We start from the raw sequence: 56,893 nt of genomic DNA on the forward strand, positions 1-56,893 counted from the left end.
CATGGAGTAGGGTTCGAGTATGCCTGTAAAACTAATCGCCTTGACGCTATTGATGAGTTTCACCCTACTCTGCGGCTGTGGTGCCAAAGAATCCCCACAGGCTGCACTAGACAAAGCGGTACAGCAACTTCAGGACAATCTTGAAGCGAAAAAGACCAGCGCGGTGATCGAGCAGTTGCACCCGGAGTTCGCAGCGCAGCAGCAGTTTGACCCTGACTGGGCCAAGCGCACCATGACCTTAATGTTCTTACGTTACAAAAAGGTCAACATCATCGCCTTGAGTAAAGACAGTCGAATTGACCCAACTTACAGCAGCAAAGCCTATACCGATGCCCAAGTCGCCCTCACCGGGGCAGAGGGATTGATCCCCGATAGCGCCCGACACTATGCGGTCAAACTTGAATGGTGGCTTGAAGGTGATACCTGGAAACTAGCACGGCTCGGCTGGCAATAATGCGCCCGACATTAAATTGAATGCCGGGCGCATCCGGTTATTGCTTAGGCATTTGTGCATCCGGCGTGCGCCAAATCAGATCCTCGGTGTCGTAGCCGCGGTCATGGGCCACTTCGAGCAATTTAGCGCGCTGCTCCGGGTCTAATTCAGTGCTACGCGAAAGCACCCACAAGTATTTGTGGTTAGGGCTGCCAACCAGCGCGTGCTGATAGTCATCATCCAGGTACAGCACCCAGTAATCACCCTTGGCCACACCGGGCAAAAGATCGCTGAACCAATTGTCGAAGCTCACCCAGAGCTTGTCGGTCTTGCCTTCGACCTGAGGCACTGCCTGGCCCACAGCCTCCTGCCATTTTCCTTCTGCGTCGCGGCACTTGTTAATGACGCTGACACTGCCGTCAGCCTGCAGCGCGTAATGCGCCTCGGACTGCTTGCAGTTGCGCTGGAAGAACATCGGCAAACGCGCCTGCTCATACCAAGTGCCCTGGTAACGCTCCAGATCAACCTTGTCTACAGTCTTGGGCGGCACGGCTCCGGTGCCAGAATTGGCGCAGCCCGCCAGCATTGCAGCGGCGCATACCCCTAAAAGAATGCGTTTCATAGTTTCCTCAGTTCAGGCCTTCACCTGAAAACATCATGACTTTGTCGCCGGCGTATTGAACGCTGATAAATTGCTTTCTATCGCCCCAGGTACAGCTCGACAACCCCATGGCGCCCGCGCAATCAGTTGGATCACCGAGCAATGCTTCAACCTCGGCTTTAGTCATTCCAGTTTTGAGTTTGGAATAGTTTTCCTGTGTGACTTTGCTGCATGCAGCCAGCACAACACAAAAACACAGCAACGCGAATTTACGCAGCGACATAACTAAAGCTCCCTGTTTATTAGTTAATCAAGCTTGGCATAGTCCATCATCTGCCGCATAGGACGTCAGAAACCCGAGCCGGGTTCCTGCAAAAATAACTGTTCTTGTTCAGTCGAGGGACGACCTAGAACCTTATTGCGATGCGGAAAGCGTTGAAAGCGCGCGATAATTCGATGATGACGCTCGGCGTAATCAAGATAATCGGCAAACAGTGCTTGTTCAGCCTGAGGGGCCTGGTCAAGAAGCCCAGCGAAGGCAGCAACCGCCTGATCCTGCAGGCGCAGGTCTTCGGCGTGTTCCAGCACCAGATAGATAAACACCCGCTGGATAGGTGCCAGTTGCAGGTCGATGCCTTGCGCAATGCCTGCTAGAACATATTGCTGGGCCAAGACATCGCCGCTATAGCCACGTGGATCATCGCGGTAGATCATGCGCGGCAATTGATCGAGCAAGAGCGTCAGTGCGAGCCAGCCTTCCGGGTGCTCGCGCCACTCACGCAATTGCCCCGCCAACGCCTGCTCGACCCAACCACCGAAGCGCTCCCGCGCCTCGGCATCTTGGCTGTCACGCTTGCCAAACCAGAGTTTGGAGCGTGCACCAGCAGCCTCGACAGCAATTGTCGATGGACCAAACCACCACTCAAGCAATTCGTGCCAAGGCTGATTCACGGCCTACTTCTTATGGTAAGAGGTAACGCGCTCAACTTCTTCTTTCGAGCCTAGGTACACCGCTACACGCTGGTGCAAAGAAGTCGGCTGGATATCCATGATGCGCTGTTCGCCGTTGGTCGAAACACCGCCAGCCTGCTCAATGATGAACGACATTGGGTTAGCTTCGTACATCAAGCGCAGCTTGCCTGGTTTCTCAGGTTCACGGCCATCGCGCGGGTACATGAACAAGCCACCACGGGTAAGAATACGATGCACATCAGCCACCATGGCTGCAATCCAGCGCATGTTGTAGTTCTTCTTCAGCGGTCCCTCTTCACCGGCCAGCAATTCGCCCACGTAACGCTTGACCGGCTCTTCCCAGTGGCGCTGGTTGGACATATTGATGGCAAATTCCTGGGTGGTTTCAGGCACCTTGATATTGTCGTGGGTCAGCACAAAGCTACCCAGCTCACGGTCCAGGGTGAAGCCTTTGACGCCGTTGCCCAGGGTCAGCATCAACATGGTCTGCGGGCCGTAGATCGCATAACCTGCAGCCACCTGCTCGGTACCTGGCTGAAGGAAAGCTTCCTCGCCCAGGTCGCCCTCGTTACCGTTGCGGTCAGGACAACGCAGGACCGAGAAAATGGTCCCAACAGATACGTTCACATCGATATTCGAGCTGCCATCAAGCGGGTCAAAAACCAGCAAGTACGCGCCTTTCGGATAACGGCCAGGAATCTGATAGGCGTTGTCCATTTCTTCAGACGCCATACCCGCCAAGTGCCCGCCCCACTCGTTGGCTTCAAGCAGAATCTCGTTGGAAATAACATCGAGCTTCTTTTGCACTTCACCTTGGACGTTCTCGGTTTCCATGCTGCCTAGCACGCCGCCAAGCGCACCCTTGGACACTTGATGGCTGATCGCCTTACAGGCCCGTGCAACAACTTCAATCAGGAAGCGAAGATCAGCCGGGGTATTGTGGCTGCGGGTTTGCTCGATCAGATAGCGACTCAGGGTAACGCGGGACATGTGAGGCTCCGGAGATAAGAAATCGCGCGCAGTTTAACCGGTTATGGGCGCCAGCGTCTTGTGCTGCCGCCCATCGGTATTTACCAGTCCCAGGCCAGGGACAGTGCAACACCTTGCTGCTTGTTGTCGTCACTCTTACTCAAGCTGTAAACCCCGCGCAATGCAAGATCGCTAGCCAGTTGCTGGCTGAAGCCGAGACTGGCGCGGTCGAGGTTGTCATCCGGGGTATAGCCCTCAAGCTTGTAGTCAATGCCCGGCAGGCTATTGAGCGAAACCCGAACATCGGTGCTGTCATCGTCGTATTCGGTTTCATGGGCGACTTCGGCGAAGACCTGAGTGGCCTGGGTGATGGCCCAACGCCCTTGCATACCGATACCAAGGCGCTTCGAGGTGCGATCTTGATCACCGAAACTGAGGGCCGTTGAACTTGCACCGCTTTCATCGTAGCCATCGACCTCGACTTTGGCGTAGTCAGCGCTGACAAACGGGCTCAAGTGCCAGTCGCTGCCAGGTTGGGCGATGTCATAGCCGACCCGTCCGGAAAGTGCCCATAAGGTGCCATCAGTATCGCCTTTCTCCGAGCGTGTGACCCGACCGAGCTCGAGCTTGCGCTTGAGGTCATGGTAGTCAAGATAGCCAGCAGTCACGGACGCATCCGCCCACCAGCGATTGTGTTGATACTGGGCAAATGCGCTGCCCAGATAGCTGCGCATGTCGTAGTCGGAGTCCGCACTGCCGACCTCGAGATTTTGCTCGTAAAGCCCCATCACAACCCCAAAACGCCAGCTGTCATCGACACGATAGCTGCCGCCTACGTTGAGGCTGTAACCGTCGCCGTCACCACTTGGCGAAGCGGCCTGGCTGTCAAAGTCCAGATGCTGGCCCGCGCCCGAAACAATGGCCCGCCACTGCCCCACGGGTTGCCAGGCTTCCCAGTCCGCAATGTACTGGTTACGCAACTGGCCCTGATGCGCACGCAAGGTGCCGTGAGCCATTTCAGGCAACAGACTGGCTTCCCACGGCGCCGCCAGCAGCGAGTAGGCGTAATCGGCGAAAATCTCTTGCACGGCGGTGGTCGGGTGCACGCTGTCGTTATAAATCAGCTTGCTTGGGTCTGGTGTCGCACTATTGATGCCCCAGGTGGCGTTAACGTCGCCGCAATCGGCAAAGCAGCTGCCGGTCAGGTTCTGGCTGGAATCAAAGCCATAAGCCGCTGCATTTTGCAGTACCTCGCTAAACAGGACCGGCACGTTGAGCGGGATAATTTGCGCATCGATTTGCGACAGCTGGCTAACCAACTCAGTGTTGAAATCCTGGCCAATCGAGGTAATGGTAGGCGCTAAGGCGGTGCCTGAAATTGCTGGCGTGGTGCCCACATCTGGCAGCAGTGAAACCATGATGTAGCGTGCGCCAGCGCCCTGTAGCGCGCGCACGCTATCGGCCAGTTGGGTTGCCGCTGCTTGCGGGCCCGAGCTGAAGATGGTGCCTTGAAGGAAGTCGTTACCACCGCCATTGACGTAGAACAGCGCGTTGCGATCCAGGCTCAAGCCCCGATTTGCAAGATCAACCAGGTAGCCATCGCGCGTGCGCGTGCCTGCAACCGAACCGCCAGGCTGGGTAATTGAGTCGTAGATTTGATCGGTGCGGTAACCGCCCACCGCCCAGTTATTGCCGTCGGCCAAGCCTTGATCGGCATAAACCTGAGAAGTTGAAGGCGCTTGCGGCCCCAGGCCAAGCGCTTCACCAAGCAGCATGGGTGAAGTCGAACCGTAGATTTCACCGCTGCCATTTTGATAGGTCGGACCGACCCGGTTGGTAAAGCGGCGCGTCGCGCCTGCGGGACCATCTGCATCAGCAAACTGTCCGGCGTCACTTAAACTATCGCCAAATACAATCAAACTGCTGAAGGGACCGGCGCTGGTGAAGGTCGAATAGCTGGCAAGCATGCACGCCAAGGCGAGCGGAGTCAGAGTACGTTTCACTGGGTAATCCTTTATTTATTGTTATAGGCAGTACCAACAGCTCAAATTTAGCCAGTTTTGCAATTGATTGCACGAGCTTATCTGACCGCATAGCCGCAAGCAGTCATTACCAGGACGCTACTTAAGCAAGTGTGACCACTTGGTTACGCCCCGCGCGCTTGGCTTGGTAGAGCGCGGCATCGGCTACATCAAGTAGCTCATCCAGGTTGAGGCCTTGAGTTGGCCAGCAGGCAATACCAGCAGACAAGGTCACCTGGCGCATGCCGCCACGGGTTTCCAATGGCTGCTCCGCCAGCTGTTTACAGATGATATTCAAGCGTTTAGACGCTTCCTCAAGATCAGCCCCCGGCAGCACCAGGAGAAATTCCTCGCCACCGATGCGGAACGCGGCATCGGAGCTGCGCACATTGCGTCGCAGGTTATCGGCCAGCGCCTTGAGCACATCGTCACCTTCAAGATGACCATGCTTATCATTGAGCAGCTTGAAGTGATCAAGGTCTATCAGAGCCAGTGATAGTGGTTTTTGCTCGCGTTGCACCCGGTCTATTTCCAACGCAAAAAACTCTTCCAGATAGCGCCGGTTGTAGAGCCCGGTAAGCGGGTCACAAAGTGCTTGCTCACGCAGTTGTTCATGCAAACTCGAGATTGTAAGCAATCTCTGCTCACTGACCGCCAAGGCTTCAGCCAACTGCAATTCACTGATATGCCTTTGCGAGACGTCTCGCAGATAAAGCATTTGCCCCAACAGAGTCACTTCATGGCGTGTGCTGCGTTCAACCGCACGGATATTCAACTCGAAGTATCGGTCGAGAGAAGGTAATGACAGCAGTTGGTTTGGCTCGCAACCATCGGCCTGACTGATAATCTCATGGAGCTTTGCTCCCACCACTGGCCAATCCCGTAAATGTCGTCCCTGCCAGCCGCGCTCGAGCCCTGAAAGCTTGAGCGCTGAAGGGTTCACCTCGACCACTCGCATCTGTGAATCGACCACCAGGACCGGATCAAACAAAGCCTCGAGCAATAAATTACGGGCCACCGGCAACAAGTCAAACAGGCGTACCCCGACAATCAGCCAGGCAAAAGCCATCAGGGTAAATGCAAAGCTGAATGGGGTCGGGTCAAAACCAAAAAGCGAAATACCGAGGAACACGTGGCTGGCGTTTACCGCCCAAGGCACCAGCGTGAGCAATAAAAAAACCAGGTAGTGACGACGATAAAGGCCACTGCTTTGCAGCACCGCGCGGATGACAATACCAGAGCAGAACAGCATGCAAATGTAGCCATAGGCTGTCGCGAAGTAATACGCACTGCCGTGGACATACTTGATCGGCGAGCCGTAGTCGTTGCTTAGCGGCGCTGTTTGCTCGGTGTACATCAAGTGGTGCCAGGGATTGGTCAACGCCAAGGCCCAGTACAGTGCGGGCGCCAGCATCAGCATCGCCAGTACAGGACTGCTCAGGCGTTGATGCTTGCTGTAGATGTATTGCCAGAGAAACACCGCCCAGAATGTCGGTGTCAGGAGGATTCCGGGCCAGGCCATACTCGCCCAGAACATTTTGCATTCAGCACCTTGTGCAGCCATTTCGAGGCTGGCAGCGAGCATCCACCAGAGGCAGGCCAGGTGCAGCCAGATAAAGTTACTCTGCCCCGGAAAGTAACGTTGCTGCGCAACCCAGCGCGACAGCAGCACGACTCCGAAGCAAACCACGCCGGTGATCAACAGCTGTACCGGGAAAGCCCAGCCTGACTGACTGCAAGCGTTGAAAAAATTCAACGCACTGCACTCCATCGCAGCAATTCGACACCGACAGTCGCGCCCAGGCAATGATTACGACTAAAACCCGAGTATGACCACGCCCCACAAGCCACGATGTGCAAAGGATCACCCTGATCTAAACCAGAAGAAAATGTAGGCTATCGAATAGCCGTAAACTACTGCCTATCGCCCAGTTCAAAATCGCGCAACCAACCGCTGAAGCGCAATGCTTTGGCAGTTTAACACCTCGTATAAACACCAACACCTTGTGCACTGCTAAACTTGCCGTGGCAACCGGTCGGCAGATACCTCTTCACAAAACGCCTGACATCGCTATCATCGCCCGCCGCGACTCCCTCCTACGCTTAGCAGACCCATGAAAAACAACCTGATTGCCGCCGCCGAAATCGATCGCCTGGATACCTGGGCCAAATACACCAGCGACATGTGTCACAGCTGCAACTCCAGCTGCTGCCAACTGCCCGTAGAGGTGCGCCTCAACGATCTGATTCGCATGGGTGTGGCCGATGAGTTTGAAAAAGGCGATCCGCCAAGGAACGTCGCCAAACGTCTGCAAAAGGAAGGCATCATCGAGCGCTTCAACCAGAAGTCCGGCATCTTCACCCTGACCCGTTTGTCAAACAATGATTGCATGTACCTAGACCGCAAATCGCGCTTGTGCACCATCTACGACGTGCGCCCGGAAACCTGCCGCAACCACCCCAAAGTCGGCCCACGCCCCGGCTACTGCGCCTATATTCCCAAGCCAGCACGCTAAATCGTAGCTGACGCCTTTATTCTGGAAATAAAAAAGCCCCGCAAAATCTGCGGGGCTTTTATCTGGCAAACCCAGGCCTGGCAAACTCAGGATCGACCGGGCTGGCTGGTTGCCAAATCATCCTTACTCAACTGGATTTTCTTTGGCTTGATCAAGCTGAAATCGATCAACGACTTCGGCTCATAGGGATCGCCAATAATTTGTGGCCGCACGATGAACTTGTTACTGACCAAGCTCTTGCTCCGATCCAGCTCACTAAAGCTCAGCCCCGCCAAATCAGCCCAGGTGTGAATCAGGTTGGAGCTGCTGTAAGGCCGCTCAAGCATGCTGCTGAAATCAAAAGAAGCGTGTGCTTTCCACTTTTCCGAGGCCCATACCATAAATGGAATGGTGTACATCGGTGAGGTTGGCTTGCCTTCGTTACGCCCAATCACGCCGCCTTTTGGGGTGTCGAACACCGCTTCGCCATGGTCCGACAGGTACAACAAGAAACCATCCGGCTTGCTCGCCGAGAACTGCTTGATCAGGCTGGACACTACAAAATCGTTATACAACACCGCGTTGTCATAACTGTTGTAGGTCGCTAACTGGTCCTCGGTCACCCACTTGGGCGCACCCTTGTTATCGGTGAATTTCTCGAAATCTTCCGGATAACGGTACTTGTAGCGCATGTGCGTACCCAGCAAATGCACAACGATCAGCTTGCGTGGGGCTTTGTCAGCCAGCACCTTGGCAAAGGGTTCAAGTACATCACCGTCGTATTGGCGGGCATTCTGATTCAGGTTGTTATTCAGGTAATACTGCTCATCGGTCTGTTCCGAGAAAGTCGTGAGCATGGTGTTGCGCTTGGTCATGGTCTGCTGGTTGGTGATCCAGAAGGTCTTGTAACCTGCTTGTTTCATCATGTTGACCAGCGACGGCGTCGTCAGGTAGCCGTCTGGATTCTTCTCATCAGCAAAGGTCAGAACCTGCTGCAATGCCTCGATGGTGTAGGGCCGCGGGGTGACGACATTGTCGAACACCTGTAGCTGATCACGCAGCTTGTCCAGCTCGGGCGTGGTTTCACGCGGGTAGCCATATAGGCTCATGCGTTGCCGGTTGGTTGATTCACCAATCACCAACACCAAGGTTGTCGGCTTGCCAGCACGGGAGTCCTTCATTGCCTCGAGCGGCGCAAGCCTGGCGTTGCCAGCCAGGAGTTTCTCCATGCTGTCGAGTTGCTGGCGATATTTACGAAAGCCCACGACCAGCTGCCAAGGCACCGCCGGTTCGATGCGCTCTTCAAACTTCTCGAAGGCCAGGCCCAGGGTTGCACGCTTACTGATTTCCTTGGCCAACGGATAGCCAATCAAGCTAAGCAACAGAACAACACTGAGTACCCTGGCCTGGGTAACGCCGAATTCCAGTGGCCGGATCTTGCGCCACAATAACCAGGCGACAAAGGTATACGCGAGGTAGACCGGAATCATCCACCACACAAAATAGTGGCCAAAATATTCCATGCTTTCCGCCACGTTCGATTCGAACATGATGAAAATGACGCTTTGTGAAAATTGCTGGCCGTAGATGCAGAAATAGCCCAGCCCGACCAAGGAGCACGCCCATAAAACCACACCGACAACAGCGGCGATGGTTTTGGTGTGCCTAGGGAACAACAAGACCGGAACCAGCCAGATAGCACTGATCAAGAATGCCTGGCGGAAACTGACGAAACCCGTGGTGTCAGTCAGTTGAATCAATAACTGGGTAACGCCGGAAAAATACCAGAAGAACAGGAATAACCAGCCAAGTCCCGCCCAATCCCATCGCTTATCATCCTTGGCCTGTGCCGATGCCCGCATGCTCAACTCCTATTCACTCGCAACACACTCAACTGCCCCGCATAGCTGCGTTTAAAACGGGGTCGAGCAATTAAAGCCGGCCACGGTATCAGAAACATTGTGAAAAGATTGTTGTTTGCCAACGCCCCGTTCTGCTGCCGTCTAGCGACTGCCTGGCGATGAACCACGGACAAAAAAAGCCCCTGACAGCCAAGCTGCCAGGGGCTTTGAGATGCCGCGAAAACTAATGCTTAGTTTTTGCTGGCACGCTTACGGTCTGTCTCAAGCAGGAACTTCTTACGCAGACGGATCGACTTAGGCGTGATTTCAGCCAGTTCGTCGTCTTCGATGAATTCCAGAGCCTGCTCCAGGGTGTAACGGATTGGCGGAACCAGAGCGATGGTTTCGTCTTTACCGGAAGCACGCATGTTATCGAGCTTCTTGCCCTTGGTTGGGTTAACAACCAGGTCGTTGTCACGGCTGTTGATACCAACCAGCATGCCTTCGTAAACGTCGTCACCGTGGCCGAGGAACAACTTACCGCGAGCCTGCAGCGTTTCCAGCGAGTAGGTCAGTGCCTTACCCGTGGCGCTGGAAACCAGAACGCCCTGAATACGACCGCCCATATCGCCCGACTTCATCGGACCATAGTGGCTGAAGATGCTGGTCAGGATGCCCGAGCCCGAGGTCAGGGTCAGGAACTGGTTACGGAAGCCGATCAAGCCACGCGCAGGAATGGTGTACTCAAGACGTACACGACCCTTGCCGTCTGGAACCATGTTGGTCAGGTCACCTTTACGGTTACCCATCTGCTCCATCATCGGACCCTGATGCTGCTCTTCCAGGTCGATGGTGACGTTTTCGAATGGTTCGTGCTTAACGCCGTCAACCATGCGAATGATAACTTCAGGACGGCCTACAGCCAGCTCGAAGCCTTCGCGACGCATGGTTTCGATCAGTACCGAGAGGTGCAACTCACCACGACCGGAAACCTTGAACTTGTCAGCGCTGTCGCCTTCTTCAACGCGCAGGGCAACGTTGTACAGCAACTCTTTGTCGAGACGCTCTTTGATATTACGGCTGGTGACGAACTTGCCTTCCTTACCGCAGAACGGCGAGTCGTTGACCTGGAAGGTCATGCTCACGGTTGGCTCGTCAACGGTCAACGGCTCAAGCGCTTCAACATTCAGCGGGTCGCACAGCGTGTCGGAGATGAACAACTCGTCCATACCGCTGACACAAACGATGTCACCGGCTTGCGCTTCGTTAACTTCAACGCGCTGCAGGCCCGAGTGACCCATGATCTTGAGGATACGGCCGTTACGTTTTTTGCCGTCAGTGCCAATAGCGGTCACTGGAGTGTTGGTCTTGACCTTACCGCGAGCGATACGACCGATACCGATTACACCCAGGAAGCTGTTGTAGTCCAGCTGCGAGATTTGCATCTGGAACGGGCCATCGACGTCTACAGCTGGAGCCGGTACGTGGTCGATGATCGCCTGGAACAGCGGGTCCATGGTTTCTTCGAGCTTATCGTGCTCAAGACCTGCAATACCGTTCAGGGCGCTGCAATAAACGATTGGGAAATCGAGCTGCTCTTCAGTTGCACCCAGGTTATCGAACAGGTCGAAAATCTGGTCAACAACCCAGTCAGGACGCGCGCCCGGACGGTCGATCTTGTTGATTACAACGATAGGACGCAGGCCAGCCTTGAACGCTTTCTGAGTTACGAAGCGAGTCTGTGGCATTGGGCCGTCTTGGGCGTCAACTACCAGCAGCACGGAGTCAACCATGCTCATTACACGCTCTACTTCACCACCGAAGTCGGCGTGGCCGGGGGTGTCTACGATGTTGATGTCGTAGTCATGCCATTTCAGCGCGGTGTTTTTAGCCAGGATGGTAATACCACGTTCTTTTTCCTGGTCGTTGCTGTCCATCACGCGCTCGTTTTCAAGCTCTTTACGGTCAAGCGTGCCGGACTGGCGCAGGAGTTTGTCTACCAGGGTGGTTTTACCATGGTCAACGTGGGCGATGATTGCGATGTTACGTAGATTATCGATCACTTGTGTATCTCGATCAGAGGATTCGGTTTGCCGCATAGTGTAGACGGCGAGTATTAAGGTTGTGCTAGACGACGTAAAAACGCATTGGGCAGGTCGCAGCCCAGAAGCTTTTACGCCGCCTGTATGTCGGGAGGGCGATGGCGGATGCTGCCGCCATTCAACCCGGGCGTCTTATGTCGGACGATAAACGCGCACATTCGCATGCCCCTCATTTAACAAGTGGTGGGCATGCAAGCGACTCATAACGCCCTTGTCGCAATACAGCAGATACTGGCGACTGGGATCCAACTCTTTAAAGCGACTGTTGAGTGCGTAGAACGGCAGCGTTTGCACTTCAGAGCCGGGTAACTGCAGTGGCTCGTCCTCGGCGCTGTCCGGATGACGGATATCAATGATGACGTGACCGGCAAGGGCTTCGCTGACTTCCTCAACCTGAATATCTTTGCCCAGCTCGTCGATAACCTTATCGATCGGCAACTGGGTTGCGCTCTGTACTGCACGCTCAAGCACCGCCATGTCGAACTGCTTTTCTTCATAAGCAATGCGATCAGGCTTGGCTTTGGTGGTCGGGTTCACCGAAATCACACCGCAGTATTCGGGCATATGCTTGGCAAAGTCGGCGGTGCCGATCTGCGTCGCGGTATTGATGATGTCCTGCTTGTGGCTGGCCAACAGCGGGCGCAGCACCAGCTTTTCAGTGGCGGCGTCGATCACCGACAGATTCGGCAGCGTCTGGCTCGACACCTGGGAAATAGCCTCGCCCGTCACCAACGCATCAATTTGCAGACGATCACTGATCTGCGTGGCGGCGCGCAACATCATGCGCTTCAACACCACGCCCATCTGACTGTTATCCACTTTGCCGAGGATTTCGCCAAGCACTTCTTCAAAAGGCACGCTAATAAAGAGTACGCGCTGCGAGCTGCCGAACTTCTTCCACAGGTAATGGGCGACTTCCATCACGCCCAGCTCGTGGGCGCGGCCGCCGAGATTGAAGAAGCAAAAGTGCGTCACCAAGCCACGGCGCATCATCTGGTAGGCGGCGACGGTTGAGTCAAAGCCACCCGACATCAATACCAGCGTCTGCTCCAGCGAACCCAGCGGATAACCACCCAGGCCTTCATGCTGGTTATGAATGACAAACAGGCGCTGGTCACGGATTTCCATGCGCACAACAACGTCAGGCTCTTTCAGCGAGATGCCGGCAGCGCCGCACTGTTGGCGCAACTGGCTGCCCACATAACGTTCAACATCCATCGAACTGAATGGGTGCTTGCCCGCTCGCTTGCAGCGCACAGAAAAAATCTTGCCCGGCAATTGGTCGGCAAAGTGCAGCTTGCACTTTTCCAGCACATCGTCGAAATCACCCAGTGGGTATTCGTTGACTTCAAGGAAATGAGTAATGCCCGGTGTGCAGCTCAGGCGGTCAGTCAGCTCGCCGAGAAGCTTGGCATCGGTTAAGGTTGTTTCAACTTCCAGATTGTCCCAGACACCGCTAACCGAGAGCTGCGGATCGAGATCGCGCAACACCGAGCGGATGTTCTTCGCCAACTGCCGGATAAAGTTCTTGCGAACGGGCCGACTCTTGATGGTGATTTCTGGGAAAACTTTTACGATCAGTTTCATGGAAGCAACGCGCGCCAAGCTCGCGAAAAAACAGGGGCGCGGATTATAGCGGAAATTGTGCAAGGTTTGATCAAAAACCTTACCTAAACATTTTTACGCACCGTATTGGTGCTTTATCAGTTTAAATAGCACTTACTTGGTGCAGCAATATCCACGCAACTGCGAATAAACCCCCGGCGCGCCTGCGTTTGCGGGTTTTAGTCCATCACAGTGCACTGGCATGCAAATTGCTCCCTTGTGAGGCAGGTAGTACTGGCGGAGTATCCGCCGAGCTTTTCCGAATTTTGTGGGCTCAACAGATTGAGCCTTATCCGCCTGGAGGACAGCATGTCGAAGTCGATTCAACTTATTAAAGAACACGACGTGAAGTGGGTTGACCTGCGCTTCACTGATACCAAGGGTAAGCAGCACCACGTAACCATGCCAGCCCGCGACGCGCTGGACGAAGACTTCTTCGAACACGGTAAAATGTTCGACGGCTCCTCTATTCATGGCTGGAAAGGCATCGAAGCTTCAGACATGATCCTGATGCCGGTTGACGAAACCGCTGTACTGGATCCATTCACCGAAGAGCCAACCCTGATTCTGGTTTGCGACATCGTTGAGCCAAGCACCATGCAAGGCTACGACCGCGACCCACGCTCCATCGCCAAGCGCGCTGAAGAATTCCTCAAGTCGACCGGCATCGGTGACACTGTATTCGTTGGCCCTGAGCCAGAGTTCTTCATCTTCGACGAAGTGAAGTTCAAGTCGGACATCTCCGGCTCGATGTTCAAAATCTACTCCGAACAGGGTTCCTGGAACACTGACGGCGACATCGAAGGCGGCAACAAAGGCCACCGTCCAGCCGTCAAAGGTGGTTACTTCCCAGTTCCACCATGCGACCACGACCACGAAATCCGTACCGCCATGTGTAATGCCATGGAAGATATGGGCCTGGTCATCGAAGTTCACCACCACGAAGTGGCGACTGCTGGCCAGAACGAAATCGGCGTCAAGTTCAACACCCTGGTTGCCAAGGCTGACGAAGTTCAGACCCTGAAGTACTGCGTACACAACGTTGCCGATGCCTACGGCAAAACTGCGACCTTCATGCCTAAGCCACTGTACGGCGACAACGGCTCGGGTATGCACGTACACATGTCGATCTCCAAAGACGGCAAGAACACCTTCTCCGGCGAAGGCTATGCCGGCCTGTCTGACATCGCTCTGTACTTCATCGGCGGTATCATCAAGCACGGTAAAGCACTGAACGGCTTCACCAACCCATCGACCAACTCGTACAAGCGTCTGGTCCCTGGCTTCGAAGCTCCAGTAATGCTGGCCTACTCGGCTCGTAACCGTTCGGCATCGATCCGTATTCCTTACGTTGCCAGCCCTAAAGCTCGCCGTATCGAAGCACGCTTCCCGGATCCAGCAGCCAACCCATACCTGGCTTTCGCAGCACTGCTGATGGCCGGTATCGACGGTATCCAGAACAAGATCCACCCTGGCGATGCAGCTGACAAGAACCTGTATGACCTGCCACCAGAAGAAGGCAAGTTGATCCCACAGGTTTGCGGCAGCCTGAAAGAAGCCCTGGAAGAGCTCGACAAAGGTCGTGCGTTCCTGACCAAAGGCGGCGTGTTCAGCGACGACTTCATCGATGCTTACCTTGAGCTCAAGCACGAAGAAGAAATCAAAGTCCGCACCTTCGTACACCCACTGGAATACGACCTGTACTACAGCGTTTAATCCAGCCGGTATGACAAAAGGCCACCTTCGGGTGGCCTTTTGTTTTTTTACGCCTTGCCCAAACGCCGCTCAGCCCCTTGTTTTATGCGCCCGCACACACTGCAACATGCCGACACTTGCCAGCAGCGCTGAGCAGTGCAATCTTTATTAGCAAACTCAATTAAGAGATCGGCCATGCGCACACTAATTGCCTGCCTTTTACTCGCCGCCGCCCTGCCAGCCAGCGCGCAGATCTACAAATACACAGACGCCAACGGCAATACCGTTTTCACTAACGAGCCACCGCAGGGTGTAGACACCGAAACCATCGAGCTGCCGAAAACCAATACGGTGGAAATGCAAACGCCGAAACAGCCGATAAGCAATGAAAGCGATGAAGCCCCCGCGCAAGTCCTGGCCGCCTACCAAGTCCTGGAACTGACCGGCTTGCCAGATGAAGCAGCGCTACGCGCCAACAACGGTACCTTCAGCGTCGGGGTTAATATTCAGCCACGGCTGTCACCGGCACACCGCCTGCAACTCCTGCTCGACGGCCAACCTTACGGCGAACCCACTAACGTACCGCGACTCCAGCTCAATAATGTTGATCGCGGCGAACACTCGATCGCGGTCCAGGTAATCAGCACCACTGGCACCGTGCAACAAAGCGAAACCAGCACATTCACCGTGCAGCGAGTCAACACCAATAACAGCCCGGCATTCGCCCCTAAACCCAAACCTAAGCCAGCCCCTTAATGCGCGCACTCTTAACCTGTTTATTGCTACTGAGCAGCCTGTCCGCATCAGCACAGGTCTACACCTATATAGATGCAGAAGGAAATCGGGTATTTACCGACCAACCTAGGGGCGGTAATGCAAAACCGGTGCAGATAGCACCGACCAACCGCATAACCCCGACCATCAAGCTCAAGCCAGAAGTTGTAGAAAACCAACCCGTGGTGCTGTCCTATCAGATGCTGCGCATTCTGGTGCCGCAACCGGATGCAACGATTCGCGACAACGCCGGCAACCTGATTGTCAGCGCCACCAGCGAACCCGAGCTGCTGCCTGGACACCGCTTTCGCTTGATTCTCGATGGCAATGCCATTGGCGAGGCCGGTCGCAGCCCGGTTTTCCCACTGGAAAATATTGATCGCGGTACGCACCAGTTGGCGGTAGAGATCGTTGATGAGAACGAGCGCATCATTGAACGAACCCCCAGCCAACCGTTTCACCTGCTGCGCACCTCGCTTGCGCAAAAACGCCAGGTCAACCCCTGCAAGCTGAAAGACTTCGGTGTGCGCCCGGAATGCCCTCTCAAAGACAAGCCTGAAGAAGAAAGCGACATCCCCTTTGTGCCATTTATGTAGCCAACGCACCATTTAAGCGCACATACAGACAACCACTTCTATACTCTCCCTGTTTTGGGTCGCCCTGCACACGGCGGCCTACATCTATTTGTGGGCGTTGTCGCTATTTACACGGGGAAAACGCTACTTTTCAGGGCTTTGGTTTGCTTCTTGCATTTTTATAGCCACTGCCGGAAGCCGATGCCTATGATCATTAACGACGCACTGCACCGCCTGCTACTCGACAACCTGACAACCGCCACTTTGTTACTCGACGCTGAACTGCGCCTTGAGTACATGAACCCAGCTGCGGAAATGCTTTTGGCCGTTAGCGGCCAACGCAGCCACGGCCAGTTTATCAGTGAGCTCTTTACCGAATCCGCTGAAGCAGTGAGCTCTTTGCGCCAAGCCGTTGAAGAAGCCCATCCGTTTAATAAGCGCGAAGCAGTTTTGACCTCCGTAACCGGGCAAAACCTGACAGTAGACTACGCCGTCACCCCGGTAATCAGCCGCGGTGCAACCCTGTTGCTGCTCGAAGTCTTCCCGCGGGACCGTATGCTGCGCATCACCAAAGAAGAGGCGCAGCTGTCCAAACAAGAGACCACCAAATTACTGGTGCGCGGCCTCGCTCACGAAATCAAGAACCCCTTGGGCGGCATCCGTGGCGCCGCTCAATTGCTGGCCCGAGAACTTCCCGAGGAAAACCTCAAGGACTACACCAACGTGATCATTGAAGAGGCTGATCGCTTGCGCAATCTGGTTGATCGCATGCTGGGTTCAAACAAGCTGCCACTGCTATCGATGACCAACGTGCACGAAGTACTTGAACGGGTCAGCAGCCTGGTTGAAGCCGAAAGCCAAGGCTGCATCACTTTGGTGCGCGACTACGACCCAAGCATCCCTGACGTATTGATCGACCGCGAACAAATGATCCAGGCCGTGCTGAATATAGTGCGCAACGCCATGCAGGCGCTTTCCCCCTTGAGTGACATGCGCCTGGGTCGCATAACCTTGCGCACCCGAGCCTTGCGCCAGTTCACCATTGGCCATGTCCGTCATCGCCTGGTGGCCAAAATTGAAATTATCGATAACGGCCCGGGCATCCCTCCGGATCTGCAAGAAACCATTTTCTTCCCCATGGTCAGTGGCCGCGCCGACGGCACCGGCCTTGGCCTTGCAATCACCCAGAACATTATTAGTCAGCACCAAGGTCTGATCGAGTGCGAAAGCCATCCAGGCCATACCGTATTCACGATCTTTCTGCCGCTGGAACAAGGAGCAACTCAGCCATGAGCCGTAGTGAAACCGTCTGGATTGTCGACGACGACCGTTCCATCCGCTGGGTACTGGAAAAAGCCTTGCAACAAGAAGGCATGGCCACGCAAACCTTCGACAATGCCGACGGCCTGCTTAACCGCCTGACCCGGCAACAGCCCGATGTGATTATTTCCGACATTCGCATGCCAGGCGTCAGCGGACTTGACCTGCTAGCGCGCATCCAAGAGCTGCACCCGCGCTTGCCGGTTATCATCATGACCGCACATTCGGACCTCGACAGCGCCGTTGCCTCTTACCAGGGCGGAGCATTCGAATACCTACCCAAGCCGTTTGACGTTGATGAAGCCGTATCCTTGGTCAAGCGCGCCAACCAGCACGCCCAGGAACAGCAAAACCTCAGCGTGCCTGTTGCTGAAGCGCAGACACCGGAAATCATCGGTGAAGCGCCAGCGATGCAGGAAGTGTTTCGCGCCATCGGCCGCTTGTCGCACTCCAACATCACGGTTCTGATTAATGGCGAGTCGGGCACAGGTAAAGAACTGGTCGCCCACGCTCTGCATCGTCACAGCCCTCGCGCAGCATCGCCCTTTATTGCCTTGAACATGGCGGCAATTCCCAAGGACTTGATGGAATCCGAGCTCTTTGGCCATGAAAAAGGCGCATTTACCGGCGCCGCCAACCAACGCCGCGGCCGCTTCGAGCAAGCCGATGGCGGCACCCTGTTTCTCGATGAAATTGGCGACATGCCGGCTGACACCCAGACTCGCCTGCTTCGGGTATTGGCTGATGGCGAGTTTTACCGCGTGGGCGGCCACACACCGGTAAAGGTTGATGTACGGATTATTGCCGCCACTCACCAAAACCTTGAGGGCCTGGTGCATGCCGGTAAATTCCGTGAGGACTTGTTCCATCGCCTCAACGTTATTCGTATCCACATTCCGCGCTTGTCAGACCGTCGTGAAGACATTCCAACACTGGCCCGTCACTTTCTCAGCCGCGCGGCGCTTGAACTGTCGGTTGAGCCCAAGCTGCTGAAAAACGAAACCGAAGATTATCTGCAACACCTGTCCTGGCCGGGCAATGTGCGCCAGTTGGAGAACACCTGCCGCTGGATCACCGTCATGGCCTCTGGCCGTGAAGTGCACATCGACGACCTGCCACCTGAACTGCTGTCGCAACCCCAAGACAGCGCACCGGTCAGCAATTGGGAGCAGGCCCTGCGCCAGTGGGCCGACCAGTCGCTGGCACGCGGCCAGTCAAACCTGCTCGATACAGCCGTACCGGCATTTGAGCGGATCATGATTGAAACCGCCCTCAAGCACACCGCCGGTCGTCGCCGCGACGCCTCTATCCTGCTTGGCTGGGGCCGTAACACCCTGACCCGCAAGATCAAAGAACTGGGTATGAACATCGACGGTGGCGATGACGACGACAGCGATGACAACTAAACCAGTCATCGACATTTGATCAGCACAAAAAACGGGCCTTAATTTAAGGCCCGTTTTTATTCACAGGGCTCAAGCATACGTCTTGAACACACCGGAGTTTGGGCTAGGCTGATGGGTGCTGTCTTTCACAGCGACCTCGTCGCAGGAGACCCTGATGCCTGACAAGACCGGTACAGTCCGACTCCACCGAGTGCTGCGCGCACCGCCTGAACGTATCTATAAGGCCTTTACCGATAAGGGCGCCCTGGAACGCTGGCTGCCTCCGTATGGCTTTATCGGGGCTGTCCACGAAATGGATGTCCGTGTGGGTGGAGGCTATAAAATGTCCTTCACGAACTTTGCCAGCGCAAGCAGCCATTCCTTCAGTGCTCAATACACTGAGCTTGTACCCCACCAGCGAATCCAACATATCGACCGCTTTGACAGCGAGCACCTGCCCGGTGAAATGCTGGTATCAATCGACCTGAAAGCCGTTAGCTGTGGAACCGACATTTCTATTACTCAAGCTGGCATTCCCTCTGTTATTCCAGAAGAGATGTGCTATCTGGGCTGGCAAGAGTCCCTAAGCCAACTGGCGCAGCTTGTGGAGCTGGATATTACCGAGCATGAATAAGAACGACTCAACCATGAAATCAGCTCAGCAGCATTGGCAATAAACCAATACCTCCCCATTACACAACTGAATAAGCAATGCCCAATAACAGCGCTCAAAATGGTGCTCATGCACTCATCAGAGACATTTTTAGTGATTTAAAGCCCGAATAAATAGGCGTTGTATCGCGCAAACAGCCCGTCACTGCTGACATCAAGCCACAATGCAAAAGTTGGCACACTGCCTGCATATAGCTAAGTAACTCCAGTTTCGGGGGCCTTGGTACAGGCAGGCCGGGGATTCCCCTCTTTTATTGCTCCGCTAGGCTGACACTCAGCCGCCATTGCCCGTCTACCTCATCAACGCGCCATTCGCCGCGCAGGGGACGGGCCGCAATAATGGTCAACAGCATATCCCGCTCATTTCTTTGCAACCGCCAGTTAACCGCTCGTCCATTGATCTGTAGCTGGCCTTGCTGCTCGCGCCCCAGCGTCCGCAAACGCAATACATAAGCGCCGTTGTACTCGCCGCTTTGCGGGGTCGGTTGCTCGTTGAACCACAGCCGCAGCTCAGCTTCGCGCACCTCGATTCGATCAAGACGCAGCGCATCCGGGCGAAACAAATCACCAAACATCAAGCCGATCAAAAAGCCAAAAATGGCCAGGGAGCCAATCACTCGTAACCAAGGACGAGGCCGATCGCCTATATCAGGAGTAGAATATTGCCCGCCTTCACGCTCGGAGCCGCGCATGTTTCACGTCATCCTTTTTCAACCAGAAATACCACCCAATACCGGCAACATTATCAGGCTCTGTGCCAATAGCGGTTGCAACCTGCATTTGATTGAGCCAATCGGCTTTGAATTGGATGATAAACGCTTGCGTCGCGCAGGGCTGGACTACCATGAATACGCCACGCTGCAGCGCCATACAGACCTTCAAAGCTGCCTCGCCAGCATTGGCCAGCCTCGGGTGTTCGCCTTCACCACCAAGGGCACACAAGGCTTCCACGAGGTGAGCTACCAGCCCGGTGATGCATTTCTATTTGGCCCGGAGAGCCGTGGCTTGCCGCAAGAGGTGCGCGACGCCCTGCCTGCTGAACAATGCGTGCGCCTGCCAATGCGCGAAGGCTGCCGCAGCCTGAACCTGTCGAATACCGTTGCCGTGGCTGTTTACGAAGCCTGGAGACAACAGGATTTTGCCATGCCGCCGACAACTCGCTAACACCTCGGCAAGTCGGTTTGCAGCCACAAAAAAACGCCATTGAAGGCGTTTTTTTGTAAGACATGCTCGATTGGGATCAAAGCCCTGATGAGTTGCACTTAATGGGTAGCGTTCTCTGGCGCAGTCTGCTGCATACGCTGCAGCTCTTGTGCGTAGAGTGCGTCGAAGTTCACCGGCGCCAGCATCAATGCTGGGAACGAGCCACGAACTACCAGGCTGTCGAGCGTTTCACGGGCATAGGGGAACAGGATGTTCGGGCAGAAAGCGCCGAGGGTGTGGCTCATCGAAGCCGCATCCAGCCCCTTGATCAGAAAGATACCAGCCTGCTGAACTTCAGCAATAAAGGCAACTTCGTCACCGTTCTTGACGGTCACAGACAACGTCAGCACGATTTCGTGGAAGTCACCATCCAGCGGTTTCTGACGGGTGTTGAGGTCCATCTCGACTGCTGGAGTCCATTCCTTGCGGAAAATTTCGGGGCTCTTTGGTGCTTCGAAAGAAAGATCACGTACGTAGATACGCTGCAACGAGAATTGCGGTGCTTGCTCTTCAGTTGCGCCAGTGTTTGCTTGTTCAGTCATACCAAAGCCTTCTTGTTAGTTAAGCCAAAATGAAAAGACCCCAGAGCAGCGGCTAACAGCCTTGTGCGCCTGTCGCTCGCTGTTCTTGCTGAGATCCCGCGGATATCAAGTTATGCCTTGAGCAATGCGTCGAGCTTGCCGGCGCGCTCCAGGGCATAAAGTTCGTCGCAGCCACCCACATGGACTTCGCCGATCCAAATCTGTGGAACCGAGGTTCTTCCAGCCTTGCGGGTCATCTCTGCACGCAATGCAGCGTTGCCGTCGACTCGCATTTCAGTGAATGCGACGCCTTTATGAGCGAGCAATTGCTTAGCCCGTATACAGAAGGGGCAATAATCGCTTGAGTAGATCACGACCTCCATATCACTTCACCACTGGGAGGTTATCACCGCGCCAGGTCGACATCCCACCTGACAACTTCGCAGCGCTAAAACCTGCTTTTTGCAATTCACGAGCAGCGGTACCGGCATGCTGGCCAGCGGCATCCACGACCACAATGGTCTTAGCCTTGTGCTTATCCAACTCTGCGATACGGGTCGCCAGTTTTTCATAGGGGATATGCAGCGAGCCAACAATGTGACCGGCAGAAAAATCTTTTTGCGAACGCACATCCAATGCAACGCCTTGCTCGCTATTAAGCAACGCCGTCAGTTCACGGCTGCTCAAGCTCTTGCCGCCCTTTTGCAGCTCAGTGACCAGCAGCAGCACAAGCAGAATGACGAAAGAACCGGCTAGCAAATAGTGGTTAGTGACAAATTCAATGGCGTGAGCAAGCATCAGGGATATTCCAGGACGGTAAAATGCCGGCCAGTATACACAGCCCCACAAGTCGGCCAAACCCCGTCCGGCGGTGACTTGATAGCGTCTAGGCCTTAAAATGGTCAATCTTTATGCCTACAGCAGAGCGAGCCAGCTTTATGAGCGTCACGCCAAAACCTTTGGTTCTGATCATTCTTGATGGTTTCGGCCACAGCGAAAGCCCCGAATACAACGCCATTTTTGCCGCCAATACACCGGTTTATGATCACCTGCGTGCCACGCAGCCCCATGGATTGATCTCGGGTAGCGGCATGGATGTCGGCCTGCCAGACGGCCAGATGGGCAACTCAGAAGTAGGCCACATGAACCTGGGGGCCGGCCGTGTGGTGTACCAAGACTTCACCCGGGTGACCAAAGCCATTCGTGATGGTGAATTTTTCGACAACCCAGCCATCACCCACGCTGTCGATAGCGCTGTGAGCAACGCCAAAGCCGTGCATATTCTCGGCCTGCTGTCTGACGGCGGTGTGCACAGCCACCAGGATCACATTGCGGCCATGGTCGAACTGGCAGCCAAGCGTGGCGCTGAAAAAATTTACCTGCACGCCTTCCTCGATGGTCGCGACACACCACCCAAAAGCGCGCAATCGTCGATCGACCTGCTGGACAACACCTTCGCCAAACTTGGCAAAGGCCGCATCGCCAGCCTGATTGGCCGCTACTTTGCCATGGACCGCGACAACCGCTGGGATCGTGTCGAGCAAGCCTACAACCTGATCGTCAATGGCCAGGGCCAATACAACGCAGCTAACGCCAGCGCCGGCCTGGAAGCTGCGTATGCGCGGGGCGAAAGCGATGAGTTCGTCAAAGCCACTACCTTGGGCGATGCGGTATCCGTCGAAGACGGCGACGCCGTGATCTTTATGAATTTCCGCGCCGACCGTGCGCGTGAACTGACGCGCAGCTTCGTCGAACCAGATTTCAGCGAATTCAACCGGACACGCACACCGCAACTCGCTGGCTTCATCATGCTCACCCAATACGCCGCGAGCATTGATACGCCGAGCGCATTCAAGCCAACACCACTGACCAACGTGCTCGGCGAATACCTGGCCAATAACGGCAAGACCCAACTGCGCATCGCCGAAACCGAAAAATACGCCCACGTGACCTTCTTCTTCTCCGGCGGCCGTGAAGAACCATTCGCAGGCGAAGAACGCATCCTGATTCCATCGCCGAATGTCGCCACCTATGACTTGCAGCCAGAAATGAGCGCGCCGCAAGTGACCGACAAAATCGTCGATGCCATCGAAAACCAGCGCTTCGACGTGATTGTGGTCAACTACGCCAACGGCGACATGGTCGGCCACACCGGCGTATTCGAAGCCGCCGTGGCAGCGGTTGAATGCCTGGACGCCTGTGTCGGACGTATTGTCAGTGCACTCGATAAAGTCGGTGGTGAAGCACTGATTACCGCCGACCACGGCAACGTTGAGCAAATGGAAGATGAATGCACGGGGCAGGCACACACCGCTCATACCTGCGAGCCGGTGCCGTTTATCTATGTTGGCAAGCGCGACGCCCAGGTCCGTGATGGCGCTGTACTGGCAGATATCGCCCCAACCATGCTCACACTGCTGGGTCTGCCTGTGCCAAACGAGATGACCGGCACCAGCATTCTCCGCTTCAACAAGTGAGTATTGGTTAATAAAAAGCATAAATGCCTCAGCCCGCTGGTCTGGGGCATTTTTTTTGCTCCAGACCACGGGCATACTAGGGTCACTTTATGCACAGGTATGCCTCCGCCCAATGTTCCGCGCCCTAGTTCTGATAATGATGACGTGCTTGCTCTCCCCTGCATTTGCAGATGAGAAAGCTGACGCGCAAAAACAGCTAAATGCCGCCCAGTCTGACGTTGTCGAGCTGAAAAAACTGCTGCAAAAGATCCAGCAGGAAAAATCTGGCGTGCAAAAGTCGCTCAAGCAGACTGAAACAGAGATGGGTGAGCTGGAAAAACAGGCCAAGGACCTGCAAGAGCAGCTCAACGATGGCGAGGAAGAGATCAAGCGCCTCGAAACAGAGAAAAAAAAACTCCAGAGCGCGCGAATTGAACAGCAGCGCCTGATCGGCATTCAAGCCCGAGCGGCCTACCAAAGCGGGCGCCAGGAGTACATCAAACTGTTGCTCAACCAACAGAACCCCGAAAAATTCTCGCGCACCATGACCTATTACGATTATGTAAGTAAGGCACGCATGGAGCAGTTGAACACCTTCAACGAAACGCTGCGCCAACTGGCAAACGTTGAAAACGAGATCACCGCCCAGCAGCACCAACTGCTTGAACGCAAAAGCACACTCGACACCCAGACCGAAAAACTGGCGCAAGTGCGCAAACAACGCCAAGTTGCGCTGGCCAAGCTGAACAGCGATTATTCGGCGCGAGACAAAAAACTCAAAGCCCGCCAGCGCGACCAAGCGCAGTTGGCCAAAGTCATTAAAACCATCGATGAGACGCTTGCAAGGCAGGCCCGCGAAGCTGCCGCTGCACGACAACGGGCAATCGCCGCAGCCAACCAAGCCAAACACCAGAATCCTGCATCGGCCGCCAGTAACACCGGGCCTATTGTCAGCTCTGGCGCGGTCTACGGTGGTCAATTCGCCAATGCCCGAGGCAAGTTACCTTGGCCGGTTAATGGCCGTTTACTGGCACGCTACGGAACCCCACGCGGTGAAGATGCTCGAACCAAGTGGGATGGCGTCCTGATCAGTGCAGCCCCGGGCAGCCAGGTACGGGCCGTACATGGTGGCCGAGTCGTTTTTGCTGACTGGTTGCGTGGCGCCGGACTTCTGGTCATTCTCGATCATGGCAATGGTTACTTGAGCCTGTATGGGCACAACCAGAGCCTGCTCAAGGACGCCGGTGACGTGGTTAAAGCTGGCGATCCAATTGCAACAGTGGGCACCAGCGGCGGGCAAAATACGCCTGCACTGTATTTTGCAATCCGCCAAAAGGGTCGTCCAAGCGACCCGGCACAATGGTGCCGCGCGCAAGGATAAGCGCTTATTTATTCCGTAGGAGTTTGTTCGACATGCCGCATTTGCCCCGCCTTACCTCTCTGGCTTTAGCGATCGCCCTGCTCAGTGGCGTGTCACTGTCTCATGCAGCAGAGATCATCGCACCAGCAGCCGCTCCAGCCAGTGACAAGGCGCCATTGCCACTTGATGAGTTACGCACCTTCGTTGAGGTGATGGATCGCATCAAGAGCTCCTACGTCGAGCCAGTTACCGATAAGGAACTGTTGGAAAATGCCATCAAAGGCATGATCAGCAACCTTGACCCCCACTCCGCTTACCTCGGGCCAGAGGACTTCGCCGACCTGCAAGAAAGCACCAGCGGCGAGTTTGGCGGCCTGGGCATTGAAGTGGGCATGGAAGACGGCTTTGTTAAAGTCGTCTCGCCGATTGACGACACCCCAGCGTCAAAGGCAGGCATTCAGCCGGGCGACCTGATTATCAAGATTGACGACCAGCCAACCAAAGGCATGTCGATGCTCGACGCCGTCGACAAGATGCGCGGCAAGGCTGGCAGCAAGATCAAATTGACCATAGTCCGCGACGGCGGCAAACCTTTTGTGGTCAACCTGACCCGCGCCGCGATCAAGGTAAAAAGCGTCAAGAGCCAGATGCTTGAGGCGAACTACGGCTACATCCGCATCTCGCAGTTCCAGGTCAACACCGGTGAAGAAGTCGGCAAAGCCCTGAACACGCTGCGCAAAGACAATGGCAAGAAACTCAGCGGCCTGGTTCTCGACCTGCGAAACAACCCGGGCGGCGTGCTGCAGGCAGCGGTCGAAGTTACCGATCACTTCCTCAAGAAAGGCTTGATCGTCTATACCAAGGGTCGCATCGCCAACTCCGAGCTACGCTTCTCCGCAGACCCGGCCGACGCCAGCGAGGGTGTTCCGCTGGTGGTGTTGATCAACGGTGGCAGTGCTTCGGCCTCTGAAATTGTTGCCGGCGCCCTGCAAGACCACAAGCGCGGCGTGCTGATGGGCACAGACAGCTTCGGCAAGGGTTCGGTGCAAACCGTGCTGCCACTTAGCAGCGACCGCGCACTGAAGCTGACCACTGCGCTTTACTTCACCCCCAATGGCCGCTCGATCCAGGCACAGGGTATCGTCCCGGATATTGAAGTGACCCGCGCCAAGCTTACTCGCGAAGGTCCCGCATCCAGCCTCAACTACAAAGAAGCAGACCTGCAGGGCCACTTGGGCAACGGAAACGGCGGTGCCGACAGACCAAGCAGCAGCGCTAAAGCAGCGCAAGCGCGGCCGCAGGATGATGACTACCAACTGAGCCAGGCCCTCAACCTGCTCAAAGGCTTGAATATCACCCGCAACTAAGCGCGCCTCGAACACCAAGGGCAAACGCATTGCTGTTTGAACCTTGGTGGACAAGCTTCGCGTTGCCACACCCTACTGGACGATGGCCGCGTGACAGGGTGTATGTGAGTTACTGGCTTAAACGGCGCCCACAAAAAAACCGGTCTGACTTAATGCCAGACCGGTTTTTTATTGTGCTCGATTACAGGTAACTGTTGGTTATGTCATCAATGAAGCCTTCTGCGCGCAGTTCATCCAGCGCTTTCTGCAGACGCTGCACCACTTCATCCGGCGTATCCTTGTTCAATGCCAAATACAGCTCTGCTTCCTTGAAGCGCAGCACTGTATTAAGGCCACTGACACCTTCCTGCTTGGCGATATAACGGCCCACCGGATCAGTCGTCGCCCACAGGTCAATCTTGCCTGAGGTCAGCTTCTTGACGTTTTCCTGGTCACGCAAGGCATTGATCGGCTTAAGGCCCTCACTTTCCAGGGCCTGGCTGACAGCGTCGTTTTTGTAAGCACCGACCTTGTACTGCGCCGAGTCCTTGAGATTGGCAACCTTGATGTCACTGCCTGGCGCTGCCAGCAATACCCAGCCAGTCTTGGCCAATGGCCCAACCCACTTGAACAGGGGTTTACGCTCTTCGGTGTAGGTGGTCGAGAATAGCGCGTAGCTCGGCTTATCCAGGGTCAGGCGGTACAGGCGATCCCACGGGAAGCGCAGCGTCAGGGTGTACTTGATCCCAGCGCGCTTGAACATTTCCCGCACGATATCTGCACTGATACCGTCGATGCCATCATCGCGGGCAAAATTCTTATCGTCCACCGCCATGTTAAAGGGTGGAAAGTTCTCAGTCAGTAACACGACCTTGTAGTCTTCGGGTAACTCGGCATGTGCCACGCTCGCCATCAGCGCCAACCCCAGCAACAAACCACTTTGTACTTTCTTTAGCATTTTGCTTACCCCGCCCGCATATATTGTGATTATTGGTTAGCGACGTCCCTGTCCGCGTGGCCTGTGGCTCACCCTCATAAAGTCCTGTTAGACAAACGGGCCTTAAAAGGCCCGTTTGGTATTACAGATAGCTGTTGAGGGTGTCGTCGACAAAGCCCTCTTTGCGCATCTTGTCCAACTCAGCCTGCAGCTTCTGTACCACCTCGTCCGGCACCTCCTTGTTGAGCGCCAGATAAAGCTCGGCAGTGTCGAAACGCAGGATTGTCTTCAAACCGGAAATGCCTTCTTGTTTCGCCAGGTAACGCCCAGCTGGATCGCCAGTCGCCCAGAGGTCAATTTGCCCAGACACCAACTTAGTGGCATTGAGCTGATCGCGCAATGCGGTAACGGGCGTCAGACCCTGTTGCTGCAGATGCTCGGCAATCGCATCCCCCTTATAAGCACCAACCTTGTACTGCTTGGCATCTTCAAGGTTGTTCAGGGTGATGGTGCTATCGCCACGCCCCAACAGAACCCAATCATCAGGACCAATTGGCCCAACCCACTTGAACAGTTTTTCACGCTCAGGCAAGCGCGCGGTCACGAAGACGCCATAGTTCGGCTTCTCAAGTGCAAGTTTGTAGATCCGATCCCAAGGAAAACGCAGCGTCAGGTTGTACTGAATCCCCGCCCGCTTGAACATCTCGCGCACGATATCCACGGCAATGCCATCGAGGTTATCTTCCTGCGCAAAATTCTTGCCGTTGATTGCCATGTTGTATGGCGGGAAATTCTCGGTCAGCAAGACCATGCGGTAGTTTTCATCAATCTCGGCTCGCGCCACCCCAGACATCAATAGCAGTGCCCCAGCACTTGCCAACAACAGACGCTTCAACATCAATCACAACCCTAGTTCAGAACGTATATTTTTAATCGGGCAAGACTAGCCCTGTTTTTGAGCAGACAACAATCAGATGTCCATAGCTGCGACCCAGGTCACCCTCCATGACCTGAGTTGGAGCATTGACCAATGCTAACGCACAACAATGCCGCGGCTAGCCATATAGGCTTTAGCTTCGGGCACAGTGTATTCACCGAAGTGAAAAATGCTGGCCGCAAGAACAGCAGCCGCCTTGCCTTCAATAATGCCGTCAGCCAAATGATCAAGATTTCCCACGCCGCCAGAGGCGATCACTGGAATGCCCACACTTTCGCTGATCGCCCGGGTAACGCCCAGGTCGAAGCCGCTCTTCATGCCGTCTTGATCCATGCTGGTCAGGAGAATTTCACCAGCACCCAGTTCTTCCATCTTTTTCGCCCACAGCACCGCATCCAAGCCGGTTGGCTTACGCCCGCCGTGGGTAAAGATCTCCCAGCGCGGGGTTTCGCCTGGCCCTGAAACCCTTTTGGCATCGATTGCCACGACAATGCACTGCGAACCAAACCGCTGCGAGGCCTCACCGACAAACTCGGGGTTGAACACCGCCGCGGTATTGATCGAAACCTTGTCGGCCCCGGCATTGAGCAGGTTGCGAATATCCATCACCGTGCGCACCCCGCCGCCGACGGTCAGCGGGATAAACACCTGGCTGGCCATGCGTTCTACGGTATGCAAAGTGGTGTCGCGGCCATCAACGCTTGCGGTGATGTCGAGAAAGGTAATCTCGTCAGCGCCCTGCTCGTCATAGCGACGGGCAATTTCTACCGGGTCGCCGGCATCGCGGATGTTCTCGAATTTGACGCCCTTGACCACGCGGCCATTATCGACGTCGAGGCAGGGAATAATACGTTTTGCCAATGCCATGATGGAGTCCTGTTTAGGGCAGGCAACGCAGGGGTTGCCTGCCTACTGAAGCGAGTCGGTCAAGCCGTGTAGCTGTCGCAAAATGCCTGGGCTTCAGCAACATCCAAGGTGCCTTCGTATATCGCTCGACCGGTAATAGCCCCAATAATGCCCGGAGCTTTAGCGGCCATCAGGGCTTTGATGTCGCCCAGGTTGTGAATGCCACCAGAGGCGATGACCGGAATCGAAGTCGCCGCCGCCAATGCTGCAGTAAACGGCACGTTGCAACCTTGCATCATGCCGTCTTTGGCAATGTCGGTATAAACGATGGCCGAGACGCCGTCGGCTTCGAAGCGCTTGGCCAGGTCGATGACCTGCACAGTGCTGACTTCAGCCCAGCCGTCGGTGGCGACGAAACCGTCTTTGGCATCCAGGCCAACAATGACTTTGCCGGGAAATGCCTTGCAGGCCTCAGCCACAAACTCTGGCTGCTTGACCGCCTTGGTGCCGATGATCACGTAGCTCACGCCCGCCTTGACGTAATGCTCGATGGTTTCCAGCGAGCGAATACCGCCACCGATCTGTATCGGCAAATTTGGATAACGCTTGGCGATTGCAGTAACCACCTCACCATTGACCGGCTGGCCTTCGAACGCACCATTGAGATCGACCAGATGCAGGCGGCGGCAACCACCGTCAACCCATTTGGCAGCCATGCTCACCGGATCATCGGAGAACACCGTGGAATCTTCCATACGGCCTTGGCGCAGACGCACACAGGCGCCGTCTTTGAGGTCGATCGCGGGGATAATCAGCATCGGTTGAACCTATTCAATTCTTAGCATTAATCCGAGAGCCGTTGAAGTCCTCTATCTGCACGAGACTGTTCAGCGGCTCATTAACTTTTTTCCAGTGCCCACAAGTCGCTTTCGATGCTCTCAAACCGGTCTCTAAGCAGGGTTTGTACATCATCAACTGCCTTGTTGTAGTAAAGCGGCGCGATCTCGCGGTTAAACAGCTCGAGAATCTCCTGCACCTCAAACGAGCCCAACTCAAGTTCGAAACGCTGGTCGAGAAACTTCTGCAGGCTGGTAACCGCAGCCGCTTCCTGAGCCGGTTCGAGGCTCAGGATTGGGCTTTTATCCTTGCCCCGGGCCATTTACCAGCGACCGTCCCACGCAGCGAAGTTCTGCAGCAATTGCAGGCCATGGGTGTGGCTTTTTTCCGGGTGGAACTGCACGGCAAAACGTGAGCCATCGGCCAGCGCTGCGGCAAAATCGTTGCCGTAATGCCCACGACCAACCACTTGCTTTGGGTTGCCCGCTTCGACGTAATAGCTGTGTACGAAGTAAAAACGCGCCATGTCTGGAATGTTGTGCCACAGCGGGTGCTTGACCGTTTGCGCGACTTCATTCCAGCCCATGTGCGGGACTTTCAGCGCTTCGCCGTCTTCAACCTGGCCTTTACCAAAGAAGCGCACGGAGCCCGGAAACTGGCCAATGCATTCAACGCCGCCATTTTCTTCGCTGCGATCCATCAAGGCCTGCATACCCACGCAGATACCAAGGAAGGGGCGATCCTGGCTGACTTCACGCACCAACTGATCAAAACCCAGGCGGCGGATTTCAGCCATGCAGTCGCGAATCGCGCCGACACCCGGGAACACCACGCGGTCAGCTTCGCGAATCACCTGGGCATCGCTGGTCACCAGCACGCGACCTGCACCAACATGCTCAAGCGCCTTGGACACCGAGTGCAGATTGCCCATACCGTAGTCGATCACGGCAACTGTCTGCATCAGAGCACGCCCTTGGTCGATGGCATCTGCCCGGCCATACGCGGATCAAGCTCAACCGCCATGCGCAGCGCACGGCCAAATGCCTTGAACACGGTTTCGATCTGGTGGTGGGTATTGGTGCCACGCAGGTTGTCGATGTGCAGGCTCACCAGTGCATGGTTGACGAAGCCCTGGAAGAACTCCTGGAACAGATCAACGTCAAAGCCGCCCACCACCGCACGGGTGAAAGGCACATGCATCTGCAAGCCGGGGCGACCCGAGAAGTCGATGACCACGCGCGACAAAGCCTCGTCCAGCGGTACATAAGAGTGTCCGTAACGGGTCATGCCTTTTTTGTCGCCAATGGCTTTAGTGAACGCCTGGCCGAGGGTAATACCGACATCTTCGACTGTGTGGTGGTCGTCGATGTGCAGGTCGCCTTTACACTCGATATCGAGATCAATCAGGCCGTGGCGGGCGATCTGGTCAAGCATGTGCTCAAGAAATGGCACGCCGATGTCGAATCGCGCCTTGCCAGTACCATCTAGGTTGATCGAGACCTTGATTTGGGTCTCCAGTGTGTTGCGCTCGACGAATGCCGTACGTTCGGCCATCACCTGCTCCACTCAATCGTTGTGCAAAAGGGTAGCCATTATAGGCAGCCTTATGCGCAGCGGCTACCGGGGATAACCAATGTGCACGCCTGCCAATTACCGTTAGTAGGAAATTTGCCGGAACACAGCGCCTGCGCAGGCGTAGCAACCCTTGCCTGCAGCGCAACACAGAGCATCAACAGGCGCCTGATAAGACAACAATAGGTTCGATCTGCCGTTTTGCGGCACTATTTCTATATCAACCCAGCAGACCTAGACGAAACATGGACACAATTGACCGTTTGATCATCGGCGCCGGCGCCCTTGGCCTTGCCTGCGCAGCCCGCCTCGCCAAGCCCGGCGAAAGCACCTTGATTGTCGAGCGTGAAAGACTCATCGGCAGCCACACCTCCAGTCGCAACTCCGAGGTCATTCACGCAGGCATTTATTACGCCGCAAACTCGCTCAAAGCGCAGCTGTGCCTTGAAGGCCGCGAGCGGCTGTATGCCTGGTGTGCCGAGCATCAGGTGCCGTATCAGCGTATCGGCAAGCTTTTGGTCGCGGTCAACGATGCCGAGCGCAGCCAGCTCACAGCCATCGCAGAAAATGCCAGCACCTGTGGCGTTAATGACTTGCAGGCCATCAGCCATCAGCAACTGCACGACCTCGAACCCGCAGTGTGTGGCGTAGAAGCCTTGCTCTCGCCGAGCACCGGCATTATCGACAGTCATGCTTACCTGCAATCGCTGCTCGCCAGCGCTGAACGCAAGGACGCACAACTGGTGCTCGACACGCGCATTGAGCAACTCGAACCCACGGCCAGCGGCTGGATTGCGCGTGGTGTGAGTTGCGGCGAACCCTTCAGCCTCAAGGCCCAGCAGGTGATCAACGCCGGTGGCCTGTTTGCCCAGCAACTGGCACAAAACACAATTGGTCTCAGTGCTGGTTTGATCCCAAGGCTGCACCTGTGCCAAGGTCGCTACTTCGGCTACAGCGGCCGCTCGCCGTTTAGCAGCTTGATCTACCCAATGCCCGAGGCCAATGCGACCGGACTGGGCGTCCATGCCACGCTGGACCTCGGCGGCCAGTTGCGTTTCGGCCCGGACACCCGCTACGTTGAGCATCTTGACTACAGCGTAGACGCCGAATTGCTTGAACCTTTTGCCCAAGCAATCCGCCGATATTTTCCGAAACTCGACAACTCTCGCCTTGTGCCGGGTTACAGTGGCGTCCGTCCAAAGCTGTCTGGGCCTGGGGAACCGGCTGCCGACTTCATCATCCAAACCTCTGCCGACCATGGTTTGGACGGGCTAATCAACCTGTTTGGCATCGAGTCGCCAGGACTTACGGCCAGCCTGGCAATTGCCGAACGCGTTGCGGGCGTTAATTTGTAACCCACGCGACGCTATACTTATCCGTTTATATTCAAGCTAATGCATACAAGGAATCGGTCATGAAATCGCTCGGCAAAATCCTGGGTTTATTCTTCCTCGGACTGCTGCTGATCATTGTGGCACTGGGCTTTGCCCTGACCCACTTGTTCGATCCCAACGACTATAAAGACGAGATCCGCGATCTCGCCCGCGAAAAAGCCAACCTTGAACTGACCCTCAACGGCGATATCGGCTGGAGCCTGTTTCCCTGGCTCGGCCTTGAGTTGACCGATGCAACCCTGGCCAGCGCCGACACCCCGGACAAACCTTTTGCGGACCTGCGCCTGCTTGGCTTGTCCGTGCGCGTGCTGCCGCTGCTGCGCAAAGAAGTGCAGATGAGCGACATTCGCGTTGATGGCCTCAATCTGAATCTCGAAATCGACGACCAAGGTCACAGCAACTGGGAAAACGTTGGCCATCCAAGAAAGACCGCCAGCGCAACTGATGCCCCCGACTCCGCTGACACAACCGCAGAAGTCGCACCCCAGGCCCAAAGCAAGCCCAGCGACCCGATCAAACTGGATATTGACAGCTTGATCGTCAATAGCGCGCGAGTTGACTACCACAACGCCCAAAAGGGCCAGCAATTCAGCGCTGAAAGCATCCAGTTGACCACCGGCGCAATCCATGAAGGCGCCAGCGTACCGGTCAAGCTCAGCGCTTTCTTTGGCATCAACAAGCCAGTAATGCGCGCCCGTACTGAACTGCAGGGCGACCTGCGTTTTGACCGGGTACTAAAACGCTACGAACTGGAAAACGCCAAGATTTCCGGCGAAGCATCCGGCGAACCCCTCAATGGCCAAACCCTGACCTATGCCCTGCAAGGTCAGTTGACAGTCGATATGGCTGCCAACATTGCCCAATGGAGCAGCCTGAAACTGTCTGCCAACCAAATGCGAGCAATCGGCGAGATCAAGGTTACCGACTTGCGCGACAAGCCAAAGCTCAGCGGCGGCTTGTCGGTTGCCGAAGTCAACCTGCGCCAGTTCCTCAAAGGCATTGGCCAGGAAATTCCGGCCATGGCCGACGAAAACACCCTCAACAAGTTCGAACTGGTGACGCGCCTCAGCGGCAGCCCAACCAGCGTCAAGTTCAATGAAATGACCCTCAAGCTCGACGACAGCACTTTCAGCGGCGAGTTAGCGCTGGACGATTTCTCCAAACAGGCACTTCGAGTCAAGCTTAAAGGCGACACACTCGACCTTGACCGCTATCTGCCGCCAAAGTCGAAAGAGGCCAGCGCTCGTGATGCCGAGGTCAAGCAAAGTGTGGCCAAGGCAGGCAAAGCCGGTACTTCAGAGCTGCCGAATGCACCGACCCAACAAGCATGGAGTTCCGCCCAGGTGCTGCCGATCGACCGCCTGCGCAAACTCGATATGCAGGTTGCGCTGAACCTTGATCAATTGACTGCAGACAAACAGAGCTTCAGCAATGTCGACCTGCAAGCCAAAAGCACGGGCGGCCTGCTCACGCTCGATAACGCCAGCGGCAACCTTGGCGGCGGCAGTTTTGTCGCCAAGGCGCGAGTAGATGTACGTCCAGCAACCCCGGTACTCAGCCTGCAAAGCACCATCAAGCGCCTGCCAGTCGAACCTTTCCTGACCACTGCCGAAAACAAGGCACCGGTCAAGGGCCTGCTCGACCTGCAAGCGAACCTAACCACCAGCGGCAACAGTCAAAAGGCCTGGGTAGAAGCGCTCAACGGCACCAGCAACTTTGCCCTGGAAAACGGCGTACTGGTCGGCGCCAATCTTGAGCAGCAAATTTGCCAAGGCATAGCCACGCTCAATCGCAAGCAGCTGACCCGTGAAATCGACGGCAAGGACACGCCATTCAAAACCCTGAATGGCAACCTGACCTTTCGTAATGGCGTGGCCAGCAATCCAGACTTGAAAGTCGAAGTACCGGGCCTGAATGTAACAGGCGACGGCGATCTTGACCTGCGCGTGCTGGGCCTGGACTACCGTATTGGCGTCACCCTGCTCGGTGACACCCGCGCCATGCCCGATCCGGCCTGCCAAGTAAACGAACGCTATGTTGGCCTTGAGTGGCCCATTCGCTGCCGCGGCCCGCTTGAACTCGGCGCCAAGGCTTGCCGTCTCGATAAAGACGGCTTGGGCAAGGTCGCAGCCAAGTTAGCTGGCGACAAGCTCACCGAGAAGCTCGAAGAGAAACTCGGCGACAAAGTCAGCCCGGAACTGAAAGACGCGCTCAAGGGCCTGTTCAAACGATGAGCCCGGAGCAGTTTTCAAGCGCTGTTCTGCAATGGTATGACGTCCACGGCCGCAAAGACCTGCCCTGGCAACAGGGCATAACGCCCTATCGCGTCTGGGTGTCTGAAATCATGCTCCAGCAAACCCAGGTCAGCACTGTCCTGGGTTACTTCGACCGGTTTATGGCTGCGCTGCCAACGGTGCGTGACTTGGCCGAAGCAGCAGAAGATGAGGTACTGCATTTATGGACCGGGTTGGGCTACTACACCCGCGCCCGCAACCTGCAAAAAACCGCCAAGCTGGTGATGAGCGAGCACGCCGGGGAGTTTCCACGTGACCTTGAAGCACTGATCGCCCTGCCCGGCATCGGCCGTTCAACAGCGGGCGCCATCGCCAGCTTGAGCATGAACCTGCGCGCCCCGATTCTCGACGGCAACGTCAAGCGCGTGCTGGCTCGCTATGTCGCGCAAGAGGGTTATCCGGGCGAACCCAAGGTTGCCCAGCAGCTTTGGGACGTCGCCGAGCGTTTCACCCCGCAGCAGCGGGTGAATAACTACACCCAGGCGATGATGGACCTGGGCGCGACGCTCTGTACCCGCAGCAAACCAAGCTGCCTGCTTTGCCCGCTTAAAACGGGTTGCCAAGCGCACTTACTTGGCCTGGAAATCCGTTACCCGATCCCCAAGCCGCGTAAAACGTTGCCGCAAAAGCGCACACTGATGCCAATCTTGGCCAACCGTGACGGCGATATTCTGCTTTATCGCAGACCCTCCAGCGGCCTTTGGGGCGGGTTATGGAGCTTGCCGGAGCTATCTGGGCTGCAAGAGCTAGAATTACTCGCCAACAGCCATCAACTGGAAATGGGCACACGCCAGCAACTCGCCGAACTGACCCATACCTTTAGCCACTTCCAACTCGCCATCGAGCCATGGCTGATCAGGGTCAACACAACCCCGTCTAGCGTGGCCGAGGCCGACTGGCTCTGGTATAACCTCGCCCAACCGCCGCGCCTAGGCCTAGCAGCCCCGGTCAAAAAGCTATTGAAACGCGCGGCAGATGCCTTGAATGCAGGAGAATTGTCATGACCCGCACCGTAATGTGCCGCAAGCACAAGCAAGAACTTCCAGGCCTTGAGCGTCCGCCGTACCCGGGTGCCAAAGGTGAAGACATCTTCAACAATGTCTCCAAGCAAGCCTGGGATGAGTGGCAAAAACACCAAACCCTGCTGATCAACGAGCGTCGCCTGAACATGATGAACGCCGAAGACCGCAAATTTCTCCAGGCCGAGATGGATAAATTCCTGTCTGGCGAAGATTACGCACAAGCCGAAGGTTACGTGCCGCCCGGCGAGTAAATACGGCCAAGGGTGAAACTGATCAAAACTTGATCGATTTCACCCATATTCACCGTAAGCGCCCGTTATCTTTAAATATTTTTCAAACCTTCGCTTGACATGCCTTCGTCAAATCCGTCTAATACGCCCCGTTGCCCAGATAGCTCAGTCGGTAGAGCAGGGGATTGAAAATCCCCGTGTCGGCGGTTCGATTCCGTCTCTGGGCACCACTAATTGATTTCAGGTGGTGTAAACAGCATCTGAAAGCCCACAAGAAACCCGCCTAGTGCGGGTTTTTTGTTGCCTGTAATTTCCCGCACGCCCAAGACAGCTAAGCTCGATCAAAGCCACCACTACGCAAGAACGTAAAGAGCAGCGCCTCTGATATTGGTACTCCTGAAAAACCACGAGCAATCACACTCTGATTGACTATGGAACCGTGCTATAAGCTTGTTTTAAAGGCCCCGTTGAAAAACCAAAATAAAGTTGGGTCTTTATAGCTCAATATTTGGAAGAGGGGTCCAAGTGTCATTACGTACCAGCATTAATGCAGTCTTGGCAGGCTATCTAAGCGCTAAGGAAGAGAAGTTCGCTGGTCACAACCTCGCCAAACTTATCCGAGGAGAGCTTTGTGAGGGCATAAGAACCGCCTCGAATAGCTATTACGGATTGGTAATAAAAGGAAGTTCAGGCCAAGGGAACTGGGCTGACGGCCCATGGGCTGGGCTCTTTAATCCCATCATCACCGAGTCAGCGCAGCGAGGCTACTATGTCTGCTATTTGTTTCGCGAAGATATGCAGGGTGTTTATCTAAGCTTGAATCAAGGGATGACCCAAGCGAAAGAACACTACAAAGCGGATGCAAAAACAGCCCTCAAAGCCCGAGCACAAAACTATCGAGCAATGCTTGGCTCCCATACAGACCGATTCTCTGTTATGGAAATTGATCTAGCACCAAGTCAGTCAAGCAATCCAACTGCGTTCTACGAAGCTGGAAACATACTGGCAACCTACTACAAAGCAAGCGCATTACCCGACGAGGTTCAACTAACATCAGATCTAGCCTCGATGCTAAGCGCCTATGAACACTTGGTCAGTATTGAAACATCTGAGATCGATCCGACCGATACGCTCGGTGAAGCCCCGTCAGCTTTGAGCTTTGAGGATGCTACAAAGTTTCGCATCCATAAGCGAATTGAGCGTAACGCAAAGCTCGTCAAACAAGTCAAAGCTCAGAAAGGCTGTAAATGCGAAGTGTGCTCCGTAAACTTTAAAGATCGATATGGGCCCATAGGCGAAGGCTATATCGAGGCACACCACTTAAAACCAATTGCGTCACTCAAAGGCAGTCGAATACAAATGGATCCTCAAAAAGACTTTGCTGTGCTGTGCGCTAACTGTCACCGAATGGTTCACCGCTCCGGGCTCGTTGACGATATTCAACGCTTTAAAGATGAACACTACTGTGGCTAATCAAAGCGCGACCGACCTCGAACGCATACGCCTTCAACTCCTCAAATTTACTAAGGATAGAAACTGGGAGCAATTCCATACCCCCAAGAACCTAGCGATCTCCATCAGCGTCGAAGCCTCAGAGTTGCTATCGCTATTCCAATGGCTAAACACAGGGAAGCCGCAGGAGCTTGGTAACAGTCGATTGACACAGGTCCGAGAAGAGATGGCCGACGTTTTAATGAACCTTATTCGATTAGCAGACACACTCGACATTGACCTAGCAAATGCTGTTGAGCAGAAACTAGCGCAGAACCAAGAGAAATACCCCGCAGATCAGGTACGTGGGGATGCAAGAAAATACACTGAGTACTAGTACAAGCAGTCCCATCCTTGGCACACAACCTCGGTACACCGGTGGTTACAACAAATCATATGGTTTGGCACATTGCACAGCGTGTCGGGTTTGATTTCAGCTGCTACACCACTGGCACTGCCCCAAGCGAAGTTAAATTCCTTAGTTTTTTGTTGTCTGTAATTTCCCATCCGTCCTTTGCCATGCAAGGCCCGTCGCTTCTCGCTGGCATTGAGCGCTATTGCTCGGGCATAATTTGCCTGATTTTGCAGCGTATTCAGCTCGTTAGCGCACATTTGCGCGCAGTACCCCGAAAATTGATTTAGCCTAGACTCGAACACCCCTGTTTTAGCCAGTTAGATAAACGCCACGCGTGCACGGCGTTTTTTGTATCTGCGCGACAGGCAACTGCAGTGATGCGACACCCTCGCGCACTCAGACACGATACCGGCTCTGGCCTGCTTGGCGCTCCATAAGACGCTGTGCTAGCTTGGCGCTTTAATAAGGATGGCCAATTGATACTTGGCGCTAATCCAATAACAAGAGGACAACCCATGGCCGATGCAGCTGCCGCGCTGGAAATCCGCAACCTGCACAAGCGCTACGGCGACCTCGAGGTGCTCAAGGGCATCTCCCTCACCGCCCGCGATGGCGATGTGATCTCGATTCTTGGTTCTTCCGGTTCAGGCAAATCGACCTTTCTGCGTTGCATCAACCTGCTGGAAAACCCGCACAAGGGACAAATCATTGTCTCGGGTGAAGAGCTCAAACTGAAATCCGCAAAAAATGGCGAACTGGTTGCTGCCGATGGCAAGCAGATCAACCGCCTGCGCAGTGAAATCGGTTTTGTATTCCAGAATTTCAATTTGTGGCCGCACATGAGCGTGCTCGATAACATCATCGAAGCGCCGCGCCGCGTACTGGGTCAAAGCAAGGCCGAGGCAATTGAAACCGCCGAGGCACTGCTGGCAAAAGTGGGTATTGCCGACAAACGCCACGTCTACCCCAACCAACTTTCTGGCGGTCAACAACAGCGTGCAGCCATCGCCCGCACACTGGCAATGCAGCCAAAAGTGATTCTTTTCGACGAACCTACTTCGGCGCTCGACCCGGAGATGGTACAAGAAGTGCTTAATGTGATCCGCGCACTCGCAGATGAAGGCCGCACCATGTTACTGGTCACCCACGAGATGAACTTCGCTCGTCAGGTTTCCAGTGAAGTGGTTTTCCTGCATCAGGGCCTGGTAGAAGAACAAGGAACGCCCGAGCAGGTGTTTGATAGCCCTGACTCGGCGCGTTGCAAACAATTCATGTCAAGCAATCGCTAACACGGAGCAACATTGAATGCAGAACTACAAAAAAATCTTATTGGCTGCAGCCGCCACTCTGGCTTTTGGCACCAGCGCAGTCGCCGCTGACAAACTGAAACTCGGTACTGAGGGCGCTTACCCTCCGTTCAACCTGATTGACGCAAGCGGCAAAGTTGGCGGCTTCGACGTTGAAATCGGCCAAGCACTATGCGCCAAGATGAAGACCGAATGCGAAGTCGTGACTTCCGACTGGGACGGCATCATTCCGGCCCTGAACGCCAAGAAATTCGACTTCCTGATCGCCTCTATGTCGATCACTGAAGAGCGTAAGCAAGCGGTCGATTTCACCGATCCGTACTACACCAACAAGCTGCAATTCATTGCACCAAAAGACAAAACCTTCACCACCGACAAAGCCAGTCTCAAGGGCAAGGTGATCGGGGCTCAGCGCGCAACCATCGCCGGCACCTGGCTTGAAGACAACATGCGTGATGTTGTCGACATCAAGCTGTACGACACCCAGGAAAACGCTTACCTCGACCTGTCTTCTGGTCGTCTTGATGGCGTACTGGCTGACACCTTCGTCAACTGGGAATGGCTCAAGAGCGATGCTGGCAAGAGCTTCGAATTCAAAGGCGACCCAGTATTCGACAACGACAAGATCGGTATTGCCGTGCGCAAGAACGACCCTCTGCGCGAGAAGCTCAACGCTGCTCTGAAAGAGATCGTTGCTGACGGCACCTACAAGAAGATCAACGACAAGTACTTCCCTTTCAGCATTTACTAAGCTGCTAGCCTTGCGCCGCCACTCACCTGGCGGCGCAAGCATCTGAGCCCCCATGAATTTTGACCTCTACGGATTCGGCCCCGCACTCGCTGCCGGTACCTTGATGACCATTAAGCTGGCGCTTTCTGCGCTGGTATTGGGCTTGGTGCTCGGATTGCTTGGCGCGCTGGCCAAAACATCGCCTTACAAGCCTGTGCAATGGTTGGGCGGTACTTATTCAACGATTGTGCGTGGCATCCCCGAGTTGCTTTGGGTGCTGCTGATTTACTTCGGCACCGTCAATATAATGCGCACGCTGGCCGACGTTCTGGGACTCGAAAGCCTTGAACTCAGCCCCTTTGCAGCCGGTGTAATCGCCCTCGGTATTTGTTTTGGCGCCTATGCGACTGAAGTCTTTCGCGGCGCTATCCTGGCCATTCCCAAAGGCCACCGCGAAGCGGGTCAGGCGCTTGGCATGTCCAAGACGCGTATTTTCTGGCGTTTGATTCTGCCGCAAATGTGGCGCATCGCCCTGCCAGGCCTCGGCAACCTGTTTATGATTTTGATGAAAGACACAGCCTTGGTTTCGGTAATCGGCCTCAATGAAATCATGCGCCGCTCGCAAATTGCCGTCACCGCCAGCAAAGAACCCTTCACTTTCTTCCTGGTTGCAGCCTTTATCTATCTTGGCCTGACCGTCATTGCCATGACGGGCATGTACTTCCTTGAAAAGCGCGCGGGTCGCGGATTTAGCAGGAGCGCCGCATGAACTGGGAAGTGATCATCAAATGGCTGCCACGCCTGGCTGAAGGTGCGGTGCTGACCCTGGAGCTGGTTGCAATCGCGGTCATTGCCGGATTGATTCTGGCGATACCAATGGGCATCGCCCGCTCTTCGAAGAACCTGCTGGTTCGCGGTATTCCTTACGGCTATATCTTTTTCTTCCGTGGCACGCCGCTGCTGGTTCAGCTGTTCCTGGTCTATTACGGCCTGGCTCAATTTGATGCGGTGCGCAATGGACCGTTGTGGCCGATCTTGCGCGACCCGTTTTGGTGCGCCGTGATCACCATGACGTTGCACACCACAGCCTATATCGCCGAGATTCTGCGCGGTGCGATTCAGTCAGTCCCGCAAGGCGAGATCGAAGCCGCACGCGCACTCGGCATGTCGCGCAGCCAAGCCATGTTGCGCATCATCTTGCCGCGCGCCGCACGCATCGGCCTGCCCGCCTACAGCAACGAAGTCATCCTGATGCTCAAGGCCAGCGCCCTGGCCAGCACCGTGACCTTGCTCGAACTGACCGGTATGGCGCGTACCATCATCGCCCGAACCTACCTGCCCGTAGAGATCTTCTTTGCAGCCGGCATGTTCTACCTGGTGATTGCCTACGTCCTCGTCCAGGCATTCAGATTGCTTGAACGCTGGCTACGCGTGGACGCCTGCCAAGGTCGTTAAAACACTGCAGGCCGCAATGGCCTGCAGCTTAATGTAGACACAGCCCATGCCAGCCAAGGACCTAACCGAGCACTTTGAAGCGCTAAATCGCTTCCTTAGCGAGCATCAAGCGCTCTGGCGCCCGCGCCCATTCAGTGACCGCCCCATGGCATGGGAACAAACCCACGGCCAATTGGCGACCTGGCTGAAATCACGCAGCCTGGCGCAGGCCGAGCAAGCCCAGGCTGAACCGCACAAGCTAAACGCCCCTGAACCCTTTGCGAGCCTGGCAGAGCAAGCCCAAGCGCTGTGCCAGATTGCCCCACTGCCACTCATAAATAGTCCTCAGCTACCTAACCGCTTGAGCAATGACATTCCCGGGCGTAAGTGGCTGCAAATTCAGGCATTCGCCAGCAGCTTGAGCTTTGAACAGCCAACGAAACACTGGCTCGACTGGTGTTCAGGCAAAGGCCATCTCGGACGATTATTAGCCCGACAAGGCCAGCCACTGAGTTGTTTGGAACATGACCCCGAGCTTGTGGATAAAGGTGCGAAGCTCAGTCAAAAGCTGGGCATTAATGCCCAGCATATTGAACAGGATGTACTGGCGCCAAGCGCAATAAAACAACTCAAAACCGAGCACACAGCCGTGGCGCTGCATGCCTGTGGCGACCTGCATGTTCGCTTGATCCAATTGGCTAGCGAGGTAGGCTGCCAACAACTGGCGATTGCGCCCTGCTGCTACAACCGGATCAGCACCCAACATTACAAACCGCTGTCACAACCGGCCAAGGCAGCAGGGCTTGAACTATCCATACAAGACCTCGGATTGCCCTTGAGCGAAACGGTAACTGCCGGTGCGCGTGTGCAAAAACAGCGTGATATTTCCATGGCCCGTCGCTTGGCTTTCGATTCTCTACAGCGCGAAATACGTGGGCTTGACGAGTATTTACCCACGCCCTCGCTTGCCTCTTCCTGGCTTAACAAACCCTTCGCCGAATTTTGTATCGACTTGGCAGCGCTGAAGCAAATACCGCCGCCACCCGCCTCGACCGACTGGCTCAAACTTGAAGCCAAAGGCTGGGAATTATTAGCTCAGGTACGCAATTTGGAGCTGCTGCGCGGCCTGTTTCGCCGACCGCTGGAAGTCTGGTTGTTGCTCGATCGTGCCCTGTATTTGTGCGAGCAAGGTTATGCCGTTCAACTCGGCACCTTCTGTTCGCGCGAGCTCACGCCACGCAACCTTATGCTGGTCGCTGAACGTATCGGATCTGCCCGCCAAGGCTGTGGATAACTTTGTTGATAGATTCTGGGAAAGCAGCTCTACAGCTTCTGCAATCTGACTGACAAAAACCCGACTATTTTCGCCAAATAATTAATTATCTACAAAAACAGACGCTTATGTGACTATGTGATGACAAGCACATTTACCTAGCACAAACTGATTAATTACTAACCAGTTGTGCATAAGAAATTCGCTGCTCATAGCTAGACGAACAAAAAACCCTGCTAAAAGCTCTTGTCAGCCAGAAACTTATCTATATAATGCGCCCCACAAATGCCGGTATAGCTCAGTTGGTAGAGCAACTGACTTGTAATCAGTAGGTCCCGAGTTCGACTCTTGGTGCCGGCACCATACGAAACAACAAAAAAGGCTCACCTCGCGGTGGGCCTTTTTTGTTTCTGCGCGATTTACTGAATTTGGCTTCCACCTTCTGGTACATATTCAGGACACTACAGAGCATCTGATCAAAGATGCCGAGCCTGACTGCGGGCTCGTTGTAAATTAGCGATTGTGGGTCAGCAGGATGCTTGGCGAAGCTGCTCAATGATCTTACGAGCGCGATTTGCCCCAACATCAACATGGATGTCGACCATCGGCTTTGGACCAAACGCAAGCATGTTCTGGTACTGGGCCTCGATCACAACCTTGTCCTCGTCGAAAGTCATTGCCGTCTGCTCAACGACCTTTGCTTTGGTTTCCTCAGGGTTGCTCTTAGGATTAGTTGCTATCGTCCAGAAATAGTGACTGGTAAATTGCGTTTCAGGTGTCACGCCATGAAAACCGCGCATGTGAAATCCATCCCGGTTTGGGTTATCCAGCGAGTCGCTGCCCGCATCAATCGCGCCAGTCCAGATACGCAGATGCGAAACGTGAAACTCGATCTCCTGCCATCGGTCAATTTTGTCTTTGAAAGGATAGGCCGCTAAATAGGTTGGAGGCGGAACCGAACCCGGCATATGGCGGGTTACCTTGACTGTGGTATTGATCCGCACCCGATTGCTGTCACAGCCTCCGCTCAGAACTGCGGCGTGTATTTAACGCTGAACATCAGGTTGCGTGGGTCGCCAAAATTGTTGCTCCCGTCTGCGGCGGCGAAGCCTGGAAGGTAGTAGCGTTTGTCGAACAGGTTGTTGGCATTGACGGCCAGATCGATTTCGTCGCTCAAACGGTAACCCATGCGGGCATTCCAGACGGTGAAGCCGGGTACGTCGAACTCCCGGTCGAAACTGACGGTATGGCTTTGCGAAGTAAAGCCGCCGCCGAGGCTGACGCGGTCCCATTGACCTTGTAAGCGGTAATCAGCCCACATGCGCAGCATGTGCTTGGGCGTCCACTGGCTGTAGATGCTGCCTTCGTTATCTGGGTCATCAAGGAACTTGGTGGTGTTGTAGGTGTAGCCAGCAAACAGTTGCAGATCGCGCAGCACTTCACCGCTTATCTCTGCCTCGATGCCCTGGCTGCGCACCTTGCCAGATGCAGTTGAGCAGTACCAACCATCGCAGGCGAAGCCTGAGGCCTCGTCGGTAACCGCACGGTTCTTCTGGTCATAGCGGAACACAGCCAGCGAAGTGTTGACCCGGCCGTTGAACAGTTCGCCCTTGAGACCAACTTCATAATTGCTGCCGATCACCGGTTCAAGCATCTGCTGCTGGGCCGTGCGGCCGCTCTGTGGCTCAAATACATCGGTGTAGCTGGCGTATACCGCCCACTCCTGAGTCAAGTCGTAGACCAAGCCCAGATAGGGGGTGAACTCGCCGGTCTCGGTTATGCTGTCCTTGTAATCGTCGTCAGGAAGCATGTAGGCGTAGTCGTACCAGCTGACGCGGGCGCCGACCACGGCCGTCAGCGGCTCGGCCAACTTAACCCGCCAACTGCCATAAAGCCCCTTCTGGCGGATGTCGTACTCGGCATTGGTGCCGCGTCCGCCCGGCGAGGCGAGGATATCGTCCAGGCTCGGTTCTGGGCGATGATGGTCGATATCAAAGATATTACCGCCCGGCACGAAGCGCCGCGCGTAGAAGTCATCCGAAGTGTATTTGGAGTAGTTGCCGCCGACGGTGATTTCCTGCTCCAGGGTGAAGGCTTCGAATTTGCCGTTGAGAAACATGTCCAGGCCGAGCTTGGTCGACTCGAAGTTAGTGAGCCAGTCAGCGAAGTCCAGGCCGCTGCCATCGTCTGCAACATCACCGTGCATGCGCTGATGCAGCGAGTCGTTATGCTCACGCATGCGCACGGCGCCAACTTTGAAGCGCCAGTTGTCATCGAAACGATGTTCTAGATCAGCGTATAGCGTGTTCTGCTCTATATCGTTGCTGTTCCAGGTGGCGCCACTGTAGGTCGAGCGCGAAAAACCGATGTCGCTACCGTCGGGGTAGCGCGGCAGGCCACGGACCATTGGCCGCGAATCAAGGTCAGTATTGCTTATGCCCACACCCAAGGTAGTGTCCGGGCTGAGATCGAAGTCCAACGCGCCGTACAGCGAGGTGGTCTTGCTCCACACGTAATCGGTGAAAGAATGAGTGTCGTCCTGATCGACCACCATGCGCCCGCGAATGCTGCCGCTCTCATTCAGAGGACCACCGGCATCCGCCTGCAAACCATAGTGATCCCAGGAACCAGCCTTGCCAGTGAAGCTGACCGTAGGCGCGGTTTGGCCGCGCTTGCGCACTAGGTTGATCGCCCCACCGGGACTGCCAGCGCCCTGCAGCAGGCCGGATGCGCCGCGCAGAATTTCCACGCGATCAAAGAACACCAGATCCTGGGTCGCCCAATTTCCCAACACATAGGTATTACGCGGGATTGGTACACCATCATATTGCCAGTCATCAATCTGGAATCCGCGTGATGAAATCACCATGCCCGGGCCGATACCGGTGGCGCCGACTAGGCCGGTGGTCTGGTTTACGGCGTCACGCAGGTCGGTGATGCCTTGGTCGTCGAGTTGCTGGCGGGTGATCACGCTGACGGACTGGGGGATTTCCTTGAGCCTATGCGTGCCCTTGCCGATGGTAACCACACCTGAGGTGTACGAGCCGCTGCCTTCGGTAGTTGCCCCAAGCGCTTGCCCTGTGACGGTGACATCCTTGAGCTCAATAGTGCCATTGGTTTGCGCCTTGGGCTGCACGCTGAAATTGCCGCTCTGGGTTACCTTCAACTCCAGGCCTGAGCCTTTCAGGGCCTGTTGCAGAGCCTGTGTTGCGGTTAGCTCTCCTTGTACAGAAGGCGCTTGTTTACCCCGCACCAACGCGGGTTCCAAGGAAATCACCTGGCCACTCTGGCGAGCAATAGCATTGATCGTCTCGCTCAGGCTGGCAGCGGGCAGATCGAAGCGCAACGTCTGCTGGGCGACAGGCTCAGCGTAGGCGAAACCTAACGGACCAACAGAAGTGAGCGCGATGGCTATGGCAAGGGCGCGGGGTTTGAACACGGAATGCTCCTGAGTAAATTTATGTAGTCAGGAGATAGGTGGGACGAAACAGGAAAACCAGACACGAATGAGAGCGATTTCCATAAATTATTTCCTGCAACTCGAAACCGCATGAAAGGGATCGCACGGCAAGTGAGGATCAATCCTGCGCATCGATCAGGGTCAACCAGGGCCCGTAATGGCTGATGCGAATCGGCAGGGTCTCCTCCAAGGCAGTCAGTGTCCGTTCGGGGTCATCAAGCGGATAGACGCCCTGCACCCGTATCGAGCGAACCTCTGGGTCGACACGAATCAATCCAGGTCGATAGGATCTCAGCGCTTCGATCACGGCTTCGAGAGGCTCGTCGATCACACTCAACTGGCCTTGCAGCCAATCGGCGCGATGCTTCTCTGCGCTTCCCAAACGTTCTATATGACGCGCGTGCAACAAAGCTGCGTCGCCTTTGTGCAACGTCTGCGAAACTCCGTTCGGCAAGCTGAGTTGAACCGAATGCTCAAGCACCAGCACACGTGTAGCTTGCTGCTCCTGATGTACCAGAAAGCGGGTACCAAGCGCACGAACAGAACCTTGGTCGCTGCGCACGATAAATGGTCGGTCTGGGTCCGGGGCAACCTGCACGACCAATTCGCCTTGACGCAGATAGAGCACGCGTTGGCTGGCGGTGAAATTAATATCAACTGAACTGCCTGCGTTGAGGTTGAGCAGGCTGCCATCGTCGAGATCGTAGCGCATTCGTTCGCCCGTGCCCGTGCTTAAGTCGGCGAACATTGCCTGGCCTGGTCGAGTGCGCCCCAACAGCCACAATCCGCCGCCAAACAGGCCGAGGCCGGTCAAACCACGCAATACCTTTCGCCGCGATACAGCAGGTTGCAGCAAAACCTCACGCGCCAAGCCCTGCGTGCGCCGCTCGAAACTGCGCAAGGTTTCATAGTGACCGCCAAGCCCTTGATGCAGATGCCTCCAGGCAGCGGCATTTGCCGGGTCGCTCGACAACCAGGCTTCAAAGCCTGCCTGCATCGGTGCATCTGGCGTGGCCGCGCGCAAGCGCACCATCCAATCGATGGCCTCCTGGCCTGCTCGGTTCAAAGCAATTTGGCTCATGGCTGCATACCGGTCAGGTAGCACTGGCGAAGGGCCTGAGTCATGTAGCGGCTTACTGTCCGCTCAGACACCCCCAAGCGGCTAGCGATTTCCTGGTAGCTGAAACCGTCAAGCTGACTGAAGAGAAAGGCTTTTTTCACCGCATGCGGCAGGCCAGCAAGGGAGCGGTCGATGGCGCTTAATGCCTCGACCAGCAAGGCGAGTTCTTCCGGTGAAGGGGCCAAGGCTTCAGGTAATGCAGATAGCCGCTCAAGGTAGGCGAGCTCAAGGCGGCGCCGGCGATGGCGATCGGAAATCAACCGACGAGCGATGGTCGATAGATAGGCCCGCGGCTGTTCTATGCTGTCCGGGTCGACGCTAGATACCAACATCTGGCAGAAGGTCTCTGCAGCGGTATCTTCGGCGTCAGCGTAGTTGCGAAGGCGACGCTGGACGTGCTGAAGGAGCCAGCGATGATGGTCGCTAAAGAAGAATCCCAGCTTGCTGGTCGTGAGGTGGGACACTGCCGGCCCTCTGCAAATGTGAATTATTCGCATTTTACTGTTCGAGCCGTCCCGCTTACAAGCTTATAAACTCGCGACACTGGTCAATGCCTGCTTGCGCCCCGTTAGCCAGGGCAAATACGTTGTATTGGTTCCGCGACCCGGCTAGGCCAGTGCGTCACCAATCGTCTTTTGAACTAGGCTATGTAAGTCGTCGTTATGCTCTCAATAACCCGCAGTTGAGTGCCACGAGCCGCCCTTCAACTGCACTTGGAGGGAGGTTGCGTCATGTCTCGACCACTGCCACAAGTTGTGTCCCAGCAAGATTGGAAAACAGCGCTGGACCAGTTCCTGATAAAGGAAAAAGCGTTCACCCGCGCCCGCGATGCCCTGAATGCCGAGCGCAGAAAGCTGCCAATGGTAAAAGTTGAAAAGCACTACTCGTTTGAAGGACCGGAGGGAACCGCATCCTTGCTTGACCTATTCGAAGGACGGCGCCAACTCATTGTCTATCACTTCATGTTTGGCCCCGATTGGGAGGCCGGCTGTGACGGCTGTTCGTGGGTTGCGGATGCGATGACACATCCGGCCCACCTGCTTGCCCGTGACACATCATTGGTGATGGTTTCACGCGCGCCTCTGGACAAGCTCGAGAAGTACAGAACTCGCATGGGCTGGCCCGATGCCATTCCCTGGTATTCGTCGTACCAAAGTGAGTTTAATTACGACTTCGGTGCCACTACCGAATCAGGTGAAAAGCATGGCGCCAGTGTGTTTCTCCGTGACGGAGACACTGTTTATCGAACCTATTACACGGGTGCACGCGGGGTTGAATACCTTGGCACGCATTGGAGCTATCTGGATTTGACCCCCTATGGCCGCCAAGAGAATTGGGAAGAATCACCGCCTGGCTGGCCGCAGACCGAACCCTATGGCTGGAACCGGCGCCACGACGAATACGAGTTGTAATTGGCTATCACGCAAAATGGAAAGCATGCTTTACATATTGCTTGCCCCTCGCTAATGTAAAGCACCCTTTCCACAGAGCACACAGCATGACCAAGTATTATTACGAATTCGGTGGTGCAATCGCCCTCTACATGCTGGTTCTGGCAGTCTCGCTTCTGTTACTTAGCCAGTACCAAGACGCCCCGCTGGCGCTACGTGTATTGATCACCCTGGCGCCGATGATTCCGGCTGGCTTGCTCTGCTGGGCCATTGTTCGGCAACTGCATCGCCTCGATGAAATGCACCTGCGCATTCAGTTTGAGGCGCTCGGTTTCGCATTCGCGGCGTCGGCTTTACTGACCTTCAGCTATGGATTCCTGGAAAATGTAGGCGCCCCTCACCTGCCATGGCTTTGGGTGTGGCCGGTCATGGGAGCAACTTGGATAATTGGACTGATGATTGCCAAGCGCCGCTATCAATGAAAAACCGACTCAGGGCGCTTCGTGCCGAACGCAAATGGTCTCAGCAAGATCTGGCCTCGATGCTGGGCGTCTCACGTCAGACAATCAATGCGATTGAAAATGGTCGATATGATCCCAGCTTGCCGCTGGCATTCCAGATAGGACGGGTTTTCCAGCAACCCATCGAAAGCATTTTCGATGATCAAGCTCCAACGCCTTGCTGATCTGGACTAGCGTCGGTAACGCTATCGTCAGACTATAAGATTTCCCCACGCCCGCCGCTTAACCCTATGCAGGGCCAAGCGGCGCAAGGATGTTATCTAAACTTTAAATTGCTTGGCCAACTGATTCAGTCCTGTGGCCAAGGTCGACAACTCGGCTGTAGCCAGTGCTGTTTGGCTCGCGCCCTCGGATGTCTCCCCAGAGAAATCACGAATACTGACCAGGTTCCTATCAACTTCGCGAGCAACCTGAGCCTGCTCTTCGGCAGCAGTCGCGATCATGAAGTTTCGTTCGTTAATCTGCGTCAGCGATTCAGTGATATCGACCAGGGCTTTGCCTGCGTTGTGCGCCAATTCGAGGGTTTTCTGAGCCTGTACACTGGTTTGCGACATGGACGATACGGCATTTGAAGTCCCGGTCTGGATCGAACTCACCATCTGCTCGATTTCGTGGGTCGATTGCTGGGTGCGATGGGCAAGTGCCCTGACTTCATCCGCGACCACAGCAAAACCCCGGCCTGCCTCACCAGCTCTCGCCGCTTCAATTGCAGCGTTCAGGGCCAGTAGATTGGTTTGCTCGGCAATGGCCCGTATCACATCGAGCACCTTGCTGATGTCGGTCGCCATCACCACAAGCGACTGCACCTCGCTCGAAGTGGCCTCGACATTAGAAACCACAAGGTTAATCGCGCTAACTGTTTCGTCGACCTGAGCCTTGCCTGCTGCTGCAGATTCGCTGGACTGCGAAGTCATCTGCGATGTCGAGGACGCATTGCTGGCGACTTCCTCGACCGCGGCGCTCATTTCATTCACAGCGGTAGCCGCCATCTCAATTTCATGACTTTGTCGCTGAATCGTCTGCGCAGCACCTTCGGTGACGGCATGCATTTCTTCAGACGTCGCGGCTAGCTGGGTTGATGAATCGCCAATCATCGCCAGGGCATCACGCAACTTAGTCTGCATGATGGCTAATGACGCAATCAGTTTCGCAGCTTCATCCGAGCCCTCAACGATGATCTGCTGGCTCAAATCGTTATCGGCGATACGCTCAGCAATTGCCAATGAATAGCTAATGGGCACTGTCAGGCTTCGGGTATACAGCAGGGCAAGAATTATAGTGGCAGCAAAACCAATGGCGATCGACACCCAAACCACTATCTGGGTCTGCAAGTAAATTGCATCTGCCTCGATACCTGCTCTCTCAGCTTTTTCATCATTGACCCTAGCAAGCTCGTCCAAGGCAGCTTGAACCTGCTGTGCCGCCACTCGCATGTCGCTGCTAGATTGTTTAACAGCAGCCTCTAGATCCCCGCGGGCAATGGTCGCAAGGTATCTATCCTGGGTGATAACGTAAGCATCCCGCGTTTTGACAAAGTCAGCGTACGCCTCACGTCCCTCTGGAGTGATGATGTATGGAAGCAGCGACTCCATGTGGCCGGTTATCCGCACCCGTGCCTGCTTGATGTCATTAAGTGCCTTAGCGGTACGCTCTTTAGGTTCTAGCGCGTTCCTTAGGCGTGCATTATTGGCTCGAATCCCCGTGAACTCTTGATCCATTTCACTGACGATTTTGATACTGCTCAAGACGTTAGTCTCCACATACGTCTCGAAATCATTCAGTTTTCCTGCCTGATACAACGACAGCAGACCTATAGTCATGATTATCAGACAAAAAAAGCCAAAACAAATAATAGAGCGAGGTGCCAATTTCAGTTGTCTTAAAATCATCAAAGTACCCTCCTAGGTTGGTAACTAACTATCGTTACCCCTAATGGAAACTTTACTTTGAGCCCCACTAACCCACAAAACCCATACTAAAGTTATGGGTAATCTAATTCAGCCAATAATTATTGGCTTCTGGATCGAGCTACGCGCTCTAGCCTGCTATTTTTGCGAAAACGCGCCCGCGCTATCGCACAGATGTCAAAGCTGGTGGGCACGGCCTGACTACGGTTTCGGCGCAATAGTCTGGGCACCGCAAACTGCGGGACGCAGCAAGAAGCTGGCGCCTCACCGATCAACTGGAGTGCTGTACCGAGCGCTTGCGGTATTGGCTGCTCAACTGCTGGGCCAGCTCAATGAAATGGGTGATAAGTGGCGACTGGTTGAAGCTGCGGCACAGCAGCGTGATTGGCGCGGTCAGTCGGGGCTTGGCATCGCGTATGCGGCAATAGACAACGCTGCCTTCATGAAAGCCCTGCATAGAGGCTGGCACCACTGAGATACCTGCACCCGCGGCCACCAAGCTGACATTGGTCAGCATGCGCTCAACCTCAAAGGCAATTGTCGGTTCAAAACCGGCATTGCGACACGCCTGCACAAGATTGGCGTACATGCCGGGAGCTCCAGGCCGGCGAACCAGGATAAAGCGCTCATCCACCAGATCGGCCAACGACACACTCATTTCACTGGCGGGCGATTGCCCTTTGAGCAACGGATGACCTGATGGCAGTGCCAGCAACAGCTCTTCATTCAACAAACGCTGATATTGCGCGGACTTGGGATGCGCGACCGGCGCACGAAGAATGCCGATGTCGGTATGCTCGGCCATGACGTTCTCGGTCAGCTCGCTGGCGTTGCCTTCATGCAGACTGATATCAACTCCCGTATAGCGTTCCCGGTAACTGCGGATAATCTGCGGAATCAACGGATGTGAAGCTGCCGAACTGGTGAAACCAACACTCAAGGTGCCTTCTATACCCTGCGCCGTTCGCGCGGCCTTGAGTGAGCCAAGCTCTACCCTGCGCAGAATATCTTTGGCTTCGCCCAGGAAAACCTTACCGCCTGCGGTCAGAGCAACGCCTTTGGGATGACGCACAAAAAGATCAAACCCAAGCTCCTGCTCCAATGCGCGAACCTGTTGGCTCAAGGGCGGTTGCTGCATGTTCAGCCTCGCAGCGGCACGGGTGAAATGCTGTTCCTCAGCGACCATGACGAAGTAACGAAGATGACGCAATTCCATGACGAGTTCACCATGTGTCGAGTGAGTAACTGCGCTGCACGATACCGAATCCACGGGTGATGGGATAGGATGTGAGACCCCGGACGGCGCAGGGGATTAAACCAATAATAATTAAGAATTACTGATGCTCAGAGTTGTTCGTTCTGGTCTTGCTCAGTTGATGCTGGCGGTAGTGCTTGGCAGCCTGCTGGGTGTCTGGAAGCCCTCGTTGGCAATCGAAATGAAAGCCTTCAGTGACCTGTTTATTGCAGCGGTGCGCTTGATCACGCCGGTTGTGATGTTCGTGCTCATTGCCTCAAGCGTGGCCGGTTTGCGCGGATACGGCACGAGCCTGAAGCTGGGCCTGAGCACAGTTGGCTATTGGCAGCTAATGTCACTGCTCTCCTTGGTCTGTGGCTTGTCGGTTACCTTGCTCCTACAGCCCGGGGCGGATATGCCCATGCTCGAACAGGGCAACCCGCACACCGCGGCAACGGCTGATCTTATCTCTGTCTCACACTTACCCACATTGCTCGCTGCTGCATTCGGCCACAGCATAATCTTCAAAGTACTGCTTGCCGCCTTGGTGGCGGGGCTCTTGCTCGGCCTTTCAGGTGACAAGGGAATCAGACTCAGGCAGATGCTTGATGATTCTGTCGGCCTTGTATTCCGGGTAATGCGATTTATTATTCGCTTCGCCCCGCTGGCCGCCTTTGGCGCCATTGCCTTTACCATCAGTGTTTACGGCGCTGCCGCGACCATTCCTCTGGCGAAATTCGTCGCTACCGCCTACGCCGCCAGCCTGCTGTATATCCTTGCCGTATTGACACTAGCGCTTGGCTTGAGTGGCGTCAGCCTGTGGCGGCTAGTGGGCTACATCAAGGAAGAGCTTTTTCTGGTCGCCTCCACGGGCTCGTCGGTGGCGGCATTGCCTCGCCTGATCGACAAACTGGAAGCCGCAGGCTGCAATAGCAAGCTTGCGCGCCTGACGCTGACTACCGGCTATACCTTCAACCTCAATGGCTCCAACATCTATTTGATGGTCGCGGTGCTATTCCTCGCCCAATCTATTCATATTGAGCTCAACGCACAGTTGCTCCTGACCATTTTGCTGGTCAGCTTGCTGACGTCCCTAAGCGCTACCTCTGTCGCCGGTTCGGCCTTTATTACCCTGACCGCCACCCTGGGCGTGCTGCAGATAGTGCCGTTGGAAAGCATCGGTATCCTTATCGGCGTGGAACGCATGATGAAGTGCCGCTCACTGACAAACGTGCTGGGCAACTGCGTAGCCTGCCTGACGCTCGCCAGTTGGCATAACGAGTTGGATCGACAGAAACTAGCCCAGGCACTGGGCTGAAGGCTGGAACAATTTACGATTAAACTTGGCCATGGCATTGCCCAGAAACAACAAAATTGCAGCAGGCTTCAGAAGATTGTTGCAGACACAAAAAAGCGACCGGTATTCAGCCGGTCGCCTTATACGGGCATCGATAGCGCTCTAGTTCGCCGCTTTCACCAGCTTGGCAAATGCCTTGTCCAGCTCAGTATCGGCATCGAGCAAGTGCTGACGGTGCTCGGTCATCCAGTTGCGGTCAGCTTTCAGGTTTTTCTGCGCTTCGGCCAGCATGCGCTTGACCTCGGCAGGCTGTGGCCCGCCCGTGCCTTTGCGTGATTCAACCATGGCCCGTGGCGATAATGTCGCCCGGAAAGCGGCTTCATCCAAAGGCAGCTTCTCCAACTCCCACTTGTACTTCTTGGCCGCCTGGGTGAAGAGCTTTTGTGCGTCTGCATAGGGGAAATTCTTTGGAAAATAGCCCTCTTTGCGCGCTTCACTCACAATCAGCGAAGCAAAACTGTGGCCAATACGAAACGGCACCTTGTATTCACGCTCCAGGGTATCCGCCAGCTCCATGGACGTGGTCCAGTCTGAATCCAACTCCTCCATTGCGCGCTCAGGGTTGATCACCAATGCGGCCAACACCTTGTCCAATCGCTTGAACATCTGGGTCGCCGAAGTGAATAGGCCAAGCGAGTCGAACGCGGCTTTATAGTCGGTCATGCCCGTGGTCACGTTGTGGGCGCGAATGGTGGTTGCATTCGCCAACCCAACCACATCGGATGCAGACTCACGGGTGCGCATCAGCAAGCCCGGGTTGCGCTTCTGCGGCATGGCGCTGCTGGTGTAGGTTGCCCCTTCCTCCAGCAACAACCAAGGACGCGTCTGGTGATATTGGGTGTGGATATCACCAATCATGGCGCCCACCCGGATGGCGGAGGATGAGGCGATACCAGCCGCTTCCAGTGGAATATCAAAGGTCGAAACCTGCCCCGCATCGAGCGAATTCTCACGCAGGCCATCAAAGCCCAGCAACTCAGCCAAGCGCTCACGGTTCAAGGGCCAGCCAGAGTTAGCCAACACCGCAGTGCCCATAGGACTGAGGTTCAAGCGCGCATAGAGCTCGTGGATACGCTGTGCATCCCGCTCGAATGAAGCTGAAAATGCCAGCAAGTAATGTGCATAGCTGATCGGCATGGCCTGCACGCCATTGGTGTACGCCGGGACCAGCGTGTCGACATTCTTCTCAGCGATTTTAAGCATGCGTTCGCGCACCTTGTTCAAGGCGTCGCTGTAGTCCAGAACCTGAGCGCGCAGCACCGCCAGACGATAGGTCGCGTACATATCCTGACGACTACGCCCAGAGTGAATCAAGGAAGCCTCTGGGCCAATTTTATCAACCATGATCTTTTCAACCTGCAGCACATCACTTGGCCGCTTGCCGTCAGGTTGCTTGGCCTGGTCGATCACATGCTGCACGCCACCGGCGATCAGATGACCAAGCTTGGGCGTCACTACGCCTTCTTCGGTGAGCATCACGATTGAGGCCTTGTTGATGCGGTTCATCCAGCTGAACTGCTCCTCATACGCACCGCCCTTGCCGCTGTGCTTATCCACTGTTGCGCCGATTTTCTCGGCTTGGGCAGCGCATTCAGCAGTGGTTCGGCAAGGCAGGTCTGCCGTATTGGCAGCCTGGGCGCCATAGGAGAAAAAAAGTGAGTAGGCGACAGCAAGGTGGATCAGGTTTTTTCTGAATTTCATGTTGCGTTCCTTCCGGGCAGATCAGGGTTGATCATCGCAAGCCAGCTGGCGATGACAGCGTCAAGGCAGCCGCGCTTAGAGCAGCGCAAGGGTGTAGCTGAAGATCAAACGGTTCTGATCGATATCGTTGCCGCCATTACTGCGATAAGTGCCGTTGCGCCACTTGATCCCGAAATCCTTGAGCGGGCCACTCTGTATGACATAGGCGATATCAGTGTTGCGCTCCCACTCTTTGCCCTCGCGACCAGGCGAGCGGACAAAGTTGTCACCGCTGGTGTAGCGAGTCATGAAGGTCAGGCCGGGCAGGCCAACGGCCGCAAAGTTGTAGTCATAACGCGCCTGCCAGGACCGTTCCTCCGGGCTGGCAAAGTCAGCGGAAATCATTACGTAGTTGACCAGGTAGGAGTTGGTACCTTCGATGTGCGGAAAGCCGGTCTTGCCATTCATTTCCTGGTAATTGACGCCGAAGGAGTGACCACCAAGGTTGTAAATCAACTTGGCGCCGAAGGCCTTGTTGTCGATATTTGTCTTGCCGTCATTACTGGAGTAGGCATAGCGGATATCAGTCTCGAAAGACTGCTCATCGCCCAGTGGATATTTGTATTTGATATTGGCGATGTGCTGCCGGTAGTTTTTGTCGAGGTGCGCGTAGTTGTAGCCCGTCGTGAGGTTTTTGTCCCACTTGTAATTGGCCCCGGCAAAGTTGAATTCGTCACTCTCCTGCCCACCACTGATGCCTTTACCGGCGACGAGCATGTCATCGTTCGAGCTGGAGTTACGCAGGCTGTTCTGGGTCAGGCGACCGAGATCCACAGTCAGGTTGTCGATATCCTTTGACTGCAACTGCGCGCCCTGAAATGTCTGCGGCAGCAGGCGCGAATCATTAGGCAGCACAGTTGGCAGCTTGGGTATCAGAGTGCCAACACGCAACACACTCTTGGATATACGCGCCTTGGCCGCTGCGCCTAATTGGCTGTACTGATCGGGCGCTTTGTTGTCACCCACTGGCAGCAAGCCGGTGTTTTGCCGGTCGGGGCCGGAATCAAGCTTAACGCCAAGCAAACCGATGGCATCGACCCCGAAACCTACCGTGCCTTCGGTAAACCCCGAGCTGTAATTCAAGATAAAACCTTGCGCCCACTCATCGCGCAGCGACTGCCTCGCACCTGGCTGGTGATAATCGCTGTTGAGGTAGAA

General features: G+C 55.2%; 54 protein-coding genes, 2 tRNA genes and 1 pseudogene (1 of these 57 running past the window's edge). 29 read left to right on the forward strand and 28 right to left on the reverse strand.

The window, feature by feature from the left end; genetic code table 11:
* Positions 1 to 19 precede the first annotated feature (19 nt).
* On the forward strand, positions 20 to 454 hold the full coding sequence (locus tag AACY26_RS17975) for a hypothetical protein (protein WP_339516002.1): 435 nt from the start codon (positions 20 to 22) through the stop codon (positions 452 to 454).
* Positions 455 to 491: 37 nt separating this feature from the next.
* Here the strand turns inward: AACY26_RS17975 and AACY26_RS17980 are convergent, their stop codons facing one another.
* The 6 genes from AACY26_RS17980 to AACY26_RS18005 form a co-directional block, all read right to left on the reverse strand.
* Complete coding sequence (locus AACY26_RS17980; RefSeq protein WP_339516003.1) at positions 492 to 1,055, reverse strand: lipocalin family protein; 564 nt, start codon at positions 1,053 to 1,055, stop codon at positions 492 to 494.
* 7 nt (positions 1,056 to 1,062) lie between these two features.
* Complete coding sequence (gene bamE, locus AACY26_RS17985; protein ID WP_339516004.1) at positions 1,063 to 1,317, reverse strand: outer membrane protein assembly factor BamE domain-containing protein; 255 nt, start codon at positions 1,315 to 1,317, stop codon at positions 1,063 to 1,065.
* 65 nt (positions 1,318 to 1,382) lie between these two features.
* Positions 1,383 to 1,985, reverse strand: coding sequence for a DUF924 family protein (locus AACY26_RS17990; protein ID WP_339516005.1), 603 nt, complete (start codon positions 1,983 to 1,985; stop codon positions 1,383 to 1,385).
* Between the two features lie 3 nt (positions 1,986 to 1,988).
* Positions 1,989 to 2,996 carry a class 1 fructose-bisphosphatase gene (locus tag AACY26_RS17995; RefSeq protein ID WP_339516006.1) on the reverse strand — a complete coding sequence of 336 codons (1,008 nt, stop codon included), beginning with the start codon at positions 2,994 to 2,996 and terminating at the stop codon, positions 1,989 to 1,991.
* 80 nt (positions 2,997 to 3,076) lie between these two features.
* Positions 3,077 to 4,978 (reverse strand): esterase EstP, encoded by a 1,902-nt coding sequence (gene estP / locus AACY26_RS18000; RefSeq protein WP_339516008.1) that lies wholly within the window; start codon positions 4,976 to 4,978, stop codon positions 3,077 to 3,079.
* A 121-nt stretch (positions 4,979 to 5,099) separates the two neighbouring features.
* Positions 5,100 to 6,752, reverse strand: a complete 1,653-nt coding sequence (locus AACY26_RS18005; protein WP_339516009.1) for a histidine kinase N-terminal 7TM domain-containing diguanylate cyclase — start codon at positions 6,750 to 6,752, stop codon at positions 5,100 to 5,102.
* 358 nt (positions 6,753 to 7,110) lie between these two features.
* Between AACY26_RS18005 and AACY26_RS18010 the strand changes: the two genes are divergently transcribed.
* Complete coding sequence (locus AACY26_RS18010) at positions 7,111 to 7,512, forward strand: YkgJ family cysteine cluster protein (RefSeq protein ID WP_339516010.1); 402 nt, start codon at positions 7,111 to 7,113, stop codon at positions 7,510 to 7,512.
* Positions 7,513 to 7,598: 86 nt separating this feature from the next.
* On the opposite strand, the gene cptA is transcribed toward AACY26_RS18010, so the two are convergent.
* The 3 genes from cptA to thiI all read right to left on the reverse strand — a co-directional run bounded on the left by cptA (position 7,599) and on the right by thiI (position 13,021).
* Positions 7,599 to 9,353: a phosphoethanolamine transferase CptA gene (cptA, locus tag AACY26_RS18015; RefSeq protein WP_339516011.1), complete on the reverse strand. Its 1,755-nt coding sequence runs from the start codon at positions 9,351 to 9,353 to the stop codon at positions 7,599 to 7,601.
* A 230-nt stretch (positions 9,354 to 9,583) separates the two neighbouring features.
* Complete coding sequence (gene typA / locus AACY26_RS18020; protein WP_339516012.1) at positions 9,584 to 11,395, reverse strand: translational GTPase TypA; 1,812 nt, start codon at positions 11,393 to 11,395, stop codon at positions 9,584 to 9,586.
* A 171-nt stretch (positions 11,396 to 11,566) separates the two neighbouring features.
* On the reverse strand, positions 11,567 to 13,021 hold the full coding sequence (gene thiI, locus AACY26_RS18025; protein WP_339516014.1) for a tRNA uracil 4-sulfurtransferase ThiI: 1,455 nt from the start codon (positions 13,019 to 13,021) through the stop codon (positions 11,567 to 11,569).
* 327 nt (positions 13,022 to 13,348) lie between these two features.
* Here thiI and glnA point away from each other — a divergent pair, with 327 nt between their 5' ends.
* The 6 genes from glnA (at position 13,349) to AACY26_RS18055 (ending at position 19,422) form a co-directional block, all read left to right on the forward strand.
* Complete coding sequence (glnA, locus tag AACY26_RS18030; protein ID WP_087518528.1) at positions 13,349 to 14,755, forward strand: glutamate--ammonia ligase; 1,407 nt, start codon at positions 13,349 to 13,351, stop codon at positions 14,753 to 14,755.
* Between the two features lie 174 nt (positions 14,756 to 14,929).
* Positions 14,930 to 15,490, forward strand: coding sequence for a DUF4124 domain-containing protein (locus tag AACY26_RS18035; protein WP_339516018.1), 561 nt, complete (start codon positions 14,930 to 14,932; stop codon positions 15,488 to 15,490).
* Positions 15,490 to 16,104 carry a DUF4124 domain-containing protein gene (locus tag AACY26_RS18040; protein WP_339516020.1) on the forward strand — a complete coding sequence of 205 codons (615 nt, stop codon included), beginning with the start codon at positions 15,490 to 15,492 and terminating at the stop codon, positions 16,102 to 16,104. The genes AACY26_RS18035 and AACY26_RS18040 overlap by 1 nt, the downstream gene beginning before the upstream one ends.
* Positions 16,105 to 16,290: 186 nt before the next feature.
* Positions 16,291 to 17,376, forward strand: coding sequence for a nitrogen regulation protein NR(II) (glnL, locus tag AACY26_RS18045; RefSeq protein WP_339516113.1), 1,086 nt, complete (start codon positions 16,291 to 16,293; stop codon positions 17,374 to 17,376).
* Entirely contained in the window at positions 17,373 to 18,809 is a 1,437-nt protein-coding gene (ntrC, locus tag AACY26_RS18050) for a nitrogen regulation protein NR(I) (RefSeq protein ID WP_339516022.1), read from the forward strand. The genes glnL and ntrC overlap by 4 nt, the downstream gene beginning before the upstream one ends.
* Positions 18,810 to 18,963: 154 nt before the next feature.
* Positions 18,964 to 19,422 (forward strand): SRPBCC family protein, encoded by a 459-nt coding sequence (locus tag AACY26_RS18055; RefSeq protein WP_339516024.1) that lies wholly within the window; start codon positions 18,964 to 18,966, stop codon positions 19,420 to 19,422.
* 289 nt (positions 19,423 to 19,711) lie between these two features.
* On the opposite strand, the gene AACY26_RS18060 is transcribed toward AACY26_RS18055, so the two are convergent.
* A complete protein-coding gene (locus AACY26_RS18060; RefSeq protein WP_339516025.1) occupies positions 19,712 to 20,152 on the reverse strand; it encodes a hypothetical protein in 441 nt (146 codons plus the stop codon).
* Between AACY26_RS18060 and trmL the strand changes: the two genes are divergently transcribed.
* Positions 20,151 to 20,624: a tRNA (uridine(34)/cytosine(34)/5-carboxymethylaminomethyluridine(34)-2'-O)-methyltransferase TrmL gene (gene trmL / locus AACY26_RS18065; protein ID WP_339516026.1), complete on the forward strand. Its 474-nt coding sequence runs from the start codon at positions 20,151 to 20,153 to the stop codon at positions 20,622 to 20,624. The two genes, AACY26_RS18060 and trmL, sit on opposite strands and share 2 nt — an antisense overlap.
* Positions 20,625 to 20,722: 98 nt before the next feature.
* Here trmL and secB read toward each other — a convergent pair whose 3' ends face one another.
* From secB to AACY26_RS18080, 3 genes are all read right to left on the reverse strand, one after another.
* Positions 20,723 to 21,205, reverse strand: coding sequence for a protein-export chaperone SecB (secB, locus tag AACY26_RS18070; RefSeq protein WP_339516028.1), 483 nt, complete (start codon positions 21,203 to 21,205; stop codon positions 20,723 to 20,725).
* Between the two features lie 110 nt (positions 21,206 to 21,315).
* Positions 21,316 to 21,567, reverse strand: a complete 252-nt coding sequence (gene grxC / locus AACY26_RS18075) for a glutaredoxin 3 (RefSeq protein WP_010488602.1) — start codon at positions 21,565 to 21,567, stop codon at positions 21,316 to 21,318.
* A gap of 1 nt (position 21,568) precedes the next feature.
* Positions 21,569 to 21,982 (reverse strand): rhodanese-like domain-containing protein, encoded by a 414-nt coding sequence (locus AACY26_RS18080; protein WP_339516030.1) that lies wholly within the window; start codon positions 21,980 to 21,982, stop codon positions 21,569 to 21,571.
* Positions 21,983 to 22,122: 140 nt separating this feature from the next.
* Here AACY26_RS18080 and gpmI point away from each other — a divergent pair, with 140 nt between their 5' ends.
* The 3 genes from gpmI to AACY26_RS18095 all read left to right on the forward strand — a co-directional run bounded on the left by gpmI (position 22,123) and on the right by AACY26_RS18095 (position 26,367).
* Positions 22,123 to 23,661, forward strand: a complete 1,539-nt coding sequence (gpmI, locus tag AACY26_RS18085) for a 2,3-bisphosphoglycerate-independent phosphoglycerate mutase (RefSeq protein ID WP_339516115.1) — start codon at positions 22,123 to 22,125, stop codon at positions 23,659 to 23,661.
* Positions 23,662 to 23,773: 112 nt separating this feature from the next.
* Complete coding sequence (locus AACY26_RS18090; RefSeq protein WP_339516032.1) at positions 23,774 to 25,021, forward strand: murein hydrolase activator EnvC family protein; 1,248 nt, start codon at positions 23,774 to 23,776, stop codon at positions 25,019 to 25,021.
* Between the two features lie 32 nt (positions 25,022 to 25,053).
* The gene (locus tag AACY26_RS18095; protein WP_339516034.1) at positions 25,054 to 26,367 is read left to right on the forward strand and encodes a S41 family peptidase; all 1,314 of its coding nucleotides are present in this window, start codon (positions 25,054 to 25,056) and stop codon (positions 26,365 to 26,367) included.
* A gap of 181 nt (positions 26,368 to 26,548) precedes the next feature.
* Here AACY26_RS18095 and AACY26_RS18100 read toward each other — a convergent pair whose 3' ends face one another.
* The 7 genes from AACY26_RS18100 to hisB all read right to left on the reverse strand — a co-directional run bounded on the left by AACY26_RS18100 (position 26,549) and on the right by hisB (position 31,457).
* Complete coding sequence (locus AACY26_RS18100) at positions 26,549 to 27,304, reverse strand: substrate-binding periplasmic protein (RefSeq protein ID WP_339516035.1); 756 nt, start codon at positions 27,302 to 27,304, stop codon at positions 26,549 to 26,551.
* A gap of 121 nt (positions 27,305 to 27,425) precedes the next feature.
* Positions 27,426 to 28,181 (reverse strand): substrate-binding periplasmic protein, encoded by a 756-nt coding sequence (locus tag AACY26_RS18105; RefSeq protein ID WP_445261325.1) that lies wholly within the window; start codon positions 28,179 to 28,181, stop codon positions 27,426 to 27,428.
* 135 nt (positions 28,182 to 28,316) lie between these two features.
* On the reverse strand, positions 28,317 to 29,087 hold the full coding sequence (gene hisF, locus AACY26_RS18110) for an imidazole glycerol phosphate synthase subunit HisF (RefSeq protein ID WP_339516036.1): 771 nt from the start codon (positions 29,085 to 29,087) through the stop codon (positions 28,317 to 28,319).
* Positions 29,088 to 29,146: 59 nt separating this feature from the next.
* The gene (gene hisA / locus AACY26_RS18115) at positions 29,147 to 29,884 is read right to left on the reverse strand and encodes a 1-(5-phosphoribosyl)-5-[(5-phosphoribosylamino)methylideneamino]imidazole-4-carboxamide isomerase (RefSeq protein ID WP_339516037.1); all 738 of its coding nucleotides are present in this window, start codon (positions 29,882 to 29,884) and stop codon (positions 29,147 to 29,149) included.
* 80 nt (positions 29,885 to 29,964) lie between these two features.
* A complete protein-coding gene (locus AACY26_RS18120; RefSeq protein ID WP_339516038.1) occupies positions 29,965 to 30,225 on the reverse strand; it encodes a DUF2164 domain-containing protein in 261 nt (86 codons plus the stop codon).
* A complete protein-coding gene (gene hisH / locus AACY26_RS18125) occupies positions 30,226 to 30,864 on the reverse strand; it encodes an imidazole glycerol phosphate synthase subunit HisH (RefSeq protein WP_010488621.1) in 639 nt (212 codons plus the stop codon).
* Positions 30,864 to 31,457: an imidazoleglycerol-phosphate dehydratase HisB gene (gene hisB / locus AACY26_RS18130; protein WP_010488624.1), complete on the reverse strand. Its 594-nt coding sequence runs from the start codon at positions 31,455 to 31,457 to the stop codon at positions 30,864 to 30,866. Before hisB ends, hisH begins: the two co-directional genes overlap by 1 nt.
* Before the next feature lie 263 nt (positions 31,458 to 31,720).
* Here hisB and AACY26_RS18135 point away from each other — a divergent pair, with 263 nt between their 5' ends.
* From AACY26_RS18135 to AACY26_RS18195, 13 genes are all read left to right on the forward strand, one after another.
* Positions 31,721 to 32,830 carry an NAD(P)/FAD-dependent oxidoreductase gene (locus AACY26_RS18135; RefSeq protein WP_339516040.1) on the forward strand — a complete coding sequence of 370 codons (1,110 nt, stop codon included), beginning with the start codon at positions 31,721 to 31,723 and terminating at the stop codon, positions 32,828 to 32,830.
* Between the two features lie 59 nt (positions 32,831 to 32,889).
* Entirely contained in the window at positions 32,890 to 35,103 is a 2,214-nt protein-coding gene (locus AACY26_RS18140; RefSeq protein ID WP_339516041.1) for an AsmA family protein, read from the forward strand.
* The gene (gene mutY / locus AACY26_RS18145) at positions 35,100 to 36,167 is read left to right on the forward strand and encodes an A/G-specific adenine glycosylase (protein WP_339516043.1); all 1,068 of its coding nucleotides are present in this window, start codon (positions 35,100 to 35,102) and stop codon (positions 36,165 to 36,167) included. Before AACY26_RS18140 ends, mutY begins: the two co-directional genes overlap by 4 nt.
* Positions 36,164 to 36,436, forward strand: coding sequence for an oxidative damage protection protein (locus AACY26_RS18150; protein WP_339516044.1), 273 nt, complete (start codon positions 36,164 to 36,166; stop codon positions 36,434 to 36,436). The genes mutY and AACY26_RS18150 overlap by 4 nt, the downstream gene beginning before the upstream one ends.
* A gap of 133 nt (positions 36,437 to 36,569) precedes the next feature.
* A tRNA-Phe gene (locus tag AACY26_RS18155) sits at positions 36,570 to 36,645 on the forward strand.
* Between the two features lie 295 nt (positions 36,646 to 36,940).
* Positions 36,941 to 37,888 carry an MrcB family domain-containing protein gene (locus AACY26_RS18160; RefSeq protein WP_339516047.1) on the forward strand — a complete coding sequence of 316 codons (948 nt, stop codon included), beginning with the start codon at positions 36,941 to 36,943 and terminating at the stop codon, positions 37,886 to 37,888.
* Positions 37,869 to 38,243 (forward strand): nucleotide pyrophosphohydrolase, encoded by a 375-nt coding sequence (locus tag AACY26_RS18165; RefSeq protein ID WP_339516049.1) that lies wholly within the window; start codon positions 37,869 to 37,871, stop codon positions 38,241 to 38,243. Before AACY26_RS18160 ends, AACY26_RS18165 begins: the two co-directional genes overlap by 20 nt.
* 533 nt (positions 38,244 to 38,776) lie before the next feature.
* Positions 38,777 to 39,550: an ABC transporter ATP-binding protein gene (locus AACY26_RS18170; RefSeq protein ID WP_339516051.1), complete on the forward strand. Its 774-nt coding sequence runs from the start codon at positions 38,777 to 38,779 to the stop codon at positions 39,548 to 39,550.
* A 16-nt stretch (positions 39,551 to 39,566) separates the two neighbouring features.
* Entirely contained in the window at positions 39,567 to 40,319 is a 753-nt protein-coding gene (locus AACY26_RS18175) for an ABC transporter substrate-binding protein (RefSeq protein WP_339516053.1), read from the forward strand.
* A gap of 52 nt (positions 40,320 to 40,371) precedes the next feature.
* Positions 40,372 to 41,067, forward strand: coding sequence for an ABC transporter permease (locus tag AACY26_RS18180; RefSeq protein ID WP_339516055.1), 696 nt, complete (start codon positions 40,372 to 40,374; stop codon positions 41,065 to 41,067).
* Complete coding sequence (locus AACY26_RS18185) at positions 41,064 to 41,753, forward strand: ABC transporter permease (RefSeq protein WP_339516056.1); 690 nt, start codon at positions 41,064 to 41,066, stop codon at positions 41,751 to 41,753. The genes AACY26_RS18180 and AACY26_RS18185 overlap by 4 nt, the downstream gene beginning before the upstream one ends.
* A 46-nt stretch (positions 41,754 to 41,799) precedes the next feature.
* Positions 41,800 to 43,026, forward strand: a complete 1,227-nt coding sequence (locus AACY26_RS18190) for a methyltransferase (RefSeq protein ID WP_339516058.1) — start codon at positions 41,800 to 41,802, stop codon at positions 43,024 to 43,026.
* A gap of 266 nt (positions 43,027 to 43,292) precedes the next feature.
* Positions 43,293 to 43,368, forward strand: a tRNA-Thr gene (locus AACY26_RS18195).
* A 164-nt stretch (positions 43,369 to 43,532) separates the two neighbouring features.
* Here the strand turns inward: AACY26_RS18195 and AACY26_RS18200 are convergent.
* The 4 genes and pseudogenes from AACY26_RS18200 to AACY26_RS18215 form a co-directional block, all read right to left on the reverse strand.
* Positions 43,533 to 43,994 (reverse strand): annotated as a pseudogene (locus AACY26_RS18200) (aromatic ring-hydroxylating dioxygenase subunit alpha); the annotation flags it as partial.
* A 38-nt stretch (positions 43,995 to 44,032) separates the two neighbouring features.
* Entirely contained in the window at positions 44,033 to 46,444 is a 2,412-nt protein-coding gene (locus AACY26_RS18205; RefSeq protein WP_445261326.1) for a TonB-dependent siderophore receptor, read from the reverse strand.
* A gap of 139 nt (positions 46,445 to 46,583) precedes the next feature.
* On the reverse strand, positions 46,584 to 47,546 hold the full coding sequence (locus tag AACY26_RS18210; RefSeq protein WP_339516060.1) for a FecR family protein: 963 nt from the start codon (positions 47,544 to 47,546) through the stop codon (positions 46,584 to 46,586).
* The gene (locus tag AACY26_RS18215; protein WP_339516062.1) at positions 47,543 to 48,049 is read right to left on the reverse strand and encodes a sigma-70 family RNA polymerase sigma factor; all 507 of its coding nucleotides are present in this window, start codon (positions 48,047 to 48,049) and stop codon (positions 47,543 to 47,545) included. Before AACY26_RS18215 ends, AACY26_RS18210 begins: the two co-directional genes overlap by 4 nt.
* Positions 48,050 to 48,316: 267 nt before the next feature.
* On the opposite strand from AACY26_RS18215, the gene AACY26_RS18220 reads away from it, so the two are divergent.
* From AACY26_RS18220 to AACY26_RS18230, 3 genes are all read left to right on the forward strand, one after another.
* A complete protein-coding gene (locus AACY26_RS18220) occupies positions 48,317 to 48,997 on the forward strand; it encodes a DUF899 domain-containing protein (protein WP_339516064.1) in 681 nt (226 codons plus the stop codon).
* A gap of 86 nt (positions 48,998 to 49,083) precedes the next feature.
* On the forward strand, positions 49,084 to 49,458 hold the full coding sequence (locus AACY26_RS18225; protein WP_339516066.1) for a hypothetical protein: 375 nt from the start codon (positions 49,084 to 49,086) through the stop codon (positions 49,456 to 49,458).
* A complete protein-coding gene (locus tag AACY26_RS18230) occupies positions 49,455 to 49,661 on the forward strand; it encodes a helix-turn-helix transcriptional regulator (protein WP_339516068.1) in 207 nt (68 codons plus the stop codon). The genes AACY26_RS18225 and AACY26_RS18230 overlap by 4 nt, the downstream gene beginning before the upstream one ends.
* 96 nt (positions 49,662 to 49,757) lie before the next feature.
* On the opposite strand, the gene AACY26_RS18235 is transcribed toward AACY26_RS18230, so the two are convergent.
* Complete coding sequence (locus tag AACY26_RS18235; RefSeq protein WP_339516070.1) at positions 49,758 to 51,386, reverse strand: methyl-accepting chemotaxis protein; 1,629 nt, start codon at positions 51,384 to 51,386, stop codon at positions 49,758 to 49,760.
* A gap of 289 nt (positions 51,387 to 51,675) precedes the next feature.
* Positions 51,676 to 52,620: a LysR substrate-binding domain-containing protein gene (locus AACY26_RS18240; RefSeq protein ID WP_339516072.1), complete on the reverse strand. Its 945-nt coding sequence runs from the start codon at positions 52,618 to 52,620 to the stop codon at positions 51,676 to 51,678.
* Positions 52,621 to 52,744: 124 nt separating this feature from the next.
* Between AACY26_RS18240 and AACY26_RS18245 the strand changes: the two genes are divergently transcribed.
* Positions 52,745 to 53,956: a cation:dicarboxylate symporter family transporter gene (locus AACY26_RS18245; protein ID WP_339516074.1), complete on the forward strand. Its 1,212-nt coding sequence runs from the start codon at positions 52,745 to 52,747 to the stop codon at positions 53,954 to 53,956.
* 141 nt (positions 53,957 to 54,097) lie between these two features.
* Here the strand turns inward: AACY26_RS18245 and AACY26_RS18250 are convergent, their stop codons facing one another.
* Both AACY26_RS18250 and AACY26_RS18255 read right to left on the reverse strand, forming a co-directional pair.
* On the reverse strand, positions 54,098 to 55,696 hold the full coding sequence (locus AACY26_RS18250; RefSeq protein WP_339516076.1) for an argininosuccinate lyase: 1,599 nt from the start codon (positions 55,694 to 55,696) through the stop codon (positions 54,098 to 54,100).
* Positions 55,697 to 55,771: 75 nt separating this feature from the next.
* A protein-coding gene (locus AACY26_RS18255) for an OprD family porin (RefSeq protein ID WP_339516078.1) crosses the window boundary here: on the reverse strand, positions 55,772 to 56,893 show its 3' portion. The gene runs 120 nt beyond the window's last position; the window shows 1,122 of its 1,242 coding nt (coding positions 121-1,242); its start codon lies beyond the right edge, outside the window — the gene reads right to left on this strand; its stop codon occupies positions 55,772 to 55,774.

This window comes from Pseudomonas sp. RL_15y_Pfl2_60, from assembly GCF_963970595.1.
In the GTDB taxonomy this organism is placed as follows: Bacteria; Pseudomonadota; Gammaproteobacteria; order Pseudomonadales; family Pseudomonadaceae; genus Aquipseudomonas.

What these genes read in the sequence shown, in the direction of transcription:
- AACY26_RS18245 (WP_339516074.1), top strand. Translation starts at nt 52,745, where the DNA reads ATGCTCAGAGTTGTTCGTTCTGGTCTTGCTCAGTTGATGCTGGCGGTA.
- trmL (WP_339516026.1), top strand. Translation starts at nt 20,151, where the DNA reads ATGTTTCACGTCATCCTTTTTCAACCAGAAATACCACCCAATACCGGC.
- AACY26_RS17975 (WP_339516002.1), top strand. Translation starts at nt 20, where the DNA reads ATGCCTGTAAAACTAATCGCCTTGACGCTATTGATGAGTTTCACCCTA.
- AACY26_RS18055 (WP_339516024.1), top strand. Translation starts at nt 18,964, where the DNA reads ATGCCTGACAAGACCGGTACAGTCCGACTCCACCGAGTGCTGCGCGCA.
- glnA (WP_087518528.1), top strand. Translation starts at nt 13,349, where the DNA reads ATGTCGAAGTCGATTCAACTTATTAAAGAACACGACGTGAAGTGGGTT.
- AACY26_RS18035 (WP_339516018.1), top strand. Translation starts at nt 14,930, where the DNA reads ATGCGCACACTAATTGCCTGCCTTTTACTCGCCGCCGCCCTGCCAGCC.
- glnL (WP_339516113.1), top strand. Translation starts at nt 16,291, where the DNA reads ATGATCATTAACGACGCACTGCACCGCCTGCTACTCGACAACCTGACA.
- AACY26_RS18095 (WP_339516034.1), top strand. Translation starts at nt 25,054, where the DNA reads ATGCCGCATTTGCCCCGCCTTACCTCTCTGGCTTTAGCGATCGCCCTG.
- mutY (WP_339516043.1), top strand. Translation starts at nt 35,100, where the DNA reads ATGAGCCCGGAGCAGTTTTCAAGCGCTGTTCTGCAATGGTATGACGTC.
- AACY26_RS18225 (WP_339516066.1), top strand. Translation starts at nt 49,084, where the DNA reads ATGACCAAGTATTATTACGAATTCGGTGGTGCAATCGCCCTCTACATG.
- bamE (WP_339516004.1), bottom strand. Translation starts at nt 1,317, where the DNA reads ATGTCGCTGCGTAAATTCGCGTTGCTGTGTTTTTGTGTTGTGCTGGCT.
- AACY26_RS18220 (WP_339516064.1), top strand. Translation starts at nt 48,317, where the DNA reads ATGTCTCGACCACTGCCACAAGTTGTGTCCCAGCAAGATTGGAAAACA.
- grxC (WP_010488602.1), bottom strand. Translation starts at nt 21,567, where the DNA reads ATGGAGGTCGTGATCTACTCAAGCGATTATTGCCCCTTCTGTATACGG.
- AACY26_RS18120 (WP_339516038.1), bottom strand. Translation starts at nt 30,225, where the DNA reads ATGGCCCGGGGCAAGGATAAAAGCCCAATCCTGAGCCTCGAACCGGCT.
- AACY26_RS18010 (WP_339516010.1), top strand. Translation starts at nt 7,111, where the DNA reads ATGAAAAACAACCTGATTGCCGCCGCCGAAATCGATCGCCTGGATACC.
- AACY26_RS18040 (WP_339516020.1), top strand. Translation starts at nt 15,490, where the DNA reads ATGCGCGCACTCTTAACCTGTTTATTGCTACTGAGCAGCCTGTCCGCA.
- thiI (WP_339516014.1), bottom strand. Translation starts at nt 13,021, where the DNA reads ATGAAACTGATCGTAAAAGTTTTCCCAGAAATCACCATCAAGAGTCGG.
- AACY26_RS18090 (WP_339516032.1), top strand. Translation starts at nt 23,774, where the DNA reads ATGTTCCGCGCCCTAGTTCTGATAATGATGACGTGCTTGCTCTCCCCT.
- ntrC (WP_339516022.1), top strand. Translation starts at nt 17,373, where the DNA reads ATGAGCCGTAGTGAAACCGTCTGGATTGTCGACGACGACCGTTCCATC.
- AACY26_RS18140 (WP_339516041.1), top strand. Translation starts at nt 32,890, where the DNA reads ATGAAATCGCTCGGCAAAATCCTGGGTTTATTCTTCCTCGGACTGCTG.
- gpmI (WP_339516115.1), top strand. Translation starts at nt 22,123, where the DNA reads ATGAGCGTCACGCCAAAACCTTTGGTTCTGATCATTCTTGATGGTTTC.
- AACY26_RS18135 (WP_339516040.1), top strand. Translation starts at nt 31,721, where the DNA reads ATGGACACAATTGACCGTTTGATCATCGGCGCCGGCGCCCTTGGCCTT.
- AACY26_RS18165 (WP_339516049.1), top strand. Translation starts at nt 37,869, where the DNA reads ATGAACACTACTGTGGCTAATCAAAGCGCGACCGACCTCGAACGCATA.
- AACY26_RS18180 (WP_339516055.1), top strand. Translation starts at nt 40,372, where the DNA reads ATGAATTTTGACCTCTACGGATTCGGCCCCGCACTCGCTGCCGGTACC.
- AACY26_RS18190 (WP_339516058.1), top strand. Translation starts at nt 41,800, where the DNA reads ATGCCAGCCAAGGACCTAACCGAGCACTTTGAAGCGCTAAATCGCTTC.
- cptA (WP_339516011.1), bottom strand. Translation starts at nt 9,353, where the DNA reads ATGCGGGCATCGGCACAGGCCAAGGATGATAAGCGATGGGATTGGGCG.
- hisB (WP_010488624.1), bottom strand. Translation starts at nt 31,457, where the DNA reads ATGGCCGAACGTACGGCATTCGTCGAGCGCAACACACTGGAGACCCAA.
- hisH (WP_010488621.1), bottom strand. Translation starts at nt 30,864, where the DNA reads ATGCAGACAGTTGCCGTGATCGACTACGGTATGGGCAATCTGCACTCG.
- secB (WP_339516028.1), bottom strand. Translation starts at nt 21,205, where the DNA reads ATGACTGAACAAGCAAACACTGGCGCAACTGAAGAGCAAGCACCGCAA.
- hisF (WP_339516036.1), bottom strand. Translation starts at nt 29,087, where the DNA reads ATGGCATTGGCAAAACGTATTATTCCCTGCCTCGACGTCGATAATGGC.
- AACY26_RS18230 (WP_339516068.1), top strand. Translation starts at nt 49,455, where the DNA reads ATGAAAAACCGACTCAGGGCGCTTCGTGCCGAACGCAAATGGTCTCAG.
- AACY26_RS18175 (WP_339516053.1), top strand. Translation starts at nt 39,567, where the DNA reads ATGCAGAACTACAAAAAAATCTTATTGGCTGCAGCCGCCACTCTGGCT.
- AACY26_RS18060 (WP_339516025.1), bottom strand. Translation starts at nt 20,152, where the DNA reads ATGCGCGGCTCCGAGCGTGAAGGCGGGCAATATTCTACTCCTGATATA.
- AACY26_RS18240 (WP_339516072.1), bottom strand. Translation starts at nt 52,620, where the DNA reads ATGGAATTGCGTCATCTTCGTTACTTCGTCATGGTCGCTGAGGAACAG.
- AACY26_RS17995 (WP_339516006.1), bottom strand. Translation starts at nt 2,996, where the DNA reads ATGTCCCGCGTTACCCTGAGTCGCTATCTGATCGAGCAAACCCGCAGC.
- AACY26_RS18100 (WP_339516035.1), bottom strand. Translation starts at nt 27,304, where the DNA reads ATGCTAAAGAAAGTACAAAGTGGTTTGTTGCTGGGGTTGGCGCTGATG.
- hisA (WP_339516037.1), bottom strand. Translation starts at nt 29,884, where the DNA reads ATGCTGATTATCCCCGCGATCGACCTCAAAGACGGCGCCTGTGTGCGT.
- AACY26_RS18210 (WP_339516060.1), bottom strand. Translation starts at nt 47,546, where the DNA reads ATGAGCCAAATTGCTTTGAACCGAGCAGGCCAGGAGGCCATCGATTGG.
- AACY26_RS18150 (WP_339516044.1), top strand. Translation starts at nt 36,164, where the DNA reads ATGACCCGCACCGTAATGTGCCGCAAGCACAAGCAAGAACTTCCAGGC.
- AACY26_RS18105 (WP_445261325.1), bottom strand. Translation starts at nt 28,181, where the DNA reads ATGTTGAAGCGTCTGTTGTTGGCAAGTGCTGGGGCACTGCTATTGATG.
- AACY26_RS18080 (WP_339516030.1), bottom strand. Translation starts at nt 21,982, where the DNA reads ATGCTTGCTCACGCCATTGAATTTGTCACTAACCACTATTTGCTAGCC.
- AACY26_RS17980 (WP_339516003.1), bottom strand. Translation starts at nt 1,055, where the DNA reads ATGAAACGCATTCTTTTAGGGGTATGCGCCGCTGCAATGCTGGCGGGC.
- AACY26_RS18250 (WP_339516076.1), bottom strand. Translation starts at nt 55,696, where the DNA reads ATGAAATTCAGAAAAAACCTGATCCACCTTGCTGTCGCCTACTCACTT.
- AACY26_RS18185 (WP_339516056.1), top strand. Translation starts at nt 41,064, where the DNA reads ATGAACTGGGAAGTGATCATCAAATGGCTGCCACGCCTGGCTGAAGGT.
- AACY26_RS18235 (WP_339516070.1), bottom strand. Translation starts at nt 51,386, where the DNA reads ATGATTTTAAGACAACTGAAATTGGCACCTCGCTCTATTATTTGTTTT.
- AACY26_RS18170 (WP_339516051.1), top strand. Translation starts at nt 38,777, where the DNA reads ATGGCCGATGCAGCTGCCGCGCTGGAAATCCGCAACCTGCACAAGCGC.